This window comes from Afipia massiliensis, from assembly GCF_014203115.1.
GTDB lineage: Bacteria > Pseudomonadota > Alphaproteobacteria > Rhizobiales > Xanthobacteraceae > Afipia > Afipia massiliensis.
This window is the reverse complement of record NZ_JACHIJ010000012.1, coordinates 1-52,621: the sequence shown is the minus strand read 5'-3', so window position 1 is coordinate 52,621 and position 52,621 is coordinate 1. Positions and strand designations below refer to the sequence as shown.

Below are 52,621 nucleotides of genomic sequence, written 5' to 3'. Positions count from 1 at the left end.
AGCGCCTTGAACTTCTTCACGGTGTCCGGCGTCGCCGCAACGCGCGGCTCGGCTGCATCCACTTCCTTGGCTATCGCAATTTTCATGACGCCTCCACCGGCCGCGACTTGATCGAAAACACAGCCTCGACCTCGACGGCCGCACCAAGAGGTAGCGAACTACATCCTACCGCCACACGCGCGTGACGGCCGGCATTCCCCAGAGCAATGACCAACAGATCAGACGCCCCATTCAGGACGGATGCATGATCGCGAAACTCTTCACCGCAATTCACGAACCCGCCGAGGCGGATACACCTGTTTATCCGATCGAGATCGCCGAGAATTGCTTTGGCCTGCCCGAGGATGTTCAACGCGCAAAGCTCGGCGGCCTTCTTCGCGGCATCGATGTCAACGTCATGGCCGACTTTGCCCTGATAGGCGACCTTTCCCGATCGCATCGGAAGCTGACCGGAAATGAAAAGCAGTCCACCCTCTTCTATCCCGGGCAGATAATTTGCGACGCTCGGCTGGGCCGTTGGCAAAACCAAGTTCGCTTCTTTCAGGCGATCTTCAACTAACATCCTTACTCCGTTTCTATAATAGGAACGTCGTTCTTATTATTGGTGATGTATAGCGCCGTGATTGACAGGACGCAAACTGAATTGCAATATACGGAACATCATTCCTATTATAGGAACGATTTGGAGATAGCATTGATGGTTCGGACGGAAATCGACAGCCTCGGGGAGATCGAGATCAAAGCAGACAGCTACTGGGGAGCACAGACCGAGCGCGCCCTGGATAATTTCCGGATATCCGAAATCCCTACTGAGCGCTTTCCGGACTTGATTGTCGCCCTGGCCATGGTCAAGCGCGCGGCCTGCTTCGCAAACCACACGCTGGGCCTGCTACCGCTACATAAATGGCAGGGTATCTCGTTCGCCTGCGATCAATTGATCTCGGGCCGCTATCACGACCAGTTCAAGCTGGACATGATTCAGGGCGGAGCAGGCACTTCGCTGAACATGAATGCCAACGAAGTCATCACCAACATCGCAATCGAGAAGCTCGGAGCTCCGAAGGGCGACTACTCGGTCATCCACCCGAACGACGACGTCAACCGCTCGCAATCCACCAACGATGTCTATCCGACCAGCACGCGTTTGGCGATATTGACCGCGTACTCCAGACTCCAATGCGAACTCACCCTGCTGATCGAAGCGTTCAGGGAGAAATCGCTGGAATTTCGCGACGTTATAAAACTGGGACGCACCCAACTGCAGGATGCTGTGCCAATGACTTTGGGGCAGGAATTCGGTGCCTTTGCGACGGTACTGAACGAGGACGTCGCCCGCGGAAGCGAGACGAGCCGCCTTCTCCAAGAAATCAATCTCGGCGGAACGGCTATCGGCACACGCTTGAATGCGCCGAAGGAGTATCAAAAGATCGCAATCGAGGAATTGAGCCGGCTTTGCAGATTCCCCCTAAGGAGCGCGGACGACCTGATAGAGGCGAGTTGGGATACCGGCGCGTTGGTATCGATATCCGGCGTCATCAAGCGGACCGCTATAAAGCTTTCGAAGATTGCGAGCGACCTCCGCCTTCTTTCAAGTGGCCCTCGCGGCGGTTTGGGCGAAATCCATCTTCCAGAACGACAGCCGGGCTCGTCGATCATGCCCGGTAAGGTCAATCCCGTAATCCCGGAGGTCGTCAATCAGGCCTGCTACGAAATCGTCGGCAACGACATGACTATCAGCATGGCGTCGGAGGCAGCGCAGTTGCAGCTCAACGCGATGGAGCCGGTTATGGTCTTCAACGTCCTCTCCTCCATCCGGGTCCTGTCAAATACCATCGCCACATTCCGCGAGCGCTGCGTCTGCGGCATCAGGGCGGCGCCGGGACGCTGCAAGGAGCACCTGGAAAGGAGCGTCGGTATGGCCACGGCACTTGTGCCCGCAGTCGGCTATGACCTGTCCGCAAAACTGGCAAAGGATGCGCTTGCTTCCGGCGTATCGCTGAGGGTCCTGGCCAAGGAAAGATTCGGTAGTTTCGACATCGAGAACCTCCTCAATCCGCGGCGAATGATCTGACCTGCGCCTAACCGGGCGCCCCCAAGCGTCTCGAGGCCCTTGCCGCCGCGTCCTTTACCATCAGGCAGAGGTCGTTGATGGCCTTTGCGTTCAGTCTCTGCCGGGGGATCGCGCCGCTGAGAGCCGCGATCGTCTGTCCGCTTGCATTCCGGATCGGCGCCCCGACCGCGAAGACGTTTTCAATATTTTCCTCGTCGGAGATCGCATATCCAAGCCGCCGGCACTCCTTGATATCCTTCAGGATCGCAGCGAAGGATCTCTTCGTCTTCTTGGTCAACTGCTTGTATGGCGCAGGCCCCAACATGAGTGCGACCTCGTCGTCCGTCTTGGCCGCGAGCAGCGCCTTTCCCAAGGCCGTCGAATGCAGGTAGGTCCGCGAACCAGGAGCGTTCGTAATCGCGATCGCGCCCCCGCTCTGAACGGTAGCAAGATAGACGACGGAACGATCGCGTAGTACGCCGAGGAAGCTATTGATCTGCTTCTCATCCGCCAGAAAATGGAGCTCAGGCGATGTCGCGGCGTTCAAATCAACATTAGACAAAAACGCCGAACCGACCTGAAATGCCTTGTAGCCGATTTTCCACTTGGAGGATTCTGCGGCCTTTTCCACAAAACCCGCTCCAGCGAGCGCATTCACCAATCTTTGGGCGATACTCGGAGCCACTCCGAGATTACGCGCGATTTCCCTGACGCCCAATTCGCCCTCGTGTCCGAGAAGCTCCAGAACCCACAATGCCCGGGAAACGGTTTGGCTTCCCGCTCCGGTTTTGACCTCGTCCATACGTCCGGTGCCCCTGAGTAAATGTGCACGAGCTAAAAACGACTCGTGCGGCCCATCTCGGACCGCCGACCATCATACACGCCAACACTCACGCGGAGAAACCCAAACCCCGCGACAACCTGTCGGCCGCCTGGGTAATAACACCCGCTATGGTCTGTATCTCCCTCGAGGCGAGTCCCTGTTTCGAACGACTGACGCTTATCGCGGCCACAACCCGCCCCGAAAAATCCCGCACCGCCGCTCCGACAGAAAACAGACCTGGCAAGAACTCTTCATTTACAATAGCAAACCCATTTTTTCGCGCAGCCACCAACTGTGCCAAGAAATCTTTCGTATTGAACGAGGATCGATCCGTGTCCGATTCGACCGAAAGCCTAAGCTTTTCCAGTACAACCTCATCCGGTTGATCGGCCAGAATTATTTTTCCCATCGCCGTCTTGTGCAACGGCGCCCTCGACCCTGGCGCTACTCTGAGGGCCACCGAATTCTGACACTGCATAGCGAGCAAATACACAAGTTCATGCTCACGCATGACGCCTAGGAAGGCGTTGAGCCCATGCTCGTTCACAAGACTGCGCAGGACGGGAGGCGCCACGGTGTCTATTCCCGACGAGCGCAGGTATGCCGCTCCGATCTGGAATGCGTCATAGCCAATCCGGTACTTGAGAGAGACCGGATGCTGTTCCAAGAACCCTTCATTCAGAAGCGTGACAAGAAGCCGATGGGTTGCCGTGGTGGTCCACCCCAGTTCACGCGCCAAATCCCGCACTCCAATATCCCCACTTCCGCGCTGGGCGATATGTCGAAGCAGATGGAGCCCCTTCGCGAGAAGCTGACTTCCGGCGGACTTCGACTTGGGCTCGAACTGTTGAACACGTGTACGCAAGATTGTCTCGGCGATCGTCGTCAGGGATAACAAATCAGTGGTGAGTAACGACGAGACAGACGTTCCGCTATGTGGAGCGACGTTCCGTTCGTTAACCTATCAAACGGACGGGGTCAACGCGACTGATGTCGCCGACTACACCCACGCCGCACCTCGCAAAAGGGTTGGCGCGTGTTCCTTCCATAGGTGGTAATCGTCGGGCTCGTCGACGTCGAACGCAAGATCTTCATCCAGGACCACGGCCGGTTCGATGCCTATGCGCTGGGCAGCAGCCATATGCGCCATGAAGCTGTTTGACCCATACTGGAAAGAAAAGTCACGGAGCGCTGCGCGGCTCAAGCTCAACACATTCGTGCCCCTGCGCTCGTGGTCCGGAACAATCACCACGTCACCCGGCTCACGCATCACCGTTCCCAAAGAATGAGAGTTCGCGCATGGCAGGTCGATCGGCAAGATAACCACTTCCGAAACAGAAACGTCGCTGGCCATCGCCGCTCGCGCGCCCGACAAGGCGGAGTTCAAATCCCATCCTTTATCGGCGATGGTCGGAACGCCAAACTCACGAGCGATCTCACGCGCGTCCGGATCGGATGTGAGCAGCCTCACCTCGGATGCCGCAACTGTGGCTGTCGCGAGCGCCAGCGTGCGATTCAGGAACATTTTGCAGAGCGACCGTCTGGTGCGGCCATCAACCCAAGGCGACAACCGCGACTTACCGAGGTTCAGATCCTTGCATGGAATGAGGATCGTCGTCATCGACCGGAATCCTCCAAAGCTCGGCCTGCGAGTCCGCGTGCGAACTCGAGACATTCATCCGCAAGAGCGAGACGATCTGCCGCCGAACTCATCACAGTTTGTGCCACCCTTACGGGAAGTCCCATGGACTCGATCTCGTTGGACAGAGCGGCATCGGAAACATCGATGACGAGGCCACTGACCACACCTCGATAATGTCTTGCAATGGCAGAAGCCGACACCTGGATGCCGAGTTCACCCATAACCTTCGCGGCTGGCCCCTTTATCGCCGATCCAGCCACGATCGGTGATACGGCGACGACCGGAACGCGAAGGCTTGCAAGCCATTCGCGAGCGCCGGGAACAGCCATAATCGGATCGATGCTGAGATAAGGATTGGATGGACAGATGACGACCGCGGCGGGCCTCTCAGAAGCATGCAGCTTGGTAATTCTTGGATTGAGTTTCGCACGATCTGCCCCTTCGAAGCAGATGCTCGTCACGGGGACCTCGCACCGCAACCGGACGAAATATTCCTGAAAACCCAGAATCTTTCCGTCGCTTTGAATCATCGTCCTGACGGAATCGTCTGACATGGGCAGGATACGGGAGCGGATGCCTAGTACACCGCAGAGATCCTCCGTTACGTCCGACAGGGTTGCGCCGCCCCGGAGACGACTCGTCCTGATTGCATGCGTCGCGAGATCCCGATCACCAAGCTTGAACCAATCCGGGCCGCCCAGCCGGGAGAGTTGATCCATGAAGACCCACGACTCGCCCTCCAGCCCCCAACCCTGCGATGGGTTCGCCAGGCCCGCGAGCGTGTACATGACTGTGTCGAGATCTGGACTGACGTGCATTCCAAGATGCTCGAAATCATCGCCGGTATTCACGACGACGGTAAGATATTCGCCGAGCCGCTGCGCAAGTCCGTCCGCGAGCTTAGCGCCTCCGACGCCGCCAGCCAAAGCGATGATACGCCCGCCGCTTCCGCTCATCGAAAGAGATCCTTTTCCTTCGGACGAAGCATATCACGAGCGGTGCCGGCTCCCGAGATTTCGACACCCCGTACAAGAACTGCTGGCCGCCCTTCAGAGGCTTGTCCCATCGTGAGCGACGCGGCCGCGGCCAGTTCGTCCGCCCATCCCACCTCCGTGGTCTCAAGCGGGCGCCCGAAGAGATCCGGTTGGCCCCTTAAATCGAGCAACGTGGGTACAACGCTTGCTCCGATCACCGTACCAATCGTTCCGTTCCGCCATGCGCGGCCGATGCTGTCGATAATCATGACACCGATATGGACCCCCGCGCGTTTACTCAAGCCGTCTCTTATCCGCGACGAAGACCCGTCCGGGTCGAGCGGCAATAGCAGAGCTTGATTTCCACTGACGTTCGACCTGTCGATGCCGGCATTGGCCATGACGAGACCTGACCGGTGCTCGACGATGATAACACCAGGACGCACACGGAGAACCTCGTTCGATTCGCTGAGGATCAGCTCAATAAGACGCGGATCTTTCTCCGCGGCGGCCGACAATTCGATTGCTCTCGCTGACGGCACGATGTCATTCAGATCGACGGACCGGCCCTCAGCCTTCGAGATCACCTTCTGGGCGATTACAATGATGTCATTCTGTTCCAGGCTCACGCCCGTTGTCTGCAACGCAGCGTGGATGAGATCCACAATGTCGTCCCCCTTCTGGACAAGCGGAAATCCTCGCAATGGTTGCAGCAGAAGCGCGCCTTTCAGAGACAATCAAATCACTCCGTGGGAAGACCTGTGATGCGAATTCCTGAATCCGGAACCTTGTAGAACTTGTTGATCCAAATCAGAGCCGACGTAAGACTTTCAGCAACCACGGAATTCGCGAGTACGCCGACGTCGATCCCGCGCAAACCGGCATGCCGGGCCAACTCGATTCCCGTCAGACGGGCATCCTTGTCGTCGGCGGCGACCAGCACATCGCAGTCGATCTCGTGATCGAGGTTCTTCAGTTTGTGAGCAGAAACGTTCTGAAACGCGGAAACGACCCGCACCTGCTCACCGAGCAAACGTTGCACCGCAACCACGCAGGAGTCCGACTCGGGAAGTTGCACCTTCGAGACCTTGGGAGGCACGAGCGGCACCGTGACATCGATCAGGATCTTTCCCTGGAGTGCCTGCTTAAGCCCCTCGACAGTCGGCAGCTGCCCCGAGAACGGGACCGTCAGCACGACAATGTCGGCGGATAAAACACCCTCCGTGCTTTCGGCGCTCAGCACCAGCTCTGAGCCGAGACGAGCGTTGAGCTCCGCCGCCGCCGCCTTCGCTTTCTCGACGTCACGGGATCCAATGGTCACACGATGCCCGTGCTTGGCCCAACGCAGGGCAAGCCCTCCTCCTTCCGCGCCTGTGCCGCCTACGACACATATGGAATAAATCTTCGAATTCATGTCACCCTCGGACTCTTAATGCTGGAGTTGAATGTCTTCTTTCATCTTGCGCTTGCCGTTGAACGGGGTCAGCACAAGCTCGGACAGAATCGGCGCATCAAAACTGACGGCCCGGCGCTCGGTAGATGCGGGTTGGTAAAGCGTGGTGCGTTGCTGCGGTTGGCGCCTCGCGCGTTCGATAAGATTCTCCATTTGCTGCGGAGCCAGTTCCTGGCCGTGAAGCGTTCCGGCCGCCCGCGAAATGCTTTCGTTCATAAGCGTTCCGCCCAGATCGTTGACGCCGCCGTGCAGAAGCTCTGAAACGCCGTCTTCGCCGAGCTTCACCCACGAAGCCTGGATGTTGGCGATCAAGGGATGCAGAACCAGCCGGGCGACGGCATGCATCAGCCTCACCTCGCGCCACGTGGGTCCCATCCGAGCCTGCCCGCGCAGAGACATCGGCGCCTCCATATGGACGAACGGGAGCGGCACAAATTCCGTAAAGCCGCCGGTCCGCTCCTGCAGGTCGCGAAGATGCAACAGATGTCTCGCCCAACTCGCGGAACCTTCGACATGACCGAACATGATCGTCGAAGTTGTCGGCAGACCAGTCTCGTGGGCCGCCGCGATTACATCAAGCCATTCGTCCGTGCTGAGCTTGTCGGGACAAATCACCTCTCTTACCCGATCATCGAGAATCTCAGCGGCCGTCCCCGGCAGCGAGCCCAATCCTGCGTCGCGCAACATTCCCAAGAAGTGCCGTACAGATATCTCCAGCGTTGATGCGCCCTGCGCGATCTCGAGCGGCGAAAAGGCATGAACATGGATCTCGGGAACTTGTTCCTTCACGGCACGGAGGAGGTCAAGATAGGTCTGCCCGGTGTAGTACGGATTGATTCCGCCTTGCATGCAGACTTCTGTCGCTCCACGCTCCCACGCCTCACGTGCCCGCCTCGCAACCTCTTCTAGCGAGAGGTCGTAAGGCTTGCCCCGGAGTTCGTCGTGCGTCTTACCTTTGGCAAACGCGCAGAAGCGGCACTGATAAGTGCAGACATTCGTATAATTGATGTTACGGTTTACCACATAGCGCACAGTGTCGCCGCTTGTCCCGGCTCTCACCTCGTCGGCAGCGATGCAGATGGCATCCACATCTCCTGCTCGTGCAGCGAAAAGGACTCTGATTTCATTTTCTGAGAGCCGGGTTCCTGTCTTTGCTCTGGCGAGAATGAGGTCGATCCGACGGTCTGATCTTATACTTCGCAAGTCTGACGGGATGGAAGAGAGCGAACCTGGAGACCAGTTGTCATCGCGTGCAAATCCCTCACTGTCGACTGTCCTGAGAACTGACGGCACGAGAACTGAGTCAATCCAATCCGAAGCGTTCCGGACATAGTTCGGGTAGACTGCCAGCCTCTGCTCCAGCGAAAGGCCCGCCGCTGCCGTTGCGGTTTCGAGCTTCGCGAGGTCCGGCCATGGCGCCTCGGGGTTCACATGGTCGGCGGTCACGGGTGAAATCCCGCCCCAATCGTTGATACCGGCCTCGAGCAACCTCGGAAAATCGCCGTAACTCAGGTTCGGAGGAACCTGAATGTTCATTTCGCTTCCGAAGATCAGCCGCGCTGCCGATGCGGTCCAGAGAAGGTCATCCAGGTTCGGCTCGCGATGCGTGGCGAAGCGCGTATCGGATTTCGCTCGGAAATTCTGAACGATGATCTCCTGGATATGACCGTGGCGCTGATGAATCGTTTTCAACGCGAGCAGCGACTGGATCCGTTCCAGTCTGGTTTCGCCAATCCCGATCAATATTCCGCTGGTGAAAGGTACGCGCTGTCGCCCGGCCGCCTCGATCATTTCGATGCGCACGCGAGGATCCTTATCCGGTGACCCGAAGTGTGCGCCGCCGCGCGCGCAAAGCCTCTCAGATACAGTTTCCAGCATGATGCCCTGCGAGACACTGACCTTCCGCAGCCGCGCGATCTCGCTTTCCGTCATGATGCCGGCGTTCACGTGCGGCAACAGGCTTGTTTCCCTGAGAACCAACGCGCAAACATGTTCGAGGTAATCGACGGTCGTCGCGAAGCCGTGCTCGTCCAAAAATTTCCGAGCTGCTTCATAACGCAACTCAGGCTTGTCGCCCAAAGTGAAGAGAGCTTCGCGACAACCCGCCTTCTCGCCTGCACGCGCAATGGCCAGAACATCTTCCGGCAGAAGATAAGGCGACGATACCTGCTTTGGAATCTTCGTGAAGGTGCAGTAAGCGCAGGTGTCGCGACACAGATGTGTCAGCGGTATGAACACCTTGCGCGAGTAGGTTATCGATCCTCCAAAACCGGCGCGGCAAAGTTTGGCTGCATCCTCGATAAGACCACCAAGCGGCCTTACCTCGAACGAACGCAGCAACTCCTCAGATTCGGCAACGGAGAACAGTTCCATCTACTCCGCCTATGCTTTCACCACGTCGCCGAGGCGAACGTAATTGCGGCCACCGATCCTCGCGATTGGAGAGTATGCCTTTGGATCTATCTTGCAGTCCTGCGTGAGACCGGACTGGACGTGCATTGCAACCACTTTTCCAACGACCAAGTGGTTCGGCGCATTTCCGAAATTCACGATCTGATCAAGAACACATTCGAACTGTATCTTGGACCCCAGCAGTCTCGGCGTTTTGATCTTTGTCGAAGCGAATGTCTTGAAGCCGAGCAGATCGACTTCGCTGACATCGGCCGGATGTTCATCGCTCGCCTTTTGAACAGCATCCTCCCATCCCTCCGGCACCATGTTGATGACGAACTCCTCGGAGGCCCTGACATTGGCCAGTGTGTCTTTCGGATGCGAGCCGTCATTCCGCGGTCCAACCGAGAACCCGAGCAATCCGGGGTCAACGGCCAGAATAACGAACTGGCTGAACGGCGCTGCGTTCACCAGCCCATTTGGGCCAAGCGACGTCACGAAAGCGATCGGACGAGGAATAACCGCACCCGTCAGAATCTTGTAACGCTCGGGCCTCGTTAGCGACGCAAGATCGAAGTGATCGAAATCCTCCGTGGAACCGTCCATCACAGTCTCGCTCACGTGGGCACCTTCGTCATGACGTCCGACGCAAACCACTCAATCTGCTCGTTCATCTCGCCGACCGAATTGGCAGGGAACATCAACGCACTACAGTGATCGACGCCAATCTTCTTGAGCTTGTCGATCTTCTCCAGGATCACATCCGGGGACCCTACAAGGTTTGCGACGACCTGATGACTCAAGTCACGGCCGGTGTAAGCCAACGACACGCGATGCGCGACAAGACCGCTTTCCATGTAACGCTTTTCAGCAGCTTCAAGCGTCTTGTCGACGGTCACCGAGAACTGCGGCGCGATCTCGATCTCGGATGGATTGCGTCCCAAGGCCGTGGCGCGGGCCTTCAAGTCGGCGATACGCTGCTCCATTTCTGCAAGCGGGCGCCAACCCGGCAGCCATCCCTGTCCGTAACGCGCTGCTCGCTCGACGGCTTCAAGATTGTGTCCTCCGATATAGAGCGGAAAAGGCTGCGCCTTGCTCTTCGGGAACATCTCAACGTCCTTGAAAGTGTAGTATTTGCCTTCGTAACTGCACTTTCCTTCGTTGAAGAGAAGTTGCAAAGATTGCAATCCCTCGTCCATCATGTCGCCACGCCGAGCTTTCGCGGCGCGCGAACCACCCCATGCGAGAAATTCCTCGCGATAGGCTCCGAGCCCCACCGCCATGATAAAGCGGCCGTTCGTCATTTGATCGAGAGTGATGGCTTGCTTGGCCAGATAAACTGGATCGCGCATCGGGAGCACGGCAAGCGCCGTTCCCAACTTTAGCTTCGTCGTCGATGCACCTATCGCCGCGAGCACGACCAAAGGTTCATAGAAGTTCGGCGGCTTCCCAGGGAAAAGATCCCGAACATAGTCTTGCGTCGTGATGTGGTCGTTACCCCACACGGAATCGTAGCCCAAACGCTCGCAGAGCTGCCCCTGAGCGATAAAATCTTCCGGTCCGGCAAACGGGATCGGATACATCACACCTTCGAAGCCCGTCGAAAGACAAACACTGAATTTCATTTTTAACCCCTCAAGCTGAGTGCAGAATTTTTGTGATCTGATCGCCGTCGCGCGCTCCGGCGATGATGATTTCGTCCAGGCCAGCGGCGTGATAGGCCGCGAACCGTCTTCTTACCTGGTCGGGTGATCCGCTCGCCGCATGGCGCCCAACGATGTCGTCGGTAATCATCGATTGCGCACGTTCCCAATCTTCGGCGAGCACAGCTTCGTTGAGAGCTGCCTGGTCCAGCACGCTTCCTGCGGCGTCCAGATTCGCCTTGTGGTGCGGGCCTCGCAGCAAGATCGCCAACGTGCGGCGGAGCCGGTCGTTGGCCGCTTTTTCCGTATTGTCCACGGCCGAATACACGAGTGCGTGTGTCCGCACCTTCCGTCCCTTAGCGCCCCGATGAACGCTGTCCAGCGTCCGCTCAACAAATTGAACGGACGAGCCTGCACTGATGAGTACGCCATCCGCCTCTGCGCCAGCCAATTCCAGCATCTGCGGCCCGGAGGCAGCAAGAACCAGGGGAATCGGCGTGATGTCTGTGATGAGGCGTCGTGAATCAACGCTGACCGTCTCTCCCTGGAAGCGGACAGTATCACCCGCGAGAAGCGCTCGGATGACCTGGAGTGCCTCGCGCATCGCCTTCAGCGGCTTCGTGCCGTCGAGTCCCAGCGCCTTCAGATCAGCTGGTGCGCCGGCGCCGATGCATAGAGTCACTCGTCCGGGAAAACTCTCCGCCAATGTGGCTGCCGCCATGGCGATCTGTACAGGATGCTGCGTCAGCGGACTGACGGCCATCAAGGCAGCTCCCATGCGTGTCGTATTCGAAAGCATCAGCGCAGCGAGTGTCACTGGATCCCTCAAAAAGAGATGATTGGCGATCCAGAACGTCAACGCGCCACCCGACTCGGCGGCCGCTACTTTCTCGTGGAAGGCTGATGGAGCGTCACGCCCATCGCTTGATATCGAAATGTCAGACAAGACTCTTCACCGCTTCAAGTATTTTGATGTAGCCCGTGCAACGGCAGATGTTGCCGCGCAGGAAATGACGGATTTCCTCGTCCGAGGGCTTGGGGTTGATCTCCAGCAGGGCTGTCATCGCTAGGACCATTCCCGGCGTACAGAATCCACACTGCAGTGCCGCATGATCGACGAACGCCTGCTGGACGCGACTGAGCTCACCGGCATGCTCCACACCTTCAATCGTCGTCAACGACCGGCCGTCAACGTCAACGGCGAGAGTCGTACAGCTGCTGACCGGAAGGCGATCGACGAGCACCGTACATGCCCCGCATACCTCGACATCGCAGGAGCGCTTCGTCCCCTTTAGCGAGAGCTGGTTTCGTAGAACGTCGATCAGCAGATCCGAGGGTTCAACCGACAAGCTTCGGTCGGTTCCGTTGACGGTGATCGATATTTCGACAGTCTCAAGGTCAACCATTGCGAATTTCCCGTTGGTGGCCTGCGGCCTCCAGAACCGCCCTTCGCATCAAGATCGCAGCCAAATGCCGCTTGTAATCGGCACTTCCATGAAGATCGTCGTGCGCCGGAAGTCCGGAGGCGGCATCCTTCGTGACTTGTGGAAGCACATCCATCAGCGCTTTGGCCGGTACTCCTGCCAGAGCTGCTTCTACCGGCGCCACGCGCAACGGATGGTCGCCTATAGAGCCAATCCAAATTCGATAGGCGGTTGTCCCGTCCCGTTTGATGCAGCCTGCGGCAACGCCCACGGCGGGTCGTTCCAGATGACCGAAGCTCTTGTAACAGAAGCTCTCGTCTGGTCCCGTTACGGGAATCCGGATCTCCGTCAACAGTTCGTCTTCCCTCCGGACGGTCGTGAACTCTCCTTCAATGAATTCACCGACCGGCACCGACCTGATGCCATCAGTTCCACTTAATGTGACCGTCGCGCCAATAGCCGAAAGCAGTGCTGGTGGATCGGCATGCGGTTCAGCGAAGCATAAGTTCCCGCCTAGAGTGCCGGCGACCCGGACGCGGATATTGGCGATATTCTTACTCAAAGCTGAGTATGAAGGGATTGCCTGATCCACGACCATATCGGTCGCCAGCCGATGATGCGTCACAAGCGATCCTACCACGAGCCAATCGCCCTCGACTCTCAGTACATTCAGCTCGGGAATACGCTTGAGATCGATGAGATGCTCGTACCTTAGAACGCGCGCCTTCAGCGCGAGAAGGAGTTCAGTGCCTCCCGCATAGACCGTCGCGTCGTCTCCATAACGCGCGAGAATTTCGTGCGCGGAGCTCAGATCGGTCGGCCGGTGATATTTGAAGCGCGACAGCAGCACTCAGATCTTCTCCAGTTCAGCTCTCAGACGTTCATCGAACTGAGCGAAATTCTCTTCGGCCTTTTTCTTGATGATCGAATAGCCGAGCGAGGCAAGCCGGCCTGCAACCTGCAGATTCGCATCCACGCCAAGCCTGCTTCCGGCCTTCCCCTCCGAACCCAGCTTCACTTCAAGATTGACGGTCAGCGTCGTGCCGGTGAACTTGTCCTTGCCGACGGCGCGCGCGCGGACGAAATTTGGCTCCTCGTAATCATCCACGACGATCTCGGCAGGAACCTCCAGCTTAAAAGGACCGATCTTCTGCTTGAGGACAGCGCGATAGAGCTTGAGCTTCTCTCGCTCCTCGATCTGCTCACATCCCGGAATGCACGCCGCGATTCTTCCGATGTCGACCATCACCAGCCAGACGTCGCTAGGCGAGTTCGGAAGTATCGCCTCCATTTTGAAGTCCATCTTAGAGACCCTTCTTCTCTTGAAGCGCGCGCCACACCCGCTCAGGTGTGAGTGGAAGCTGGCGTACTCGTATGCCGAAGCCAGACGCGAGCGCATTGGCGATCGCGGGAGCTATCGGCAGAATTGCGCCCTCACCCATGCCTCTCATGCCGCCGGGACCGGGTCCGTCGTGGTTTTCGATAAGAACAGTTGTGAAAACATCTGGCACTTCGTCGATCGTCGGAACGTGATAGTCGATCATCGTCGCGTTAATCGGTTGACCATCGCTGTAAATCAGCTCTTCTGACAGCGTGTGCCCGAGTCCCATGATCGCAGCGCCCTCATCCTGTCCCTCGGCGCCGGATCTGTTGATGACCCTTCCGATGTCTGCGACGCTGACATAGCGGCGGACGCGAATCTCGCCCGTATCCGTGTCGACCTCGATGCCGCAACGACCTGCGGCGGTTTCCCAGAACAGCGGAGCAAGCGCCAGGTTGCCATTGCGGGATTGTGGCGAGATGCGGCCGATGCCAATGATCTCGCCACTATCGATCCCGTAATATGTGTGAAGGAGTTCGGCAAACGAGCAGTCTCGATCGCCTGCTATGATTCCGCCATCTCGAAGCTTCACGATCGCTGAATCGACGCTAAGCACAACCGCGGCAATCTCCGAGAGTTGGCGCCTGATATCTTTGGCCGCATCTTCTATCGCCAATCCCATCATCAGCGACGACCGGCTCGCACCGGTGCCCCAATCGAACGGCGCGATAGCGGTGTCCGGCGTCAGGACAGAGACCGCGGACGGCTTCTGAGCCAGATGCTCCGCTGCCATACGCCGGAGTACCTCGCGTACCCCTTGGCCAATCTCCACGCTGTTGCAGACGACCAGTACGGAACCGTCGATCTTGAGGCGCAGCATCAACCCTGCGACGGGGAGAATGCCGGGGTCCGATATTCCGAGCGCCGTGCCATTCGACAGCCGAACATTTGGATCGGACGCCTCGATACGGCTCATTGCCTGCGACGCCATACCCATCGCCTCGGCCATATCGACATCAATCGGGCGCAGATCGGGACGCACGTGTTCACCGCGCTTGAGCATATTCCGGTAACGCAGTTCCACAGGATCCATGCCGAGCTTATCGGCGATGATGTCCATTTGGGATTCGGTCGCCCACACGGCCTGCGGACCGCCAATTGATCGGAATGCCGCCCCCGGAACGGTATTGGTGTAAACGGCCAGGCTTTCCAGCCGAAGATTGGGGAAGTGATAAGGGCCAATCGCGCGGTTTGCCGCCTTGATAGCTACGGCCGGCCCGGTGTCCGCGTAGGCACCTCCGTTCATCACGACACGTACACTCTTGCCGAGAAGAGTCCCGTCGTTTCGGACGCCGGTCTTGACCGTCACGCGGGCACTCAGCCGCCGCGCAGTGAGCATTGACTCGGAGATTGAGAGACACACCCGGACCGGACGGCCGGCCTTCCATGCGAGCGCGGCCACCAGCGGATCGATCTTGACCGAGGCCTTACCGCCGAACCCTCCACCGACATACGGCGAAATAACACGGACCGTTGCTAGTGGAAGATTGAAGACGCGCGACAGCACTTTCTGAACGGCGGTCGGCGATTGCCCACAACTCCAAACGGTCAGGCCATCTTCCGCGAAAGACGCGATAACGCAGTGCGGCTCCATCGCATAATGGAACACCATTGGAAATTCGAATTCATCTTCGAAGCAGTGGTCGGCCTCAGCAAATGCCTTCTCAACATCACCGTGCTCGTATCGATAGTTTTGATAGATGTTCGTCCCCGCGACAGGCTTGGCTTCACCCTTGAAGTAAAAGTCCTTCAACGTCTCGGGATTGTCGTGTAGCAGCGGAGCGTCCTTCGCCAGAGCCTCGTGCACGTCAGTGACAAATGGCAGCGCCTCATAATCGACTTGAATGAGTTCCAGCGCTTCTTCCGCGGTGCGCTCATCGATCGCCGCGACCATGGCAACCGGTTCTCCGACGTAGCGGACCCGGTCGACGGCAATCACCGGCCTGTCTTTCAAAAACAGCCCCCAATTTACGTCGAGAGTCGCCACGTCTGCACCGGTCAGAACCGTCACGACGCCAGGCATCGCGAGGGCTTGGCTCGCGTCGATACCCTTGATCAATCCATGTGGAATTGGACTCCTGAGAACCTTGCCCTGGAGCATTCCGGGAATCGACATATCTGAAATGAATTCCGCGCGACCGGTGACCTTCTCGGCAAAATCGCTGCGTGGAACGTCGGAATCATGCAGTTTCATGTGACGGACTCCGGCTCGCCTAGCGTCCGCTCGCCGCGGAAGTACTTGTACGCCTGAGCGCCAACCACAATAGCGGCAGCTGCCAGTATCACCGCAGAGATCGGCCGGGAGAACACGATGGCCATGCTGCCGTCGCCCATGAGCAGGGACTGACGAAGCGACGTGTCGAGGATATTGGCAAGGATGAAGGCCATGATGAGTGGGCCCGCATCGAGCCGCGCCTTCCGGAGGAGATAACCGATGGCGCCGAAGATCATCAAAGTACCGACGTCGGCGAAATTGCCCCGAAGGCTATAAGTGCCGAAGATGGCAATCAGAAGAATCGCCGGACTGAGAATCCAGGACGGCACGCGCAGCAGCTGAACCCAAAGCCCCACCAGTGGCAAGTTCAGGATCAAGAGCATGATGTTGCCGACGTACATCGAGGCGATGACACCCCAGAATACATCAGGACTCTTGACCAGCATAAGTGGTCCAGGCTGCACGTTCTGGATAAGGAGGCCCGCGAAGAGAACCGCCGTCACTGCGTTGCCCGGAAGACCGAGAGTCAGAAGCGGAACGAACGAGGCCGTCGCCGCGGAATTGTTCGCCGATTCCGGCCCGGCAACTCCGGCGATCGCGCCATGTCCGAATTTCTCCGGCGTCTTCGATATTTTCTTTTCGAGGGTATAGCTGATCAACGAAGCAAGGATCGCGCCGCCACCAGGAATCAGTCCGACCAGGAAACCGATAAACGAGCCGCGGAATATCGGCCCGGTAGATTCCTTCCAATCCTCGCGACTTGGAAATAGACGGCCGACCTTCGACGCAACCAGCGACGATCCATCTCTATTATCGAGGTTATGCAAGATCTCACCAAGACCGAAAAGTCCCATGAGCATCGGCACAAGATCGATCCCGTCGCTGATCGCCATAACCCCGAACGTGTAGCGCTCGACGCCGGTCACCGTGTCAACGCCGACGAGGCCAAGTAGCAGGCCAGCAAACACCATGCACATTCCGCGGATCGGCGAGCCGCCCGACAATGTGGCACTCAGTGCAAGTCCGAAAAGCGCGAGAGCGAAATACTCAGGCGGGCCAAAGGACACTGCGAACTTTGCGAAGGCTGGCCCTACAAGCGCCAGCGCGCAGACGGCCAGCGTGCCTGCGATGAACGAGCCGATGGCCGCGATCGCAAGCGCTGGCCCGGCCCGTCCCTTTTTTGCCATCTCGTAGCCGTCGATGCACGTCACAACCGACGCGGCCTCACCTGGGACCTTCAGCAAAATCGATGTCGTCGATCCGCCGTACATCGCACCGTAATAGATCGACGCCAGCATGATGATAGCGCCCAACGGCGTGCCCGCATGATAGGTGACCGGCAACAGGACCGCGATGGTGGTGACAGGGCCGAGTCCAGGCAGGACACCAACAAGCGTTCCCAGAACAGAGCCAATCAATGCGTAGAGCAAATTCGCTGGCTCGAACGACAGCGAAAGGCCGTAGGCAAGTTTTTGCAAAGCTTCGATCATTGCAAAACCGGAAAGAGTTGCATGGGGACCTTGAGAAGCACGTTGAAAATCACAAGGCCAAGAATAGTCAGACTCGCGCTGCACCCTGCTGATCGGAGCCAGCTTTGCCGGTAGAAAAGCCGGATCCACGCGAACAACATTACCAGCGTCGAAAGCACGAAACCGGCGCGAGGAAGAATCGCTGCATAGATCAGAACAAGCACGATTGCGCTCAGCGGTCCTGCACCGAGGCTCGTCTCGTCCGACGGCAAGGGCTCGCGTAGGACCAACACAAGCATCGGCACGAGTAGCAAGGAGACCACCAGCGGAAGCAGACCTGGGCCTGGGCCGTCATCGCCCCAGAATCCGAGGCGAAATGCACCAACACCAAAGATCAGAGCTAGTGCTCCGAGCATTCCTACAGCCAGATATGTCGGTGCAATCTTGATCATCGATCTACTCCGCCCCGATCACTTCGATTTCCCGATTTCCTTCAGCAACTGCCCCGCTAGGTCGTATTCGCCTTGCACGAGCTTCTTCACTTCTGCACCGGGAATGTCGATCGTCTCCATTGCGAGACGATCCATCGTTTCCTGAAACGCTTTGTCTGAAAGCGCCTTGCGGAAAGCAGTCTCGAGCGTCGCCCGTATCGGCTCTGGCACACCTGCCGGAGCGATGATGGCCTGTACCGACCTCAAGGACTTGTAACCGGACTCTGAGAGCGCCGGCACGTCCGGATACAGTTTCGACCTCTTTGGTGTTGTGACGGCCAGCAGCCTTACCTGCTTGTCTTCGACGAAGGGCGCCCATACTGACGTCTCGGTGATGAAGTCAACGTGTCCACCGAGCAATGCGGGCATTGAAGCCGCTGAACCTTGCTGCGGAACGTGGATAAACTTTGCCTTGGTGCCGAACTGAAGCGCCTCCGTTGTGAGATGCTGCGTGGTCCCCACTCCGGCGGTTCCGTATTTTATAGCTCCCGGGCGTGTCTTGCCATCATCCACAAGGTCCTGAAGCGACTTCCATTTCGAATCCGACCGGACTGCGATTCCGATCACGTTGTCTCCATAGTAGCTAATGTAAGAGAACGCATTGATTGGATCGAAGGGAAGTTGACGCCCCTGCAATGCGACCAGATATCCCGTGCTCGACAGTGTACCAATCGTGTAGCCGTCGGGCTTGGCGCTCGCGAGAGCAGCCATTCCGATCGTGGTGGACGCGCCGGGCTGATTAATAATAACGATTGGCTGGCCTAGCGAAGCTTCGGCGGCTTTCGCCAAAACGCGAGCGGTCTGATCGGTACTGCCGCCGGCTGCCCAGGGCACGATCATAGTAATCGGCTTTTCCGGATACTCAGCCCGCGCCGGAACCAAACAAGCAATCGATCCGAAGATTGCAAGTGCCGCAGATACCAGTTTCGATGCCATACTAACCTCCGCTATCGATCGCTTGGGAAGATGCCGGACGCCCTGAGAATTCCGGCTGCCTTATCAAAGTCAGAAGGTACCGTGAGCAACTCGCCCTGGAGCTTCGCGGTCGCCGCCGGATCCTTCAATCCGCTGGCCGTCAGAAGACTCACCACCGTGTCGGCGGCGGCGAGCCGACCAGTACTGGCCAACTGTTCCACCGCTACAAGACCGGCAGCGGAGGCCGGCTCGACGTAAAGGCCCTCGCTCGAGGCCAAAATCTGTTGCCAGCGCATCATGTCGTCATTTCCGACCTTCACCGCCACGCCCTTCGAGCGGCGCACAATATCCAAGGCTTGGTACGTGCCCTGAGTGGCACCGATCGAAACGGCCACAGTATCGAATGCCTTCGGCATGTCAGGAGGCGTGTCGGTGCCATTTGAAAGCGCTTCGCCGACTGACCCATAGACTTCCGCTGCCACCATGCGCGGCATCTTGTCCGTCCACCCAAACGCCATCATGTCTTCAAAGCCGCGCCACATACCCAGCAGCGCATCGCCGTAACAAACAGGCAGGATGCACCAGTCAGGCACCTGCCAGCCAAGCTGTTCGACCACCTCGTATGCCAGCGTCTTGTAGCCCTCGATGCCGAACGGATTGCTGCCGACCACCGGTCCAAAGAACGGTGATGTCGGAAACCAACCGAACTCACGAACCGTATGTTCCATGAATCGCCAACGATCTGGCTTCTCCTCAACCGCCACCACCTTCGCGCCATAGCCGCGCATCTGCGTCAGCATGGGACCTGCCGTCCCCTTAAAGGTGAAGACGACGCACGGCATGCCAGCTTTGGCTGCGTAAGCAGCGGCAGCCGCGCCAGCATTTCCTGAGGAACTCGAAACGATGACTTTCGCTCCAGCCTTCTTTGCCGCGGACACCGCCATGCAGGCCAATCGGTCCTTGAAAGACCAGGTCGGATTCCTGGTCTCATCTTTTGCGAAAAGATTTCGGATTCCGACCCTTTCGGCGGAATGGCTCAGACGATGAAGGCGCGACCCGCCTTCGCCGAGACTGACACCGTCTATCTCCGCAACCGGCAGTAGATCGCCGTACCGCCACAAGCCATTGCCAGAGCCACTGGTCGGTTTTGAGCGATGTCGCCTGAGCGACTCGTCGTAGACGACTGTGAGGTTGCTCCGAGCAACCGGCCTGCAGGCAGAACAATCGTGCGCATAGTGATCCGCTGGATAACGGGCATCACATCGAATGCACTGCAAGCCGAGCACCGCTGCCATTAAAGCACCCGAAGTTCCGTGCCGGAAATCATGAAGGAATCGACACCATCTCTCGTAACAACGAGCGTGTCCTCGACCTGAAGTCCCGCGAAACCCATTTCGTAGTATGGTGTCTCCACGCAGATCACCATCCCTTCCTCGAAAACGTCTTCGCTTGACGGCGCGATATTTGGAGCGTCGTAACCGTCGAGGCCGATGCCATGGCCGACGTGACTGCGCTGGTAATGCGAAATGCCCTCGCGACGAACAGTCTCGACCGCTGCGTTGAAGACGTCCGCAGCGCGCACTCCGGGCTTGATCATCGCGATCGCACGGTCAAGCCCGGCGCAGATTGCCTTGTGATACCGCACCAGCTTTTCGTTGGGCTCACCCAGCACGCCGTTGCGAGCGATGTCCGCCCGATAGTGCTTGTATCGTCCCCCAACGTCGAAGCGGATAACATCGCCGCGACAGAGAACCCGCTCCGTCGGCTGCACATTTGTCATCGCGCTGCGCGTTCCAACACCGATGCAGCCAAGGACGGGAAGCCCGCCTTCCACGATGGTCTTCGTGTGGAATGCACGAGCCAGGTCCATTTCCGTGGCACCCTCACGGGCGACCGCTAGTGCCGCGCCGATGGAGAGATCTGCGATCTGAGCCGATCTTCGAAGCCGCGCGACCTCTTCAGGCATCTTGATGGCGCGCGCGTACCGGAACACGTCCGCGGCCCTTACGAGGGTGGCCTTTGGCAGAGCCTCGGCGAGCTTGTCCCAATACTGAGGAAGTATGCCGATTTCATCGATGCCAATTCTGGAACCTTGAAGACCGCGATCCTTGATTGCCTTCACCAAGGCCCCGATGGCGTCGCCGCTGTCGTCCTCGGCCAAAAGCGCCTCGATCCGCGAATCCTGCTTGTCGAGTTCGACGTCCGGCGTCCGATCAACAACGAACTTTCCGAAACGTCGAATGTCTTTCACCCACACGTCGGGATCTGCGACCAGATCGATCAAGCCTGTACTTGCGATTACGGCGGGATCGCCCCGCCCCTGAGCTGGAGTGAGAACATACGCTTGGGGTCCACGCCGGATCCATTGGCTCATCGCCCAGAAGCCGCTCGTATAAGTCACGTTTTCGGGCATCGTCGCAACGATCGCCTCGAGCGACTCTCTTTTCATTCCCTCAAGCAGACGTCCGGAATTTGACAGCATAGAAACTTTTACTCCAGCTTTTAGATCAGGTTTGCTGCCGGCCACATGAACGATCCTCACATGGATCGTTCCTATAATCGGAATAGCGTTCTGATTATTAGCAGGTAATCAATTTATTTGCCGCGAGTCAAGCGAGCGCGCCGATCGAAACCTTCCGACCGACGCACACGGACATGTACATATCTTGAGTAGCGATTGATGCGCTGTCTGTTCGCGGAGCGGATGGGGCGTCAGCAGTCTTGGGGCTCGGTCCGCAGCGCCTTTAGTGCCCTAATCAAAGACCAATACATGGCGACGAGCGTCTTCAAATCAAATCTAGGGACGACTATTGCGGCCGTCTCTGATTGTCAGTTCATAACTTGACTAGCAAGATTTTCCATAATGCTTCATTACGCGAAAGGCGAGCAATGGTGCCTCCGGGGCATTTGTCGCTAGATAGCAGTATCATCCGATTTTGGAGCCTTGGCTCAATTCAGGGTTGGGATCAGCGCTATTCTAGCTTGGGCTGAGGATCTTCCGGCCGATCTCTGGGTTCGCATCCGGCATCGCAATCATCTATCACATCTCGCGATGCCGTTAGCGCTGATCATCCCTCTGATGCTTTCGTCTTTCCTCGCACCGTTGGCAAAATTGGCCTAAGCGCAAGTGTTGGCCCTTACGAATATGTTGTTAGTTGCTAACGTTCCGGAGAACGCTCTTTGGAAGTATTGCGTGCACCCCCGCTAGGCGAATGCCGAGCGCGCAATAGGCCGTTCCAACGACTTTGCCCTGCCAACGCAAGATCACCGGACTTCCGTGAAGCAGCGTACTCAAGCTTCCTGCGCAAAGGGCGACCAGTGTCGTGCTCAGCGCACCCATCACAACAAACAGGATCCCCAAGACTGCCAGTTGTATCTCAATCGGCCCATTTTGCGGATGAACGAATTGCGGGAGGAAGGCAAGAAAGAATAGCGCCGACTTTGGATTCAGCACCTCGACGAGAATTGCCTGCCGGAATGCTGTCCCAGCGCTGATTTTCGGCAATTTGGTCAGGCCACTCGGCTTCGTCTTTTCCAGCATCGCGCGAACACCAAGATGGGATCAGATAGGCCGCTCCGGCATATTTCACGAGACTGAAGAGAAAAGCCGATGTCATCAGCAGCGCGGACAGGCCGACAACCGCCAGCATCACCGGAGCACATGCGGAAGCCCTGCACAAGGTTCCTGTCGTCCCTGCGCCCGGAGAGGCTTCGCCACCACCCTCGGTCTCGGTGATCGACGCCGTAGAGGCGCGCGGAATTCTTGGCCGCGACGTTCGCAGCCCGGCTGAGGAGAACATGGGCCGGATCGTCGACGTCATCGTCGACCGTCGTGGCAGCGCACGCGCCGCCGTGATCGATTTCGGCGGATTTCTTGGCGTCGGCAGCCGCAAGATCGTGGTCGACTGGAGCGCATTGCACTTCATGCTGCCGCTAATGGCTGGGGTGGTGACGACCCCGGTCCGCCCAGTGGACGCCAGTGCTGATTGCTGCGTGCATCATCGTACCGCAGGCCATCGTCGCGCTCACTTCGCCTTCGGTGGGACGTTTTGCGCAGCAATGGGGGCGCCGACCCTTGCTGCTGCTCGGTTTCGCCGCGTTGGCCGTTGGCGGCGTTCTGTTCGCATCCGTCAGCGATCCCTATTTGCTCGTCGCCGTTCAGATATTCGATGGCATCACGGCCGCGGTCTTCGCCGTGATGATTCCGCTGATCGTCGCTGACATCGCGCTCGGCAGCGGTCATTTCAACTTTGCCCAAGGCATCGTCGGCACCGCAACCGGGATCGGTGCCTCTCTCAGCACCGTGCTGGCCGGCTACGCAGCCGATCGTTTCGGCAGCAGCACGCTTTCCTTGGGCTTGCCGCGGTCGCAGCTATGGGTCTGATGATGATCTAGACTATCATGCCGGAAACGCGGCGTCACGTCCTCGCGGTGCCAAAGGATGATGTCCGCTCTGCGCCATAAGTGGACTGCGCTGTTGGGAAAATATCTGCGTAGAAGCGGGCAGCCGCTTCTGCATCCTTATCGTACCATAGGCAAATCGCGTTCTTGGTTTGCGCTAGTTTACGGGACCTCCGCCACCAAGTGTCCTTAAATCGAGATCTGCTGGCTTCACACCGGCGGAACGGTTTACGAGCACCGTAACAAACCACAGCAAGACACCAACCCCAAGCAACACTCCTGCTACGCGATACTGAACAAAATCGCGACCAGTCCAAGGTCCCGTGAGAAATGCACAGAATATCGCTCCCAGAACCGGCAGTATGGTCGGCGTTCGGAAATGCCGGTGATCCACAGGATCTCGCCGAAGGACCAAGACGGCGACATTCACCACAGTGAAGACGCACAATAACAAAAGCGCTGTTGTACCTCCAAGCGCTGGTACCTCACCAACAAAGGTAATGAGCGCAAAGGCCAATAGCGTCGTGAAGCCAATTGCAACATAAGGTGTGCGCCGCTTCTTATGTACCCTCCCAAGAGCTGGAGGAAGAACGTGCTCGCGGCTCATGCCGTATACCAGGCGACTTGCCATCAGCATGTTGATAAGCGCGCTATTTGCGACGGCAAACATCGTGATGAAGCCAAATATCCAGATCGGGAAATTTGGCGCACCTTTCTGGACGACTTGAAGGAGCGGCGTCTCGCCCTCCCCAAGTTGCTCGGGCGCAACCAGTGTAATCGCCGAGATCGAAACGAGCACATAGATGGTGCCTGTGATGCCGAGACCAGCAAGCAACACCTTAGGAAAGTGACGTGTAGGATCCTTGCATTCTTCGGCCATGTTGACCGAGTCCTCAAAGCCGACCATCGCGAAGAAAGCCAGTGTCGTCGCCGCGATCACAGGCCAAACAATCCCGCCATCGCCGCCTTCACGAAACTGCATGACGCGGGAGACGTCGCCCTCGCCAGCTCCGATTGCCCAGAGGCCGATGAAGATAATAATCAGAAGCCCCGTAAGCTCCACGCAGGTCAGGGCCACATTCGCCTTGACGCTCTCACCCACGCCACGAAAATTCACTGCCGCGACGACGGCCATGAATGCCAGACCGATCAGAGTGATGCCTGCGCTCGAGAAATTGAGACCGAATGCGCTGGACATGTTTGCTGCAAATGCACGAGAAGCGGTCGAGGCTGACGTGATGCCAGAACACATCACCGCAAAAGCAACGATGAATGTGATGAAGTGGATGCCAAAGGCCTTATGGGTATAGAGCGCCGCACCCGCCGCTTTGGGATACTTTGTCACGAGCTCGAGATAACTAAAGGCGGTCACGAGTGCGACAATGAACGCGATCACAAATGGCAGCCAGACGACGCCTCCAACCTGCTTCGCGACCTGACCTGTGAGTGCGTAGATGCCAGTGCCAAGAATATCACCGACGATAAATAGCAAGAGAAGCCAAGGGCCCATTACACGGTGAAGACTTGGTTCTGCTGCGGGTGCTGGCTCAATTCGATCGCTCAAAGGCACATCGGTCATCGATAATCCCTCACAATCAAATGCTGCAGCAAAAGTCGGATGGAATAACTTCCATTTGAAGAAAGCAAATGTTGGCCAAAAGTTCCAATCGCCCGCCGTGGGAAAGCCATTGACTTACTTCATGGGGACTATCTGAGCCGTTTCCGGAAGGGCTTATCAAACTGCTCAATGCTGGTGATATTGGGCCCACTCTGTTGGTAGCCATGACGCGCTCTTGTCCATTCGCTGATGATGCCCGCACCTTCGGCATTTATGCCTGCTCAGAGTCATGAGCGAATATCGGCGATCGTCCACTCCGCGCCAGCAACGGACGTCACGGATTCCCGGATTTTGTTTTGCGAGCCTGATATCGGACCCAGGCCACTCAGCTCGCTTTCAGTTTTGAGGCGGCTGCAGTTCTCGGGCGCTTCGCGGGAAGTGAGTAGTCGCGTGTGGCCACGCGCTTCACCTTTTTCACGTAAATTTTCTTCACGTCCGATGCCGCCTGTTTGGTGCCGCGCCTATGCGCTGCATATTCTCGGCCGTCGAGCGGTGCGACATGCGGCGGGTCCCTGCCGAGATATGGGCGCCCGATTCCGAACTCCTTCCCATGCGCATCAACCCACTTCCAGAGCTTATCGGAGGAAACCCATCGCTGGTTGCGAGTTCCGCCCTGGACGCTCACGATATCGGCCGCAAGCCCATGCCCATAGCCACCGCGGGAGCTGCCGCCATGAAACGACTTGTTGCTCGCCGCCTTGAGGCCGCTGGCGATCGACTGGCGGTAGTCATCACGGAATGCGCTGGTGATGCCGGGCGAAAGGCCCGCCGCCTCCGCCGCGTGAAGCATATGGAACAATTTTAGCTTGAAGCTCCGATCCATGCCTCCGATCACGTAGTCCATCATCGGCATCCGAACTCGTTCCGCCGCCTTCGGATCCTTCCACCCAAAATCTTGGTCGACAAGCTTGGTGAAGGTTCTGGTGACAGTCACCATCTTGCCCTTCCGCTTGACGACGACTTTCCTCCGCTCAGGCACCTTGATCGTGTCCTCCTTTGGCGTCCGCTGATAAAGCGCCCACAGATACCGATCGACGCAGATGTCCATGACCAGGCACTCGTCAACAATTTCGGTGGATCTCACGACCTTGTTGACGTCGCCAAGCTGGAGATCCGATGGATCCGCGCTTGCGACTTGCACAGACCCTAGTTGGGTTGGCGGCACATCCGGCGAATTGGTCGAGGCCATTTCGACAACCGGCTTCGGCTTATCCAAAGCGATTAATGCGTCGGCGACTGCGCCTGCAAGTTCGGCCATCGCACCATCGGTTTGACCGAGATCCTTATTGAGCACTGAGCTTGGCTGCAGTGCACCGGCGAGTTGAGAAGGTGCGCTGATGTCCTTGCGTGACGCCGCGTTGCTGCTCTGGCTTCCTTCCGGGCCAGAGGTCGCGAGCAAACCGACAACCCCGGTCGCAAGAATGACTGATCGCAACAATGGCGACGGCTCTGTGGAAAGTCGCTGCAGGTTCATCATTCCAGCCTCATCGGAACCGGATTGCACAGCATGCGAACGCCGCTGATTGTTCGGGCAAGGTCATGGCCGCGCAATGGCGCAAACGGCGAGGCCGCGCCCTTTTCCTGGCGGTGTTGCATGTGTGCAACGGCGCGGATGGCAGGCCTGCTAACGCTCGCTGTCCGTTTTGTGCCAATTTCAGCTGGAGCATGCTTGTTCCTCACGAGTCGGATATGTGAGGTTGGTCACAGCAGCGAACACGCGCTGAAACGGGGAATGGAATGGTGGATCGATTGACGTCGGCGACATCCACTGTGGCGATGCGCCATTGGGCATCTTCAGCCGTTGTGATGTTCGCTGCGATGGCCGCACTGATGGCGCCGACCGCCGACGCCGCGGCGGCGAAACAGGCGCGCCGCGCGCAACCCGCCGAGACGACGGCGCCGCGCGAGGCAGGCGAGCCGATCATGGCGATCGTGTCGATCAAAAGCCAGCAGGTCACGGTCTATGACGCCGAGGGCTGGATCATGCGTGCGCCGGTGTCGACCGGCGTCAAGGAGCGCGAGACGCCAGCCGGCGTCTTCGCCATCGTCGAGAAGAACAAGGACCACCGCTCGAACATGTATGACGATGCGGCGATGCCGAACATGCAGCGCATCACCTGGAACGGCCTTGCGTTGCATGGCGGGCCGTTGCCCGGTTATGCGGCCTCACACGGCTGCGTGCGAATGCCTTTCGGCTTTGCGGAGAAGCTGTTCGGCAAAACGCGTATCGGGATGCGCGTGATCATTTCGCCGGACGATGCGGCCCCGGTCGACTTTTCTCACCCTGCGCTATCGCTCTTTGTGCCGAAAGCGGAGGTCATCGCATCTGCTCCGGCAAAGGCCGAGACGCTCTCACGCGAGGCCGCGGACGCTGCCGCGACCGCCGACGAGGCCAGGAAGAAAGCTGCGACAGCGGCCCGCGAGTCGGCACCGCTCGCAGCGTCGCTGCGCAAGCTGGAACGGCTCAAGGCCCGGGCCGACGCCGAACTCGTATCCGCCGACAAGGCGGTGGCCGCCGCCAGGACCGACCAAGCCAGGGTGAAGGCAGAGGATCGTAAGCAAAAGACGGCTGCCAAGGCCGCAGAGCTGGGGACCCAGTTCGACATCGCCAAGACGGACGCGTCATCAAAGCTCGACTCAGCCAGCGCCGCAAAAGAAGCAGCCAAGACGGCTCAGACAAAAAAGGCCGACATCGCCAAGGCGGCGCTCGACGCGAAGCTCGCGCTCGAGCCGGTCTCTGTTTATGTCAGCCGCGCGACGCGGACGCTTTACGTCCGGCGCAACACGCATAAGCCGGCGCCGGACGGCGGCGGCGAGGTGTTCGATGCGAGCATCGAGGTCCCGGTCACGATCCGCGATCCCGGCAAATCACTTGGCACACATGTGTTCACGGCGGTGGCGCGCAACGATGCGGGCCTGCGCTGGACCGCCGTCACGATCGAGAATGGGGATGGCGCCAAAAACGCGCTCGACCGCATCAGCATCCCGAAGGAAGTCCTTGATCGCATCGCGCCGACCGCATTGCCGCGATCCTCGATCGTCGTCTCCGACGAGCCGCTGAGCGAGGAGACCAACTATCGCACCGAGTTTGTTGCGGTGCTGAGCGACCAGCCCCAGGGCGGCTTCATTACGCGCAAGCCGAGCGAGGTTCTTATGGCGGACGACGACAGCTGGGGCGGCAACCGACAGAACGACGATGGCTTCGGCTTATTTTTCCAGCGCAATCCGAATCCCCAACCGAGCAATACGCGCCGGGGCGGCGGCCAGTTTTTTCCTCCGGTGCAACGAGGCTGGTGACAAGACGCGGCACACCGCGCGCGTTAGTCCGGGTTGTCCGCTTCGTGTCAGGAGCCGATGTTGCAACCAAGTTGAGATGTCACGATTTGTGCAAAGTAGAAATGTCACAGGGCGGGCTGTCAGGGGACAGGAGACGGCGCCGCGCCGACCATCGTATCGGAGCGGCGCCGTCTTCTGCGGGAGGATTTTGGGGCTGAGTTGCTGGCTTCGTTCATGCGCAAGGTCCGGTTCTTCATAAGACCGGACTTCTGGCTTGATCGGCGCGGGCCCTTCGGAACAGTATTGAAGCGAGATTGACTGTCTTGCCGCTCCTTGATCCAGGCAAGAATCTCGCCGAGGCGCTTGTTCTCGACGATTGCGGCATGACTGACCCGCTGTAGCTTGTCGAAGGCTGTGTAGGGCAACGATCTGCCTTTCCAGCGAACCTCGAGCCGTCCATCCGGAAAGTCATAGATCTCGACCACCTTGCCGCGCAGGCGAACGGCCAGACCCTGGGATTGAAGCGTCAGCTTCATTTGGTTGTAGTTCACCACCAGCTGATGCGAGACCTTGCGTTGCTCACGCCAGCACAGGATCTGATCGAGATCCTGCCGCGGATCGAGCAGGCGATGGAGATCTTTGTCGTGCGCGGGAGGCTTGGCAAAACGAGCGTTGTAGTGAGCGACGAAGCCAAGCAGGAAAGCGTTTGCCGCCTCGATCGTACTGATGCCGGCGAGCCGCAACTCCTTCACCAGGCGATCCTGCAGCGTATGATGTGCGCGTTCGACGCGCCCCTTTGCTTGACTGGTATTGGCGCAGAGAATCTCGATGTTGAGCTCCGATAAGGCCCGTCCAAACTGCGTCATTCCGTTGCCGCTGACCGCGTTCTCGTTCGACACCCGAAAGATGGAATGCTTGTCGGAGTAGAAGGCGACCGGCTTGCCGTGTCGACCAAGATAGGCCTTCAGCGCCTCGAAATACGCAAATGTGCTCTCCGAGGCGACAAACCGCAGCTCCATCAGTCGGCTTGTGGCGTCATCGACGAACACCAGCAGCGTACAGGGAGCCGCGCGATCCTCGAACCAGCGATGCTCCGAGCCGTCGATCTGAACCAACTCGCCAACATGCTCGCGGCGATACCGAGGCTGCTGGATCCGCTTGCGCTCGGCTCGCGAGACCCAGATTCCTGCCTGCCGCATCCAGTTGCGCAGCGTCTCCCGCGAGACCTTGAGATCATGACACTCCTCTAGCTTCTCGGCCGCTAATGTCGGTCCGAAGTCGGGGTAAAGCTGGCGGACCAGAGCGATCGCGTGATCACGCACTTCGTCGGACAACCGGTTGTTCGAGGGGCGGCCACGGCGCTGGTTGGCGATCGCTGAAGCACCGCCTTCGCGATATCTGCTCAACAGCCGATACGTCTGCCGCGGTGTTACGTTCATCAAGCCAGCCGCAGCGAGGACGGTCAGTCGATCGCCATCCAGCCGTGCCAGAACATCAAGACGGTTCAGCTCGCGCTTGCTCATCAACACTATGTCCATCGAAATGACAGCCTCCAAAGTCCCCAACGGGACCAGAAACTGACATTTGAACTTTGCTCAGTGCTGACATTTTAGCTTTGCTGCTACAGCCGACATTCGCGTATCAGATGTTATGGAATGCGACATCCCCGATTTCCTGATCGAACCGCGCGACTGGTGCGGGCCGGCCAGCGTTCTGGCTTGATTATAGAGGTATAAAAATACCTCATACGCGCTTGAACGTGGCTATACTGTCACAGTCCCCAAGACTCGAATATCCCGTTATTCCAGCGCCTTAGGTAGCGTGCTACTGTTTTTTAGAATTTTACAAATTGTTAAAGTTTTATGCGTTGGGGGATTTCAGGATGCGTGCATTAGCGTTTGCCACCTCGGCATTGCTGCTGAGCTGTTCGCTTCCAAATGCAGCACATAGCCAGTCTACATTTTTGATCAATGAAGCGCTTAAGCAGGCCATCGCAACCCATCCAGGCGTTGGAGAGGCGGCGGCTAATCGCCGCGCAACTGAGTCAGAACTCAGGCAACAGCAATCGACGCTGCTGCCACAAGTCCGCGTTGAAGCGCGCGCCGGTCCGGAACGGTTCAATCAACAAATTATTCCCGCACCATTGGGGAACGACACCTGGCGAAATGGCCGGGACGTTTCAGTTGTCGGCCGCCAGCTCGTCTTCGACGGATTTACATCCCTGAACGAAATCTGGCGCCAGTCTGCGCGGGTCAATGCTGCAGCCGCCCGGGTTCATGAAAGAACCGAATTGCTCGCCCTGGATGCCGCAGAAGCTTACATCGATGTCATTCGCTATACCCGGCTTATTGCCGTTGCAGAAGACAATGTACGAGTCCATCGCGGCTTGTTCAGCAACGTGCAGGCCCGCTTCAAAGGCGGCCGCGCCGGCGAAGGCGATCTCGAACAAACCCGGGAGCGCGTGGAAAACGCAGTCGCCGCTCTCGCAGGCTTCCGCCAGAGCCTCGACGAGGCCCGCGCCAAGTATCGACGGGCCGTCGGACTTGAACCGTACAACCTTCGAAATCCTCACCGCCTCAGCGGTCTGCCCTCCACAAAGGATGAGTCGCTTGCGGTTGCGATAAAATTCAACCCGACCATCAAGGCGGCAGAAGCTGACGCCCGCGCGGCCAAGTACGCCTTCCGAAGCACGTCAGGTGCTTTCGTTCCAAATGTTTATCTCGAGGGACGCGCCTCCAGCGGAATCGACGCAAACGGTTATGTCGGCAAGCGCGACGACGTAAGCGGCAAGGTTGTTGTCAGCTGGGATGTGTTCCGTGGCGGTCAGGATACATGGCGCCGCTCGGAAATGGCAGAGCGGTATGTCGAAGGCACCATGCGGCATGCGCGGTTGCAGCGTGATGCCGTTGAATCCATCGACAAGGCGTGGGCTGCCCGCACCCTCACAGCCGACAGAATTGCGGCTCTCAATCGTCAGATCGCCTCAGACCGCAAGGTCATCGTTTCCTACCAGAAGGAATATGAGCTGGGTCAGCGGTCGTTGGTCGATCTGCTGAACGGACAGAACCAGCTCTTTAACGGCTTCATCTCCTTGATTTCGGCACAGAGCGTGGCGGTGTTCGCCGATTATCAGCTCCTTGCCGCGATGGGCAATTTGATCGAGTACGTCAAGGCGCCGCCTCCGGCAGATGCTTCGGCGCTCGATGTCGAACCGTTTGGACTTTTCCCGACCAAGCTCCCCCCCATTATTCTCCGCGATCCTGTATCGGGTCCGGAACCTTTGCCAGTTAAACGGGTCGAACCGATACCAGCCCTGAATTATGCCGCGGCCGGCGGCGGAGAAAGCGTTGTAGCAAGGGATAGTTTTGCCAACCGCTGGCAGGGATCATCATCCGCCACACAGGAATTGATCGACGCTGCCTCAAAGTGGTCCGTCAAATGAAGCAGCTCGCACGTTAGCAAGGGCGCGGAACTCGCTTCGCGAAGCAATAATTGCTGCCTTCAACATAGATACTACGCGCCTAGACGGGGCGGTCGGCTATTAGGCTTAATTTTGGGTTTCCGCGCCTCGAGCAACCATCGATTTATAATGGCTAGATATTCCGTAGCCAGGACCACGATCATTGAAAACAGACGCGGGATCCAGGACCTCAGCGACGCCAGGTGGTATCGAAAGCGCCGACCACTTGAGAGATCCGCTTGCGGAGGCATTGATCTGCCTTGCGGCTTTTCATGGGCGCGCGATTAGCCGCGAGGCTCTGATAGCCGGCCTGCCGATCGTGAATGGCCGTTTGACCGCAGCACTCGTTGAACGTGCCGGCCTGCGAGCAGGGCTCGAAGTTGAGCCGGTAAAGCGCACCCTCGCCGACATCCCAGCACTGGTGCTACCCGTTTTGCTGGTGACCAAAGAAGGAGCGCCGTTAATTCTTAGCGCGGTCGATGAAGCTCGCCAAATGACCCGGGTCATCGACCCCGAGCGCCCCGAGACCGGCAGAGATTTAGCTATCGCTCAGCTTGCATCGATCTATTCGGGGTACGCATTTCTGATCAAACCGGCCGCAACCGCAGATGCCCGAACAGTTGCCGCCGGCGATCTTCCGCAAACCCACTGGTTCTGGTCAGTCGTCCGCCGGTTCGGCTCGAACTACGGACACGTTGCACTGGCGGCACTGCTCGTCAACATGCTCGCTCTTGCCGCGCCGCTATTTACGATGAACGTGTACGATCGCGTGGTGCCGAACGGCGCGATACCCTCGCTGGTCGCGCTTGCTGTCGGTCTTGGCCTCGCCATCGTTTTTGATTTCATCATCCGGATCGTTCGAAGCCGCATTATCGATCTGACCGGAAAAAAGATCGACGTCGTGCTGGCCGCAAACATCTTCGAACACATCCTCGCCGTGAAGATGGCGAACAGGCCAACGTCGGTTGGCATTCTCGCCAATCAAATGAGGGACTTCGACTCTGTTCGAGAGTTCTTTACGTCGGGAACGGTGGTGGCCGCCACAGACCTGATCTTCGCCGTCATCTTCATCGGCGTGCTCTTTGTTATCGCAGGTCCGCTAGCCTGGATACCGCTGCTCATGCTGCCGATCGTCATCGCAACCGGCTTCATCTTGCAACGCCCCCTGGATCGCGCCATGAAACGGCTGCAAGCCGAATCCGCAGCCCGGCATGGCGTGCTCATCGAATCGCTGTCGGGGATTGAAACGGTTCGCGCGACAGGCGCTGAATCGCGCATGCAGACGGCATGGGAACGATCCGTTGCGGCAACCGCTCGCTCTGGCGAAGACGTGCATTTCTGGTCCTCGCTGGCTCTGACCATTTCGAGCTCTGCCCAGCAGATCACCAGTATGTTGCTCGTCGTGATCGGCGTGTTTCTGATCCTCGACGGCAAAATCACGATGGGTGCGCTCATTGCCGCAAACATGCTGTCCGGCCGGGTGCTCGCTCCTATTTCCAGCCTCGCCTCGGTCATCACCCGGGCGACTCAAACCATAAGCGCTCTACGCTCTATCGACCGGCTGATGTCGCTGGAGCGCGAACGACCGCCAGGACGCGCATATGTCACCCGCAAAATTCAAAAAGGTGCGGTCAGTTTTGAGAACGTCAGCTTCCGCTATCCGGGAACCAAGGAAAATGCCCTTGAGAAAATCTCGTTCAAGATTGCGCCTGGAGAACGAGTGGCCATCATCGGCAGGGTGGGATCAGGGAAGACAACAGTCGGGCGCCTTTTGGCCGGATTCTATGACCCCCTTGAAGGCAGCATCGCCATCGACGGCATCGATTCCCGCCAGTATGACCCGGCAGATCTTCGCGCAGGTGTCGGCTTCGTCATGCAGGATACCGACCTGTTCTTCGGAAAGCTGCGCGACAACATAACACTCGGAAAGCCGTCAGCGACCGACGAAGAGGTTATCGAAGTCGCTCGTCTGTCCGGCGTCGAGCAATTCATAGCCGGCCATCCCCTCGGTTACGACATGCCGATCGCGGAGGGCGGACGAAGTCTCTCAGGCGGCCAAAAGCAGGCAATCGGCTTGGCGCGGGCCATGATCCGCAAGCCCAAGATCATTTTCATGGATGAGCCAACGGCACACTTCGATGTGCGCAGCGAAGCGGAATTTCTTGATCGCCTGAAGTCAATCGCGATGTCCGATATGACCATCATCGTTTCAACACACCGCCCTTCCTTATTGACGTTGGTCAATCGGATTTTGGTGTTTGAACGCGGCAAGCTCGTAGCCGACGGTCCCCGCGAGACTATTCTCGCCAATCTTCAAGCAAGCGCAAAGCGGCAAGCAGAAGCATCGAAATTTGCGCCTCCGGTCGTGAAATCAAATGCAGCAGTCTGATTTTGCTTTCGCAAACGATATTCGAGCCGCGGTGGAACTGCGCACCCCGCGCACGTCGCAGCTGGTTCTGCTCTGCACGCTGGCACTTTTCGTGGTCGGGATTATCTGGGCGCATTTTGCTGTCCTCGACGAAGTGAAGCGGGGTAACGGACGGGTGATCTCCTCTCGTCAAACCCAGGTTCTGCAAAGTCTCGAAGGCGGGCTCGTCCTGGAAATTCTCGTGCGGGAGGGCGATATCGTAAAGCAGGGCCAGGTGCTCATGCGGATTGACGATACGAAATTCTCAGCGGACCTTGGCGAGGTTAGAGAGCGGCTCGCTTCAAACGCCGCACGTGTCGCGCGCCTTCAGGCCGAAGTGACTGGTGCCGAAAAGCCCACGTTTTCCGACGAGCTTGTTAGAAGCGCGCCCCAGATCGTCGAAACCGAGCGAAACCTGTTTGCTGCCCGCGTGAAGAAAGTATCGCAGGACATCGACGTTCTGGCGCAACAGGAGACGCGGCTTGCGGGTTCGCTCAAACTGCTCAGCCGCGAAGTGGAAATCACCCGCAATCTGTATGCGCAGAAAGTAGTTCCCGAGATTGAGATGTTGCGCCTCGAACGTCAGGCCAGCGAAATACGCGGACAGCTGGCAGAAACGCAATCACGCATTACGAATATCAAGACGGCTTTCCGGTCGCAGGCGGAAGAAGATCTGGCCAAATCTCGTGGGGATCTGGCTGTACTGGAGGAGAATATCAAATCAGCTCAGGATCGCGTACGCCGCGCTGATCTCAAATCTCCAGTTAACGGCATCGTCAATAAACTGAACGTAACAACAGTCGGCGCCGTAGTTCAGCCGGGCGCAAACCTGATGGACATTGTTCCGCTTGATGACAGCCTTCTTGTCGAAGGACGGATTCGTCCGCAGGACATCGCGTTTATCCGGGCTGGGCAGGATGCCGTGGTCAAAATCACCGCATACGATTCTTCGGTCTACGGCTCTCTCAAGGGAAAGGTTGAACGTATCAGCGCAGATACGATTGCCGACGACAAACCCGAGCGGGGCGAAAAAGCAGAAACGTTCTATCGAGTCATGGTTCGGACAGACAAGAACCATCTGGGAACGGCCGAAACTCCGCTACCCATTATTCCCGGCATGGTCACGACCGTCGAAATCCTGACCGGCGCAAAATCCGTCCTCGATTATTTGGTGAAGCCGGCCCGGATGCTGCGCGATGAAGCTCTGCGTGAGCGCTAAGAATTCCGCAGAGTAACGAGATGTCAGCGTTAACGCTGTGTTACTCGATAAGTTGATTCAAATTCTAGCTATCTCATTTCCCCTCCTTCACCCTCCCACGCAGAATAGCCGCCCGAGTCGCAACCGCTTAACTCGGTTCTAGATGCTCCCGTTCAATGATCGCCCCATCACACGGGGACGGGATCAGCTCTAAAGTTGACCGACGCCCCCGGGATACAGGGGCGTTATCATGGTGAGTTTTCCAGCGGCGCATGCCGTCACAGGGGCAGTTATTTGCCTTGCGGTTTTAACAGCCAGTGCATTTCCGAGCGAGGCGGCATCAAAAGCCAAACCGCGGAAGCATATCTTTGACGATCTTGTAACGCCCTCAATGTTGACGCCACCCTCGCCGCCCGTCCGCGTTCAAGCGGAAGGCGCACACTTTTTTTCTATCAACAGTATTTTGGCAAAACTCGACGGCAAGCCCAAGACAGAACAACCGATCCGGCTGGCATCTGTCACAAATGACGATGTCCTGTCCGACGCATCGTCGGAATTGGTCGCTGCCGAATCAACCATACAGGCCACAAATGAGCCCTTCGGTCTGTTTACATTTCGCGCACCGGAAGGTGCGCTCTGGCGCAAATGGCGCGCATCGAAGGCTGAGATTTTCGCCGAACTTCAAACCGTCGAAGCCTGCAGATCGGACAGCTCCAAGTGTAGCGACGCAGCGCGCCGTTTCATCCTGATCGTCGATGAAGTCCAAAGCCGAAGCGGCACGGCACGAATTGAAACCGCCAATCGCCTCATCAATACCGCCATCCGCTATATGAGCGATCTCGCACAGCATGCTGCGATAGACGTGTGGTCGGCACCTCTGGCGTCACTCGGCACAGGCCGGGGCGATTGCGAGGACTACGCTATCGCTAAGTATATCGTTCTGCGGGAAGCAGGCGTTTCGGATCAAGATCTTCGTATCCTCTTGGTTCGCGATCGAAAGGCGCGTGAGGATCACGCTGTTCTCACTGTCAGAACCGGCGGCACATGGACAGTCCTTGACAATCGAAGCTCGGCATTGGCGCGCGACAGCGAACTGCTCCATTTCACCCCCCTCTTTGTACTCGACAATAGCGGGGTGAATCTCTTCGCATCGCCCTACCTCTCGCAGCGGCAAGACGGAGAGGCCAAGATGGTTGCTCCTGCATCCGAGGCTGTCGGCAGCGAAGGCGCCACGACAGAATGGGGACTCACCGTTGACACTAGCGGCGCCGAGACACCTATATCTGGCATCGGCTCGGGTGCGACGACCCTGCCAATTCTTATGTGACCCTGGCGCCAGACGCGGCAGAGCCTACGGCGCATCGACCGTTGCGATGGCGTGGCCATCATCGTGCACCTCGATCGCCCTTGAAGCTTCGGCTTGCGGCGCGATATGCTGTATCCTGGCGCCCAGCGAGCACTTTTGTGCTATGTTCCCATAAGTTTTCAGAGCCTCGGTGCAATTTTGCGTACCGATTCAGTCGAGCGGAATATCGTGGAAGCAGACGAGAGAATTTTGTTTCTAAGCAAGTTCCGCCGCACAGTCGGAGGCTGCGTGGCGAGCTTGGTCATCGTGGCCTGCGCAAGCTCTGACGTTCTGGCGCAGGTGCCCCTTGTGGAGCGCACCGCCAAAGGCCAGCCCGCGAAGGACATTCGGGTTGGGGTTTATCTCAACGTACAACCCGATTGCACTTCGGGCGTTTTGCCGACCATCCGCCTCGTTGGCCCGCCCGCGAACGGGGCCGTCAGCATCAAGCGCGGCAAGGTCAGCGCCACGAACTACAAGCAGTGCCTCGCCCTTGAAGTACCGGGCTTCATCGCTTTCTATCGTTCGAAAGCGGATTTTTCCGGCGTCGATGTCGTAACGATCGAAGTGAAATATCCTGGTGGCCGCACTGAGGTGCAGCGTATCAGCGTGACCGTGGGCGGCGGCCCTGCTGGACAGAAAATATAGGCTGCATGGATTCCCTTCTCTCTTTGCACATAGGAGAAAAAATCCGCCGAGATTACCTCGGCGGATTTTTGTTTACCGGATGTCCTCCGATCATCAAACCGTCGCGGATTGCACCGCGTGAGCAGCATCCTCATACATAATGGTGATAGCCGATGGCGTATTGGGCAGCGAGGTCGCCACCGTCACAAAGTTGGCGCCGTTGAGATTGCCGTCCACATCGACCTGAAGGGTCGTGCCCGTATGAGCGACATACTCACTAAGGCTGTGTCCGGCCGCGACCGAAAACAGCGCAGTCAGATCGACTTTGTCGCCTTCCGCGTTATTGAAGTCGTTGATAATGTCCGCCGCGGCAGTGTCGGTCAGCCTGAAGATGTCCGCACCCAAGCCGCCGGTCAGATTGTCCGCGCCGGGACCGCCGATCAGAATGTCGTTGCCGCCGTTTCCGAAAAGTGAGTCGATACCCAACCCTCCGATTAAAACGTTGGCAGCACCATCGCCGTTGAGCGTGTCGGCAAAATCAGACCCAATGATATGAGGGTTCGCGCCTGTTGAAGTGTACGTGTGCGAAGCACCAACCAGATCGGTTGAATGATTCTGAATACCGGAACCTGGCTGTACAAGCGTGATCCCAAGAGTGCTTGCGGCAGCATCGCCATCACCATCCACCACCAGGATTGGAACGTCGAGGCTGACTGGCGCAGTGGTTTGAACCGCCGCACCGAAGCCGGTGATTGCAAAGTCGTCGCCATCCTGATTGAGGAGTTCGAGGCTGTGGTATCCATCGGCCGTATAGGTCGCGATGGTCACATTGGTATCAAGGACACCAATGATCTTCGCTGCGTATTTGACCCCTGCTCCCGGGTCGACATCGACAAACTGGACATTGTAGGTCCGGTCGCCAAGACCACCGAGATTTCCGACTGTGAAGTTTGTCGCCGTAGTCCCGATGGCCGCAAAAGTGATGACTTCAGACTCACCGTCATAGTTGATGATGATCTTGTTGACGGAATCGAGAACTCCGTCGCCTACGACATTATTGGCGTCGGTCGCTACCGTTTCATCTCGTGCGGTAATCTGCAGAGTTGTGTTAGTAGAGCCGTCTCCAAATTTTATCGTGGCGCCATTTGTATTGTAGTGGTCGTCAAACACGTGGTCGCGATTCGGGAAGGGCGGAGGTGAGTTGTCATTGTAGCCGCCAGATCCGCCGGTGTCCCCGGTGAGATCAATCACGAAATCGAGTCGTAAACCCTCGCCAGCACCGATGTTCTGGCCGCCAGATCCGCCGCCTGCACCTGTAGAAGTCGCGTTGTTATTGACCGTATCGGCAGTTCCGACGGGCGTGATCAAAATATCGCGCGAATCGTCATTGACGGGCGTACCGCTATCCTTCTGGCCGGCAGGCACCAACGCTACCCAGGCCGTGTTGCCGCCGTCGAACTGGTAGGTGCCGTCGCTGAAATTCACCGTACTGACACTGTCAACAACTGCATTCATATCGACAGAGTAAGTTGCCGCCGCCGGATTGAGCGTAACGACAAATACCGACGCAAGCCCGGCCATAGCTGTCAGCGTTAGACCGTCACCGGACACCGTGTAAGTGATCGGCACGCCATTCGAGGTCAGCCCGCTCGAACTATCAAGCGACGCCGGGAATCTGACTGTTCCGGCGGCGTCGGCTCCATAATTATTGGCAAGCGTGTTATCGAAGTCGAGACCGAACGTCACCGGCGAACCGGCGCCGTTGGACATAACAGCGTAATCGGCAATTGCCGCCACGGGAACGTCGTCGATCACATTGATTGTGAAATTTGCGATCGGTTCGTCGTCGTTCAGATCGCCGTTATCCGTGACCTTGACCAGATTATTGAAGTTGATTCCGATAATGTTTTCGACATTGTCGGCCGCCGCAACGGTATGATGATCAAGATTGTCGAGCAGCGTGAACCGGTATTGACCAACGGCTGGCTGGTTCAGTTCGAGCGTGAAGACCGTTCGATCCGCACCGCTAAAGCCCGCTCCGCTGACTTCGACATAGCCCGTCAGCGTGCCGCCATTGACGTGGAACAGCACGGCTGCGCCATCCGAAGTGAGAGCGCCGCCTCCTGCCTTCGTAACCGGGCTGCCTTCGATGACCGAGTTTAACGAATAACTGAGCGTCCCTTCATTGCCGGTAAAGCTCAACGGCGGCGAGAATGTACCGGTGAACACGTTGATCGTGACATTTAGATTGCCGGCGGTGTCCTGGTCGTTGTTAGGCGCAAGCGACGCCGAACTGATATCGTCAATACCACCTGGCACGCCGTGCTCTTCTTCCACGAGGCCAACGATACTCCCCGTGATCGCAAGCGGCTGGTTGACGTTGACGACCGTGATGGCCTGAGAGTCTGTTGAGATATCGCCGTCGCCGTCCGTCGCCTTCAACGAGAAGGTGACATTCTCATTCGACGCGACCGAGTTCGCAACAAAGTGCCATTGCAAATCAGCATCGACGGTCAAGGTGCCTGCCGTCAGACCGTCTCCGGCACCAAATGTAACGGTGTTCGATCCGGCTGCAAGAGATAGCGTTTTCGTAACTGCTCCGACAGTGACGTCAATCGACGTCACACCATCCGCACCCGCCGCAAGTGTCCACGTCCCGTCGATTGTTTGAGTTTCGTTCACCGAATTTGGCGTATTGACGATATCGATATGCGGTACGTCGTCGGTGATGTCGACCAGGATGGTGCCGGTGGCGCTGTTGCCGTGGGCGTCAGTCACCGTGTAGCTGAAGCTGTCCTTGTCCTGCTCCGTGGTGACGCCGTTGTCCGCCGTCGTCCCGTCATAGGGCGTCGTCAGCGTATAGGTGTAGGTGCCGTCCGGATTCAGCACCAGGTTGCCATACGCACCATTGGCGCTGCTGGTCAGCGTATAGCTATACGGACCCGTGCCGCCCGCAGGTGTAATCGAACCCTCGAAGATCTCGCTGTCCGTTGCCGCGGCGCTGCCGATCACCGGCAGACCCGCCTCGTTCACCAGTGCATCTGTGTCGGACGCCGTCACCGTCACGTCCGCAAGATTGATGGTCAGCGTCGTCGTCGACAGATCGCCGTCGCCATCCTTCAGCGTGTACACGAACACGTCCGTCGTGTCCGACGCGATGTTGTTCGCCGTCGACTGATAGGTGTAGCTGCCGTCCGCGTTCAGATGCAGCGTGCCGTGCTGACCTGCGATGTCCGCGCCGACCCCGCCCGCAACAGGCGTTGTCGTGTCCGGCACCAGGCCCGCGGCCCGCACGCCGTCGATCGTCGCGCCGTCCGCGCCCGCCGTGTCGTTGAACAGAACACCCGTCGCCGCAACGCTCAACAGCGAGCCTTCCGTCACACTCCCCGTATCCAGAACCGCATGCGGTACGTCGTCGGTGATGTCGACCAGGATGGTGCCCGTGGTGCTGTTGCCGTGGGCGTCGGTCACCGTGTAGCTGAAGCTGTCCTTGTCCTGCTCCGTCGTGACACCGTTGTCCGCCGTCGCCCCGTCATAGGGCGTCGTCAGGGTGTAGGTGTAGGTTCCGTCCGCGTGCAGCACCAGGTTGCCGTAAGAACCGGTCGCCGAGCTAGTCAGCGTATAGGTATATGGGCCCGAACCATTGCCCGATGGCGTGATCGAACCATCGAAGATCTCGCTGTCCGTCGCCGCGGCGCTACCGATCACCGGCAGACCCGCTTCATTCACCAGCGCATCCGTATCGGACGCAACGACCGTAACGTTGTCGACGTTAATTGTCAGCGTCGTCGTCGAGGTATCGCCGTCACCGTCCTTGATCGTGTAGACAAAGGTATCGACCGCGTTCGAGCCCGTCGCATCCGGCTTGGCCGCGTAGGTATAGCCGCCGTCCGCGTTCAGCGTCAGGAAGCCCAGCGCGGTCTCGATCGCAACGCCGACGCCGCCGCTCACCGGCAACGACGTGTTGCTGCCCGCCGCAACGCCAACGATTGCGTTGACGCCAAAGCCGTCCGCGCCCGCCGTGTCCGCGCTCGCAATACCTGCCGTCGTGCCGACACCGGTCAGCACGTTGCCCGCCGCATCCGCGCCCTCGACAACGCTGTCCGCATCCGCAACTGCGATCGGCACGTCGTCGGTGACGTTGACGGTCAGGGTTTGCGGAACGGAATCGCCGTCGCCATCGAACGCCTTGATGCTGAAGTTGAATGTCGTCGGGTCCGCACCGACGCCGCCGTGATCGATGTTCTGGTACTGCACATAGACGTACTGTCCCTGGCCGCCTTCGTAGAGAGTGATGCTGAAGACCGGGTCGGTGTCCGGATCGCCGCCTTGCTTGTAGGCCACGATCTGCTCATTGCCGGGTGAATCTCCCGGGAAACGGATCACATACTCAAGGGGAATGCCATCGGCCGTCAGAGCTGGGCCGATCGGATTGGAGCCGCTGTCCTTCGCAAACTCAAGGTGCCTGTCAGCACCGCCATCGGCGCCCCATGTGATGTGGAGGAAGCCGAAATCGCTTTGCGCGGTACCGATCAAGCCCGGCTCGGGAACAGGATGTCTGTCGCTCGCAAGATTGCCTTCATCGACAGATACTGCGTCAGCCGCAGCAGTGATACTCGGGACGTCGTCGACGATGTTGACGGTGATAGTGCCGATGGCAGTGTTGCCGTTGGCGTCCGTAGCCCTGTACTGGAAGCTCTCCGCCACTTCGGTATTGGTGCTGTTATCGTCCGCCGGATTGGTGTCGAACGGTTTGGTCAGCGTATAGACATAGCTGCCGTCCGCCGCCACCTGGATACTTCCATACAGTCCAACCGTTACCGCGTTGCCGCCAGATACAAGCTCATAGCTCACAATCGCCGCGCTGCTCGTCGCGTTGAGCTGATTCGTTGCATCCGTCTCAAGCGGGCTTGAGGTACCGAGGCTGCCTGTGATCGTCCCGGCCGCGATGTCCGGAGCCGTGATCGACGTATCCAGCGCCGCTTCATACACTGTCACGTCGCTGTCGTTCGGCGCCGCGATCCCCGAATCCGTCAGGTTGATCGTCAGCGTTGTCGTCGATGTGTCGCCGTCACCGTCCTTGATCGTGTAGACAAACACGTCCGTCGCACCCGCAAGCGGCACAACATTCGGATTGCCGTCATACGAGTACGATCCATCTGCGTTCAGCGTCAGCTTGCCGTACGCGCCCGCAATCTGCGTCCCGGTCCCGGTCAGAACCGGCGTCGTCAGGTCCATCCCTGCCGCACGCACGCCGACAACGCCGCCCGCAGGAACCGTCAGCGTCGCACCGTCCGCGCCAAACAGGTCGTCAGTCCCGTCTGTCAGCACGTTGCCGCCGACAATCCCGCCCTCGGTCACGCTATTGGTATCCGCAACCGCGCTCGGCACGTCGTCGGTGACATTGATAGTCAGGGTTTGCGAAACGGAATCGCCGTCACCATCGAACGCTTTGATGGTGAAGTTGAACATCGTCGGATCGGCCCCGTCGCCGCCGTGATCGATGTTCTGGTATTGCACATAGGTGTAGAAGCCCTGCCCGCCTTCATAGAGAGTGATTCTGAACACCGGATCGGTATCTGGATCGCCGCCTTGCTTGTAGGCCACGATCTGCTCGTTACCGGGCGAATCTCCGGGGAAACGAATGACATATTCAAGCGGAATGCCATCGGCCGTCAGAGCGGGGCCGATCGGATTGGAGCCGCTGTCCTTCGCAAACTCAAGATGTCTGTCGGCACCGCTGTCGGCGCCCCATGTGATGTGGAGGAAGCCGGTGTTGCTCTGCGGGATGCCAACAAAACCCGGCTCGGGGACAGGATGTCTGTCGCTCGCAAGATTGCCTTCATCGACAGATACCGCGTCAGCCGCAGCAGTAATACTTGGCACGTCGTCGGTGATGTCCACCAGGATGGTGCCGGTGGTGCTGTTGCCGTGGGCGTCCGTCACCGTGTAGCTGAAGCTGTCCTTGTCCTGCTCGGTGGTGACGCCGTTGTTCGCCGTCGTCCCGTCGTACGGCGTGTCCAGCGTGTAGGTATAGGTGCCGTCCGCATTCAGCACCAGGTTGCCGTATGCACCATTGGCGCTGCTGGTCAGCGTATAGGTGTACGGACCCGTGCCGCCCGCCGGCGTGATCGACCCCTCGAAGATCTCGCTGTCCGTCGCCGCGGCGCTGCCGATCACCGGCAGACCCGCCTCGTTCACAACCGCATCCGTATCGGACGCCGTCACCGTCACGTCCGCGACGTTGATCGTCAGCGTTGTCGTCGACAGATCGCCGTCGCCGTCCTTGATGGTGTAGACAAACGTATCGACCGCGTTCGACGCGATGTTGTTCGCCGTCGACTGATAGGTGTAGCTGCCGTCCGCATTCAGATGCAGCGTGCCGTGCTGGCCCGTGATGTCCGTGCCGACCCCGCCCGCAACAGGCGTCGTCGTGTCAGGCACCAGGCCCACGGCCCGCACGCCATTAATCGAAGCGTCGTCCGCGCCCGCCGTGTCGTTGAACAGAACACCCGTCGCCGCAACACTCAGCAGCGAACCTTCCGACACGCTTCCCGTATCCAGAACCGCATGCGGCACGTCGTCGACCACCTTGACAATCAGACTGCTATTGGCCGGATCACCATCAACATCGGTCACCTGAACCGGAATGCTATCGAAGACCGAGTTTTCGCCATTGGCGCCTGGGCCGTGCGCGAGTGTGTTGTCGACCAATTGATAGGAGTAGCTGACAGTCCCCCCGACAAGATCAACAGCCGTAATTGTAAGTACGCCGTACGTTGTCGTGATCGGCGTGTTAAGATTCTGAACGACGCCGTCATGCACGACCAGCGTTCCACCGATGCTTACATCGTCGACGCCGTCGAGAGCCGCGAAACTGAAGGTCCCGCCCTGCGTCAGGGCTGCCGCGTTGGGGCTTGTTCCATCCGCCTCACCCATTCCGCGGGTCGAGGACAAATCATCTTCATCGACAGTCTTGTCGCCGCCGGTCGCCCCGATTCCGGAGATCGTCACACCGTGATCGCTGATGCTGATCGTGAGCGTCGCCGTAGAGTAATCCCCGTCGCCGTCCGTCAGCCGATAGGTGAACACGTCGTTGGCAACGACCGGCGAGCCGTTGAACCGCGTATAGGTGTAGCCACCATTTTCACTCAGGGTCAGCATGCCGTACTGGCCATTGATGACGAAGTTATGGTTCACATCCGTCGTCGTATCGGTACCGGCAAAACCCTGCACCTGCGTGATTTTCGCACCGTCGGTGCCGATCTTGTCGGCCACACCATCGGTGACATTGGAATCCGGACTAACTGCGATATCAACGCTCGTAATAACGTTGCCCGTCGCCGTCAGGGCCGCACCGTTCGCTGAATCAATATCGTTGACCGCGAGAGGGCCGTCGTCCTGGAAACTCAGCTTGATCGGCGTTTCAGAAACAGCAGCTACTGTATCGCCATCGGCATCGGTCAGATTCGCGGTGACGTGTATGAGATTTGTGGCAACAAAGGCGATGTCGTCATAAGCTGCAGCGGTGTTTCCATCGACATCATGTGCAATGGCCTGGAACTGCACCAGCCAGAGCTGGCCGGTCGGGTCGGCATAAGCAGCAAAAACCTTCGTGCCGCTGGCAAAATCGGCGCCCGTCACACCCCACAGGATTTGAGGATTTGTCGGATCGGAATAGAGCAGAATCGGCAGATTGCCGATCGTGGTCTTCAAACCACTATCGACACCGCTGAAAGTGCCGTTAGCCGTTGCTGTGGACAATTGATAAGCAACCGCCGGAGGTACATCTGCGCCAACCGAGAACGTGAACAGCGACGCAAGTGACGCCGGACCAACAGCGTGGCCGATTTCCGTGAGAGCGAGTCCGGAAATCCGGGTGCTGAGTAACGACGGCAAAGTCAAAGCTGTATCGTCGGCGTCGTTGGGATCCGGCGTATCATTCACAAGCACCGGACTGATCGTCTCGTCATGCCGGACTTCAAACGGCTTGAGAACAAGTGACTCACTCTCAGCGATGAGCACCGAGAAGGACTTGGCGCCGTCCACGACCTCGGTATTCACGCCGCCGGTATTGATTGTGACGCCATCATAATTTGCGATGATCAGCCGGCCAAAAGATGACGCGCCGGTGACCTCAATAACGTCATCGGCCTGTACTCCCTCGAGCAGATAGCCGATCAAGGTGGTGCCATCTGCCGCGTAGACGGATGTCAGCGCCGCGGGATTGCCGTCAACCGTCACGCCCGAGATCGCAACGAATGCATTGTTGTCGAGGTTTGCGGTCGTCGAATCATTGTCCTCACCCACGGGCACGCTGGACAATTGAAGAAACAGCGAAGCCGGTCCTTGTGAGACCTGAGGTACCGTAAACGTCAGCGAATTGACGGAATAGTGATCGGTCGCGGTATAAGTTGTGTTGGTATTGTTGCCAGTAGCGACGCCATGATGCACGAAGTCGATGCGCAGATATTCCTCGGCGCTGTTATTGTCCTTGCCATTGATATTCTGCCCCTGCCCCACACCAATATCGTTGGCCGTGTTGACCTCATCGATAACATTTCCTGTTCTCGCGCTGAGAAGGATATCCTTGTCACCTACACCATCGAGAACCTTGAATCGGTCGTGCCCTGCCGGGACGCCATCAAGGGTATAGGAGGTCGTTTCCAACGTCGTTTCCGCAGGCTTAGCCGCGACGACCGGAATGTCGTCGTAAACCTGGATTGTGAAGGTGCCGGCCGCCAGCGCAACAGGATCATTGTCGCCGTCCGTCGCGACAATGAAAGAAGACAAATCGATTCCATTACCGGACAGCAGATTCTCGCTGTTATCGCCAGCGATACCGTTCAGCGTCGGATGATCGACCTGATCCTTCAGTATGAAGACGTAATTGCCCGACGCATCGACAATCAGCGTAAAGACCTCGCGGTCCTCCGCTCCGAAGCCGGACCCTGCGATGCCGCCTTCGACATAGCCGTGCAACGTGCCGCCGCTCGAAACGATCAGGACATCCTGCCCTTGTGAATTCAGGCCGGAATCCGTTGGCGCTTGAGTTTTAAGAGAAAAACCATTCGCGCCGGGTCCATCAGCGCCAAAATTGACGAGGACGCCGAGCGAGCCGGTTGCGGTTGCAGAATTCGTTCCGGCGGTTTCGCTTGGCAACAATGGACTATGATCAGGATTGCTGTCCGAAACGGCACCGTGAAGCCCGTCTTCGTCAACAAAATCCTGGACAGTCTTTCCCGGAGCAAGTTGCGGCCCATCATCGTTGAATCGAATCTTGCCAGAGACGTCGGCCGATGCGGAGGCTGTGTCGCCGTCGCCATCCTTGATGGTCACGGTCGCAAGAACGGTGTTGGCGGCAAGCGCAACCTGATCGTTGGGATTGAGGCCATCCATATTGTGCTGCAACGACAGATATTCGACGACCGATACCTTCCCCGTGGCAGGATCGATCGCGATCGCGAAAGCAGCCTGGCCACCGTAGGTACCGTTGCCGTCAACACGGCCAATAATCAGGTCGTTGCCGTCGACGTTCTCAACAAAGAGGCTGATGGTGGTGCCGTCGGTGATCTTCAATCCGGACGGGACTCCATCGGCATCCGCTCCATTCAGCGTAAGCGAATAAACTGTCGCATCAGCCGGCGCTGGACCATCCACGCCAAAATACGACAGGACGGCAAGAGCCGGCGTATTGTTGGTGGCGAACGCAAGCGGTTGTCCGCCGTTGTCCGGATCGTGTCCGACATTCACGACGTTGGTGAATACCGGCAGCGACCCCGTAACATCATTGTTCTGGTTACCGGGCGTTTCGTCAACGGTTACACCAAAGCCGAACTTGACCGCCGCGGTAACAAGCGGGCCATCATCCTCGAACCTGATATCATCGGATATATCCGCAGATGCAGACGCAGTATCACCATCCCCGTCCGTGACAGTGACGGTCGCCTTTATGTTGCCCAGCGCATCAGCGAGCGACACATACTCGTCGGAATCCGCGCCAACGTCCGGGCTTGGGTGAAACAACGAAACGTATTGAACAACCGAAACCACGCCGGTTGTCGGATTAATCGAGATTGCAAAAGCCGCAGGATCGCTGCCCGTATTGGTGACGTCGGAGCCCGCGTCACCGCCATCGTAGCGGCCGACGATCAGGCCGTTTTCGACAAACAGGAAAATGGAATTACCGCTGGTCGTCTGGATTCCGGAATCAATCGGACCCGTCACAGATTGGTCGCCTGGATCGGTCAGCGTTAGCGAGAACACGTTCGCATGCGAGGCGGACGGCCCATCGGTGCCATAGTCGACACCACCGACAACGAGCGCCGATCCACTGCTGCGTGCATAGCCGATCGGCAAGCCAAACGGAACGTCCAAGTCGTGGCCCGGATTGCTTACGCCATTAAAGACCGACGTAAAAAGAATGTCGTTGTCATCGCCAAAAGGCGGGCTCTGAAGCAACAACGTCTCATCGTGAGTGACGCCGAAGGATCCGTTGGCGCTGGCGGTAACGCTTGGACCATCGTCTTCGATCGAAATCGAGAGAGCCGACTGTGATGTCGTCGTCGCAACGTCGCCGTCGCCGTCCGTCAGGCTGTGGGAGACAAAAATTCCCCCTGCCTGCCCAACCAGCAGGGAGACGGGGTCGTCATGATCCGCCGGTGTAGATCCCGCGACATCGTGACGGATCGCCAGGTATTGCTCGACAGTGACCGCGCCCGTGTCCGGATCGATAGTGAATCGCATCGCGAGATGGTCGTCAGAATTTCCGAGAATTCCATCGGCTCCGGCGATTACGCCGTTGATCTGTGCATCGGAGACTTTTTGGAGGTAGATCGAGTCGTCTGGATACAGATTGAAAGCATCCGTAACGGAAAGGTTCGTCGCAATCGGCGTTGCCCCAACGCTAACGACGTTCCCGCTGCCATCCTTCAGCGCAAGATCGAACGAATGCGCGGATTCGCCATCGGCGCCCGCATGATCGACAAATAACCCGGCAATAGAGCCTGCATCGATGACCGCAGATCCTATCGGCGAACCAACTCCCGTGTCATCCAATTGCGGAGCGGTATTTGGATCAAGCGGATTTGCGTCGACGGACTCATCCAAAATAATAGAAGCCGGCGGAATGTTCGCAGTCGGAACGACTGTCGGAACATCATCGTCGACATTAATCGTCAGCAGCGCGCTTGTGCGGTCGCCATCGCCGTCGGTCACAGTGTAGGTAAACGCCAGATTTAAGTTGTCTTCCCATGCCGTTGCGGTGCTCCCATCAGCACCGTCAGTGTGCAATGGGTGAGCAAGCGGCGTGAACGCCGTGTAGACGTAATTACCGCTGGCATCGACGGTTAGGGTGAAAACCGGATCGTGCCCGTTGGCGCCATCAAAGTGGCTGCTTGTTCCGGTTAACGTACCACCACCTGAACCGTCAGGTGTCCACATCAACGATACGTTCTCGGGAGAGCCAGTGCCCGATCCATCGACGTAGATTGCCTGCAGGACTGGGGTAGAGCCGTCGTCGGCGGTCACAACCAAATGCGGCAAGCCATCAAGTCCCGTGAAAGCAACAGCCTTCAGACCATCTGCGCCAGGATGAATATCGAGGATGCCGGATGCAGTCTTGCCTGAACCATTGTCCCCCGGCCCGGCCTGAATTCCATCGGATTGATCTTCGTCGTCGATGACTTGCGCAAAGAACTCTGGTCCGTCGAAGCTTCCCGGCTTGGTATCAAACGCCTCCGGCGTATCGTCGTTGATCTCCAGCAGCAACTTGCCATCAGTTGGTGTGCCGTTCCCGTCAACAACGGTGAACGTCAACTCGAACGTGTCACTCGTTTCATTGTTGTCAGCAAGAGCATCCGTATGATGATGCAAGGCGTGGAGCAGCGTCGTCTCGTATTCGCCTGTCGTCGGGTTAGTGACAACGATTTTGAAAACGTCATTGGTGCCGTCGTTCGCCAACAACGTATGTGTTGCCTGATCCCATGAGAACGTAACGGTAATGCCATTGATGACTTGGCTCTTTCCGTCCATGGCGGCGAAACTGATGTCGCCCGGTCCATCGGCGCCAAAATTATGAGTCAGAACACCGGTAAATGACGCAGGCGCTACAATGTCGTTGACGCCGCCGGGGTTGCCGCCAGCACCGGAAATTTCGTCTTCATCGAGAGCAAGCGCATCTGCACCCGCGGTGGGTGTGTCATCAATCAGCAAGGGAGTGAGCAGATTGGTAATGACAAAATTCGGCAGTTCTTCCTGACCGAGGAGAGGAAGCGGACCGGGCAGCGCCAGCGGATCGACGCCAACGCTGGAGAAGTTCGCGCCCGATGCTTGGGCGTTACCGGCTTCCCCGGCTGCGGGTAAAACCGATTGATCTTCCGTAACCGGAAACAGCGTCGCGAATTCTGCACCCGTTAAATCGCGACCGGGAGAAACTTCAAGCGTGATTGAATCAAGCGGCTTTCCAGTTGAATCAAAAAAAGGCTCAAGCGTAACTGTCGACTTGTTGTCGAAAAGAATGATGAGTTTCTCGCCGATATGAACCAGCGTGATCTTTTCGCTCGCGATTGCCGAGAGATCGGCCTTGACGCTTCCGTCGTAGCTCAATGGCACCACGACAGACTGTTCGCCAAAGGGCTTCGATATTTTTACGACGCGAGCGGGGAGCTTGCCTGTGGATTGGCCTGCAATATTGGCTTGCGCAACCTGGAAAGGTCCATTCATGACACGCCTCAAAAAAAATACTGAAAATAAAAATCGACCCTTAACGGGTGCATTAACAATTTCTTAAGAAACATCCTCCCTTTCAAATGGTTGGGGGTCAAGGAGCCTCTATGGTAAATCAGTAGTTACTGGGAGCTGTGGTTAAACCGACACGGTTGAGGTTTCCTTGCGTAGGAAGCGCGCTCAGGATTGACCCCACTTGCCCCCCTTGCTTCACTAAGTCATTGTTTTTTTCATATTGGGGGCTGTTATGGGCACCAAATTGCTCAACCTTTTCAAGGCTGCTGCCGTTCTAGGTATCGCGTTGAGCTCCGGTCCCTTGACCGCGACGGCGGCGGACCTCGGTTTGATGCTGCCGCCAGGTACGGCGCCGGGCGGCTGCTCAGAGATTGTTCTGACCTGCGAGAATGGCCGCGATTATCCAATTTGCCCTATTGCGGTGAGCGCAGCAGGCGAACTGGTGACAGCCAGGCTTTATACTGCGCCGCACAATGCGACCTACGTCCGGCTGGTGCCAATGGGGGTGGGCTATCGCTACGCAGGCAAGGGCATTTGGCTCGATGGCCTGCGCGGGAACGCGCAACTCAATTTCGGCAACCACAGCTCTGTCGCCTGCTCAGTTTCGCTATCCTGAGCAGGGAATTGAATAAGCATTCTCGGAGCGTTGAGTAGTTGAGGGTCGCTGCCGGATTAAGCCCACCCAGATCCAGTGCTTCTGTGCAATCTACCTCACGCGGGATGACGCTCGGCGCCACCTCACTGTCGGCGAAGTAGCCTTCAGAAAAACAGCTCAGACCAGTTCAACTCTTCGTCCGCAAACCTGTGCGGGATGAAGGCCGCGAGAACATGTAGGCCTTCGGATGAACATAGACCGGGCAGTGATCATACCAACTGTACTGTTGCCAGTTCCACTTCCAGCAACCTGAAGCAATTGCCGGGTCGTAACTATAACCAAATCCCGGCCAACGAGGTTCGTCGCCGAAAGCCTGAGCGCCATTAGCCGGCAAGAGGACCAGCAAGAACGCGCCTAACACCGCTCCCTTGAAAACTGCTCTGACCATAGCGACCTCGAAATACTAATGCAGGTATAGCCTCAGCGTGCCAAACCCAATGTCTCTCGGCAAGTCATTTGATGAGGCTGGAAAGTCATTGAATTGGGCTAGGCGAGTATTTGACGGTTTTTGGCAATGCCTTCTCGCCGAACACAGTATTGATCTCGATCGATAAAGACGGGCGATAAGCGTTCATTCGGATATGTCCGACCTCCTCCAGAAACTTCCCATTGCTACGCGCTCGGTCGATACCGCACGCTCAGAAAGCGATAGATTACCCACACCAATGCCAGAAAGCGACAGCGACAAGTGAGGCTGGGAGAAATCTCCAGATGACGAGTTCTCTCCGATCAACTTTTTGTCCAACCGCGCTCAACTTACGGCTATTGAAGGCACTCGATCAGATCGCAGATGTTGAGCTGCGCGAAGGAATCGTTAGGCTCGTCAAAATTGCAAGCTTTCAAAAATATGAGATACGCGAATCGGATCAACCGCCGAGATCAGGGACGAGTGAGGCTGCTGGATCACAATCATGGGCTTGAAGATGGGCGACTGGTGCTATGGAGTTACCTGCTCTAATTGCCAGCAGGCAAATGGTATATTTGAGCGCCACCCGACGGACCCTCGAACGATCAAAATTGAAAGCGATACCATCTTCAAAATGACATGCGTGGGTTGCCGTCACTCCGATGACTATCTCGGATATGAAATACGTTTCGTTCGTGCAGCGTATGTCCTTTGAGCTAAAGAAACGATCGGGTGCTCCAACGATCCTTCTTTCATAATTTCTATCGTGAATCTTTTCGTCGGAGGTGTGGTCTGAGCTGGCGCTGCAATTTTAGGCGTCAAGCTTCTTGAGCCGTTACATAAAAAACGGCGCGCTCGATAGGCGCGCCGTTTCGCAATCATATTTTAACAGCGGCCCTGCTTCCAAAGTCCTGGGGGACAACCGCGGCCGCGCCACCCGACTTTGCGTCCTCGGTTCCAGCCATGGTGCTTGAAGCCGCGCGATTTGCCCCAACCATGCCCTTTGCCTCGACCGTGACCGCCTTTGATTTCAACAACATCAGACGCGACGGCGTGACCAGTTAGCAAGTCATGCAAATTGCCAGGCAGCGCGGACGCCTGCGGCGAAGCAAACGTGACGGGTAAGACAAAGGCCAGACTGAACAGAATTTTCTTCATGTCGTGCTCCTCTCGAATTCCGACCGCCGGCAAGGAATGATCCACATGACGACAACGGGTATCCTCACGGTGAGTGCCTGAACGGAAGATGAAGGAACTTTCGTGTGGAATGTGGATCTGTCGGTCGAATCCGACAGACGCACGTTCCTAGCGACACGATGATTCCATCGGGCAGCAAAACTATCTGAACGAGTCTAGTTTTTTGACGTGTGTTCGGCGTCAGCACCAATGAGACAGAATTGGGCTAATTGAGAGAGGAGGTTTTCTGGGTCATCGTAGCCTTTCAAAGGAACGGACGATGAGACAGAAAACGGAAGCGACAAAGCGGTCGGCGGAGAAGGTCATCAAGGACATCCGCCGGGTGACCCGTAAGCAGTATGGCGCGGAGGAGAAGATCCGCATCGTGCTGGATGGGTTGCGCGGCGAAGAGTCGATCGCGGCGCTGTGCCGGCGCGAGG

34 protein-coding genes and 4 pseudogenes are annotated in these 52,621 nt (G+C 57.8%); 11 read left to right on the top strand and 27 right to left on the bottom strand.

The window, feature by feature from the left end:
• Window positions 1–82: 82 nt before the first annotated feature.
• Window positions 83–562 (bottom strand): RidA family protein, encoded by a 480-nt coding sequence (locus HNQ36_RS25365; protein WP_184090637.1) that lies wholly within the window; start codon window positions 560–562, stop codon window positions 83–85.
• Window positions 563–697: 135 nt separating this feature from the next.
• Between HNQ36_RS25365 and HNQ36_RS25360 the strand changes: the two genes are divergently transcribed.
• Entirely contained in the window at window positions 698–2,071 is a 1,374-nt protein-coding gene (locus HNQ36_RS25360) for an aspartate ammonia-lyase (RefSeq protein WP_246395546.1), read from the top strand.
• Window positions 2,072–2,078: 7 nt separating this feature from the next.
• Here HNQ36_RS25360 and HNQ36_RS25355 read toward each other — a convergent pair whose 3' ends face one another.
• The 20 genes from HNQ36_RS25355 to HNQ36_RS25260 form a co-directional block, all read right to left on the bottom strand.
• Entirely contained in the window at window positions 2,079–2,852 is a 774-nt protein-coding gene (locus tag HNQ36_RS25355) for an IclR family transcriptional regulator (RefSeq protein ID WP_184090631.1), read from the bottom strand.
• A gap of 88 nt (window positions 2,853–2,940) precedes the next feature.
• Window positions 2,941–3,738: an IclR family transcriptional regulator gene (locus HNQ36_RS25350; protein ID WP_184090627.1), complete on the bottom strand. Its 798-nt coding sequence runs from the start codon at window positions 3,736–3,738 to the stop codon at window positions 2,941–2,943.
• Between the two features lie 135 nt (window positions 3,739–3,873).
• A complete protein-coding gene (gene cofC / locus HNQ36_RS25345; protein WP_184090624.1) occupies window positions 3,874–4,494 on the bottom strand; it encodes a 2-phospho-L-lactate guanylyltransferase in 621 nt (206 codons plus the stop codon).
• Window positions 4,491–5,471, bottom strand: coding sequence for a 2-phospho-L-lactate transferase (gene cofD, locus HNQ36_RS25340; protein ID WP_184090620.1), 981 nt, complete (start codon window positions 5,469–5,471; stop codon window positions 4,491–4,493). The genes cofC and cofD overlap by 4 nt, the downstream gene beginning before the upstream one ends.
• Complete coding sequence (cofE, locus tag HNQ36_RS25335) at window positions 5,468–6,226, bottom strand: coenzyme F420-0:L-glutamate ligase (RefSeq protein WP_184090617.1); 759 nt, start codon at window positions 6,224–6,226, stop codon at window positions 5,468–5,470. Before cofE ends, cofD begins: the two co-directional genes overlap by 4 nt.
• A gap of 5 nt (window positions 6,227–6,231) precedes the next feature.
• A complete protein-coding gene (gene npdG, locus HNQ36_RS25330; protein WP_184090614.1) occupies window positions 6,232–6,903 on the bottom strand; it encodes an NADPH-dependent F420 reductase in 672 nt (223 codons plus the stop codon).
• A gap of 15 nt (window positions 6,904–6,918) precedes the next feature.
• A complete protein-coding gene (gene cofH / locus HNQ36_RS25325) occupies window positions 6,919–9,315 on the bottom strand; it encodes a 5-amino-6-(D-ribitylamino)uracil--L-tyrosine 4-hydroxyphenyl transferase CofH (protein ID WP_184090611.1) in 2,397 nt (798 codons plus the stop codon).
• A 9-nt stretch (window positions 9,316–9,324) separates the two neighbouring features.
• Window positions 9,325–9,954: a flavin reductase family protein gene (locus tag HNQ36_RS25320; protein ID WP_210312214.1), complete on the bottom strand. Its 630-nt coding sequence runs from the start codon at window positions 9,952–9,954 to the stop codon at window positions 9,325–9,327.
• Window positions 9,951–10,958 carry an LLM class flavin-dependent oxidoreductase gene (locus HNQ36_RS25315; protein ID WP_184090605.1) on the bottom strand — a complete coding sequence of 336 codons (1,008 nt, stop codon included), beginning with the start codon at window positions 10,956–10,958 and terminating at the stop codon, window positions 9,951–9,953. Before HNQ36_RS25315 ends, HNQ36_RS25320 begins: the two co-directional genes overlap by 4 nt.
• A 10-nt stretch (window positions 10,959–10,968) precedes the next feature.
• Window positions 10,969–11,922, bottom strand: coding sequence for an LLM class flavin-dependent oxidoreductase (locus HNQ36_RS25310; protein ID WP_184090602.1), 954 nt, complete (start codon window positions 11,920–11,922; stop codon window positions 10,969–10,971).
• On the bottom strand, window positions 11,915–12,382 hold the full coding sequence (locus HNQ36_RS25305) for a (2Fe-2S)-binding protein (protein WP_184090599.1): 468 nt from the start codon (window positions 12,380–12,382) through the stop codon (window positions 11,915–11,917). The genes HNQ36_RS25310 and HNQ36_RS25305 overlap by 8 nt, the downstream gene beginning before the upstream one ends.
• The gene (locus HNQ36_RS25300; protein ID WP_184090596.1) at window positions 12,375–13,250 is read right to left on the bottom strand and encodes an FAD binding domain-containing protein; all 876 of its coding nucleotides are present in this window, start codon (window positions 13,248–13,250) and stop codon (window positions 12,375–12,377) included. The genes HNQ36_RS25305 and HNQ36_RS25300 overlap by 8 nt, the downstream gene beginning before the upstream one ends.
• Window positions 13,251–13,703, bottom strand: a complete 453-nt coding sequence (locus HNQ36_RS25295; RefSeq protein WP_184090593.1) for an SRPBCC family protein — start codon at window positions 13,701–13,703, stop codon at window positions 13,251–13,253.
• Window position 13,704: 1 nt separating this feature from the next.
• Complete coding sequence (locus HNQ36_RS25290; protein WP_184090590.1) at window positions 13,705–15,975, bottom strand: xanthine dehydrogenase family protein molybdopterin-binding subunit; 2,271 nt, start codon at window positions 15,973–15,975, stop codon at window positions 13,705–13,707.
• Window positions 15,972–17,483 carry a tripartite tricarboxylate transporter permease gene (locus tag HNQ36_RS25285; RefSeq protein WP_184090648.1) on the bottom strand — a complete coding sequence of 504 codons (1,512 nt, stop codon included), beginning with the start codon at window positions 17,481–17,483 and terminating at the stop codon, window positions 15,972–15,974. The genes HNQ36_RS25290 and HNQ36_RS25285 overlap by 4 nt, the downstream gene beginning before the upstream one ends.
• Window positions 17,483–17,917 (bottom strand): tripartite tricarboxylate transporter TctB family protein, encoded by a 435-nt coding sequence (locus HNQ36_RS25280; RefSeq protein WP_184090587.1) that lies wholly within the window; start codon window positions 17,915–17,917, stop codon window positions 17,483–17,485. Before HNQ36_RS25280 ends, HNQ36_RS25285 begins: the two co-directional genes overlap by 1 nt.
• Before the next feature lie 18 nt (window positions 17,918–17,935).
• Window positions 17,936–18,892, bottom strand: coding sequence for a tripartite tricarboxylate transporter substrate binding protein (locus HNQ36_RS25275; protein ID WP_184090584.1), 957 nt, complete (start codon window positions 18,890–18,892; stop codon window positions 17,936–17,938).
• Window positions 18,893–18,903: 11 nt separating this feature from the next.
• Window positions 18,904–20,166, bottom strand: a complete 1,263-nt coding sequence (locus HNQ36_RS25270) for a pyridoxal-phosphate dependent enzyme (protein ID WP_184090581.1) — start codon at window positions 20,164–20,166, stop codon at window positions 18,904–18,906.
• Window positions 20,166–21,353 (bottom strand): M24 family metallopeptidase, encoded by a 1,188-nt coding sequence (locus HNQ36_RS25265; protein WP_184090578.1) that lies wholly within the window; start codon window positions 21,351–21,353, stop codon window positions 20,166–20,168. The genes HNQ36_RS25270 and HNQ36_RS25265 overlap by 1 nt, the downstream gene beginning before the upstream one ends.
• A 669-nt stretch (window positions 21,354–22,022) precedes the next feature.
• Window positions 22,023–22,412, bottom strand: a complete 390-nt coding sequence (locus HNQ36_RS25260; RefSeq protein WP_246395545.1) for a LysE family translocator — start codon at window positions 22,410–22,412, stop codon at window positions 22,023–22,025.
• 53 nt (window positions 22,413–22,465) lie between these two features.
• Here HNQ36_RS25260 and HNQ36_RS25255 point away from each other — a divergent pair.
• Both HNQ36_RS25255 and HNQ36_RS25250 read left to right on the top strand, forming a co-directional pair.
• Window positions 22,466–22,795 (top strand): annotated as a pseudogene (locus HNQ36_RS25255) (PRC-barrel domain-containing protein); the annotation flags it as partial.
• Window positions 22,796–23,266: pseudogene (locus HNQ36_RS25250) on the top strand (MFS transporter); the annotation flags it as partial.
• A gap of 74 nt (window positions 23,267–23,340) precedes the next feature.
• Here HNQ36_RS25250 and HNQ36_RS26005 read toward each other — a convergent pair.
• The 3 genes and pseudogenes from HNQ36_RS26005 to HNQ36_RS25235 form a co-directional block, all read right to left on the bottom strand.
• Window positions 23,341–23,412: pseudogene (locus HNQ36_RS26005) on the bottom strand (VOC family protein); the annotation flags it as partial.
• A gap of 17 nt (window positions 23,413–23,429) precedes the next feature.
• Window positions 23,430–24,851 carry an APC family permease gene (locus tag HNQ36_RS25240; protein ID WP_184090575.1) on the bottom strand — a complete coding sequence of 474 codons (1,422 nt, stop codon included), beginning with the start codon at window positions 24,849–24,851 and terminating at the stop codon, window positions 23,430–23,432.
• Window positions 24,852–25,215: 364 nt separating this feature from the next.
• A complete protein-coding gene (locus HNQ36_RS25235) occupies window positions 25,216–26,367 on the bottom strand; it encodes a M15 family metallopeptidase domain-containing protein (protein WP_184090572.1) in 1,152 nt (383 codons plus the stop codon).
• Between the two features lie 260 nt (window positions 26,368–26,627).
• On the opposite strand from HNQ36_RS25235, the gene HNQ36_RS25230 reads away from it, so the two are divergent.
• Window positions 26,628–28,187 (top strand): L,D-transpeptidase, encoded by a 1,560-nt coding sequence (locus HNQ36_RS25230; protein ID WP_184090570.1) that lies wholly within the window; start codon window positions 26,628–26,630, stop codon window positions 28,185–28,187.
• 119 nt (window positions 28,188–28,306) lie between these two features.
• On the opposite strand, the gene HNQ36_RS25225 is transcribed toward HNQ36_RS25230, so the two are convergent.
• The gene (locus HNQ36_RS25225; RefSeq protein ID WP_184090645.1) at window positions 28,307–29,704 is read right to left on the bottom strand and encodes an ISNCY family transposase; all 1,398 of its coding nucleotides are present in this window, start codon (window positions 29,702–29,704) and stop codon (window positions 28,307–28,309) included.
• 344 nt (window positions 29,705–30,048) lie between these two features.
• Here HNQ36_RS25225 and HNQ36_RS25220 point away from each other — a divergent pair, with 344 nt between their 5' ends.
• The 5 genes from HNQ36_RS25220 (at window position 30,049) to HNQ36_RS25200 (ending at window position 37,224) form a co-directional block, all read left to right on the top strand.
• The gene (locus HNQ36_RS25220; protein WP_246395544.1) at window positions 30,049–31,608 is read left to right on the top strand and encodes a TolC family outer membrane protein; all 1,560 of its coding nucleotides are present in this window, start codon (window positions 30,049–30,051) and stop codon (window positions 31,606–31,608) included.
• Window positions 31,609–31,834: 226 nt separating this feature from the next.
• Entirely contained in the window at window positions 31,835–34,015 is a 2,181-nt protein-coding gene (locus HNQ36_RS25215; protein WP_184090639.1) for a type I secretion system permease/ATPase, read from the top strand.
• Window positions 34,002–35,252 (top strand): HlyD family type I secretion periplasmic adaptor subunit, encoded by a 1,251-nt coding sequence (locus HNQ36_RS25210; RefSeq protein WP_184090567.1) that lies wholly within the window; start codon window positions 34,002–34,004, stop codon window positions 35,250–35,252. Before HNQ36_RS25215 ends, HNQ36_RS25210 begins: the two co-directional genes overlap by 14 nt.
• Window positions 35,253–35,481: 229 nt before the next feature.
• Window positions 35,482–36,558: a transglutaminase-like cysteine peptidase gene (locus tag HNQ36_RS25205; protein WP_184090564.1), complete on the top strand. Its 1,077-nt coding sequence runs from the start codon at window positions 35,482–35,484 to the stop codon at window positions 36,556–36,558.
• Window positions 36,559–36,825: 267 nt separating this feature from the next.
• On the top strand, window positions 36,826–37,224 hold the full coding sequence (locus tag HNQ36_RS25200) for a hypothetical protein (protein ID WP_184090561.1): 399 nt from the start codon (window positions 36,826–36,828) through the stop codon (window positions 37,222–37,224).
• 93 nt (window positions 37,225–37,317) lie between these two features.
• Here HNQ36_RS25200 and HNQ36_RS25195 read toward each other — a convergent pair whose 3' ends face one another.
• Window positions 37,318–49,926, bottom strand: coding sequence for a DUF5801 repeats-in-toxin domain-containing protein (locus HNQ36_RS25195; RefSeq protein WP_184090558.1), 12,609 nt, complete (start codon window positions 49,924–49,926; stop codon window positions 37,318–37,320).
• Window positions 49,927–50,176: 250 nt separating this feature from the next.
• Between HNQ36_RS25195 and HNQ36_RS25190 the strand changes: the two genes are divergently transcribed.
• Window positions 50,177–50,560, top strand: a complete 384-nt coding sequence (locus HNQ36_RS25190) for a hypothetical protein (RefSeq protein WP_184090555.1) — start codon at window positions 50,177–50,179, stop codon at window positions 50,558–50,560.
• Between the two features lie 1,330 nt (window positions 50,561–51,890).
• Here the strand turns inward: HNQ36_RS25190 and HNQ36_RS25185 are convergent.
• Complete coding sequence (locus HNQ36_RS25185; protein ID WP_184090552.1) at window positions 51,891–52,163, bottom strand: hypothetical protein; 273 nt, start codon at window positions 52,161–52,163, stop codon at window positions 51,891–51,893.
• A 298-nt stretch (window positions 52,164–52,461) separates the two neighbouring features.
• On the opposite strand from HNQ36_RS25185, the pseudogene HNQ36_RS25180 reads away from it, so the two are divergent.
• Window positions 52,462–52,621 (top strand): annotated as a pseudogene (locus tag HNQ36_RS25180) (IS3 family transposase); the annotation flags it as partial.

Coding starts and splice junctions, on each gene's coding strand:
- HNQ36_RS25365 (WP_184090637.1), bottom strand. CDS start 562: ATGTTAGTTGAAGATCGCCTGAAAGAAGCGAACTTGGTTTTGCCAACG.
- HNQ36_RS25360 (WP_246395546.1), top strand. CDS start 698: ATGGTTCGGACGGAAATCGACAGCCTCGGGGAGATCGAGATCAAAGCA.
- HNQ36_RS25355 (WP_184090631.1), bottom strand. CDS start 2,852: ATGGACGAGGTCAAAACCGGAGCGGGAAGCCAAACCGTTTCCCGGGCA.
- cofC (WP_184090624.1), bottom strand. CDS start 4,494: ATGACGACGATCCTCATTCCATGCAAGGATCTGAACCTCGGTAAGTCG.
- cofD (WP_184090620.1), bottom strand. CDS start 5,471: ATGAGCGGAAGCGGCGGGCGTATCATCGCTTTGGCTGGCGGCGTCGGA.
- npdG (WP_184090614.1), bottom strand. CDS start 6,903: ATGAATTCGAAGATTTATTCCATATGTGTCGTAGGCGGCACAGGCGCG.
- cofH (WP_184090611.1), bottom strand. CDS start 9,315: ATGGAACTGTTCTCCGTTGCCGAATCTGAGGAGTTGCTGCGTTCGTTC.
- HNQ36_RS25315 (WP_184090605.1), bottom strand. CDS start 10,958: ATGAAATTCAGTGTTTGTCTTTCGACGGGCTTCGAAGGTGTGATGTAT.
- HNQ36_RS25305 (WP_184090599.1), bottom strand. CDS start 12,382: ATGGTTGACCTTGAGACTGTCGAAATATCGATCACCGTCAACGGAACC.
- HNQ36_RS25295 (WP_184090593.1), bottom strand. CDS start 13,703: ATGGACTTCAAAATGGAGGCGATACTTCCGAACTCGCCTAGCGACGTC.
- HNQ36_RS25290 (WP_184090590.1), bottom strand. CDS start 15,975: ATGAAACTGCATGATTCCGACGTTCCACGCAGCGATTTTGCCGAGAAG.
- HNQ36_RS25280 (WP_184090587.1), bottom strand. CDS start 17,917: ATGATCAAGATTGCACCGACATATCTGGCTGTAGGAATGCTCGGAGCA.
- HNQ36_RS25275 (WP_184090584.1), bottom strand. CDS start 18,892: ATGGCATCGAAACTGGTATCTGCGGCACTTGCAATCTTCGGATCGATT.
- HNQ36_RS25270 (WP_184090581.1), bottom strand. CDS start 20,166: ATGGCAGCGGTGCTCGGCTTGCAGTGCATTCGATGTGATGCCCGTTAT.
- HNQ36_RS25265 (WP_184090578.1), bottom strand. CDS start 21,353: ATGCTGTCAAATTCCGGACGTCTGCTTGAGGGAATGAAAAGAGAGTCG.
- HNQ36_RS25260 (WP_246395545.1), bottom strand. CDS start 22,412: ATGCTGGAAAAGACGAAGCCGAGTGGCCTGACCAAATTGCCGAAAATC.
- HNQ36_RS25240 (WP_184090575.1), bottom strand. CDS start 24,851: ATGACCGATGTGCCTTTGAGCGATCGAATTGAGCCAGCACCCGCAGCA.
- HNQ36_RS25235 (WP_184090572.1), bottom strand. CDS start 26,367: ATGATGAACCTGCAGCGACTTTCCACAGAGCCGTCGCCATTGTTGCGA.
- HNQ36_RS25230 (WP_184090570.1), top strand. CDS start 26,628: ATGGTGGATCGATTGACGTCGGCGACATCCACTGTGGCGATGCGCCAT.
- HNQ36_RS25225 (WP_184090645.1), bottom strand. CDS start 29,704: ATGGACATAGTGTTGATGAGCAAGCGCGAGCTGAACCGTCTTGATGTT.
- HNQ36_RS25220 (WP_246395544.1), top strand. CDS start 30,049: ATGCGTGCATTAGCGTTTGCCACCTCGGCATTGCTGCTGAGCTGTTCG.
- HNQ36_RS25210 (WP_184090567.1), top strand. CDS start 34,002: ATGCAGCAGTCTGATTTTGCTTTCGCAAACGATATTCGAGCCGCGGTG.
- HNQ36_RS25205 (WP_184090564.1), top strand. CDS start 35,482: ATGGTGAGTTTTCCAGCGGCGCATGCCGTCACAGGGGCAGTTATTTGC.
- HNQ36_RS25195 (WP_184090558.1), bottom strand. CDS start 49,926: ATGAATGGACCTTTCCAGGTTGCGCAAGCCAATATTGCAGGCCAATCC.
- HNQ36_RS25190 (WP_184090555.1), top strand. CDS start 50,177: ATGGGCACCAAATTGCTCAACCTTTTCAAGGCTGCTGCCGTTCTAGGT.
- HNQ36_RS25185 (WP_184090552.1), bottom strand. CDS start 52,163: ATGAAGAAAATTCTGTTCAGTCTGGCCTTTGTCTTACCCGTCACGTTT.